51 protein-coding genes (1 of these 51 cut by a window edge) are annotated in these 57487 nt (G+C 61.9%); 24 read left to right on the forward strand and 27 right to left on the reverse strand.

Annotated features, from left to right (window positions below; all coding sequences use genetic code 11):
* Positions 1-608 precede the first annotated feature (608 nt).
* The 5 genes from DQG19_RS13695 to DQG19_RS13715 all read right to left on the reverse strand — a co-directional run bounded on the left by DQG19_RS13695 (position 609) and on the right by DQG19_RS13715 (position 5650).
* Positions 609-1313, reverse strand: a complete 705-nt coding sequence (locus tag DQG19_RS13695; protein ID WP_116126845.1) for a hypothetical protein — start codon at positions 1311-1313, stop codon at positions 609-611.
* Positions 1314-1477: 164 nt separating this feature from the next.
* Positions 1478-2494: a glutamine synthetase beta-grasp domain-containing protein gene (locus DQG19_RS13700; protein ID WP_116126846.1), complete on the reverse strand. Its 1017-nt coding sequence runs from the start codon at positions 2492-2494 to the stop codon at positions 1478-1480.
* Between the two features lie 120 nt (positions 2495-2614).
* Positions 2615-3763: an outer membrane beta-barrel protein gene (locus tag DQG19_RS13705; RefSeq protein WP_116126847.1), complete on the reverse strand. Its 1149-nt coding sequence runs from the start codon at positions 3761-3763 to the stop codon at positions 2615-2617.
* Positions 3764-3897: 134 nt separating this feature from the next.
* A complete protein-coding gene (locus DQG19_RS13710; protein ID WP_116126848.1) occupies positions 3898-5178 on the reverse strand; it encodes an ammonium transporter in 1281 nt (426 codons plus the stop codon).
* Positions 5179-5311: 133 nt separating this feature from the next.
* Positions 5312-5650, reverse strand: coding sequence for a P-II family nitrogen regulator (locus DQG19_RS13715; protein ID WP_116126849.1), 339 nt, complete (start codon positions 5648-5650; stop codon positions 5312-5314).
* Between the two features lie 239 nt (positions 5651-5889).
* Here DQG19_RS13715 and DQG19_RS13720 point away from each other — a divergent pair, with 239 nt between their 5' ends.
* The gene (locus DQG19_RS13720; protein ID WP_157974506.1) at positions 5890-7476 is read left to right on the forward strand and encodes a hypothetical protein; all 1587 of its coding nucleotides are present in this window, start codon (positions 5890-5892) and stop codon (positions 7474-7476) included.
* Here DQG19_RS13720 and DQG19_RS13725 read toward each other — a convergent pair.
* Genes DQG19_RS13725 through DQG19_RS13740 form a run of 4 tightly spaced genes read right to left on the reverse strand, consistent with a single transcriptional unit; the run spans position 7370 to position 12542 of the window.
* Positions 7370-8773, reverse strand: a complete 1404-nt coding sequence (locus DQG19_RS13725; protein WP_198661752.1) for a TolC family protein — start codon at positions 8771-8773, stop codon at positions 7370-7372. The genes DQG19_RS13720 and DQG19_RS13725 overlap by 107 nt on opposite strands.
* An 8-nt stretch (positions 8774-8781) precedes the next feature.
* On the reverse strand, positions 8782-10152 hold the full coding sequence (locus tag DQG19_RS13730) for an HlyD family secretion protein (RefSeq protein ID WP_116126852.1): 1371 nt from the start codon (positions 10150-10152) through the stop codon (positions 8782-8784).
* 11 nt (positions 10153-10163) lie between these two features.
* Positions 10164-11858, reverse strand: coding sequence for a peptidase domain-containing ABC transporter (locus DQG19_RS13735; protein ID WP_116126853.1), 1695 nt, complete (start codon positions 11856-11858; stop codon positions 10164-10166).
* Positions 11859-11867: 9 nt separating this feature from the next.
* Positions 11868-12542 carry a TetR/AcrR family transcriptional regulator gene (locus tag DQG19_RS13740; RefSeq protein WP_116126854.1) on the reverse strand — a complete coding sequence of 225 codons (675 nt, stop codon included), beginning with the start codon at positions 12540-12542 and terminating at the stop codon, positions 11868-11870.
* 139 nt (positions 12543-12681) lie between these two features.
* On the opposite strand from DQG19_RS13740, the gene DQG19_RS13745 reads away from it, so the two are divergent.
* On the forward strand, positions 12682-13527 hold the full coding sequence (locus tag DQG19_RS13745) for a choice-of-anchor V domain-containing protein (protein ID WP_116126855.1): 846 nt from the start codon (positions 12682-12684) through the stop codon (positions 13525-13527).
* Between the two features lies 1 nt (position 13528).
* On the opposite strand, the gene DQG19_RS13750 is transcribed toward DQG19_RS13745, so the two are convergent.
* Genes DQG19_RS13750 through hemL form a run of 3 tightly spaced genes read right to left on the reverse strand, consistent with a single transcriptional unit; the run spans position 13529 to position 16509 of the window.
* Positions 13529-14695, reverse strand: coding sequence for a PLP-dependent transferase (locus tag DQG19_RS13750; RefSeq protein ID WP_116126856.1), 1167 nt, complete (start codon positions 14693-14695; stop codon positions 13529-13531).
* 11 nt (positions 14696-14706) lie between these two features.
* Positions 14707-15111 (reverse strand): hypothetical protein, encoded by a 405-nt coding sequence (locus DQG19_RS13755; protein WP_116126857.1) that lies wholly within the window; start codon positions 15109-15111, stop codon positions 14707-14709.
* A gap of 48 nt (positions 15112-15159) precedes the next feature.
* Positions 15160-16509 carry a glutamate-1-semialdehyde 2,1-aminomutase gene (gene hemL, locus DQG19_RS13760; protein ID WP_116126858.1) on the reverse strand — a complete coding sequence of 450 codons (1350 nt, stop codon included), beginning with the start codon at positions 16507-16509 and terminating at the stop codon, positions 15160-15162.
* Between the two features lie 176 nt (positions 16510-16685).
* Between hemL and DQG19_RS13765 the strand changes: the two genes are divergently transcribed.
* The 6 genes from DQG19_RS13765 (at position 16686) to DQG19_RS13785 (ending at position 20096) form a co-directional block, all read left to right on the forward strand.
* Entirely contained in the window at positions 16686-17096 is a 411-nt protein-coding gene (locus tag DQG19_RS13765; protein ID WP_116126859.1) for a response regulator, read from the forward strand.
* A 91-nt stretch (positions 17097-17187) separates the two neighbouring features.
* Positions 17188-18024, forward strand: coding sequence for a phosphatidate cytidylyltransferase (locus tag DQG19_RS13770; protein ID WP_116126860.1), 837 nt, complete (start codon positions 17188-17190; stop codon positions 18022-18024).
* Between the two features lie 142 nt (positions 18025-18166).
* On the forward strand, positions 18167-18277 hold the full coding sequence (locus DQG19_RS21375) for a phage tail protein (protein WP_232826533.1): 111 nt from the start codon (positions 18167-18169) through the stop codon (positions 18275-18277).
* Between the two features lie 120 nt (positions 18278-18397).
* Positions 18398-18688: a hypothetical protein gene (locus tag DQG19_RS21380; RefSeq protein WP_232826526.1), complete on the forward strand. Its 291-nt coding sequence runs from the start codon at positions 18398-18400 to the stop codon at positions 18686-18688.
* Between the two features lie 64 nt (positions 18689-18752).
* Positions 18753-19175 carry a hypothetical protein gene (locus DQG19_RS13780; RefSeq protein WP_116126861.1) on the forward strand — a complete coding sequence of 141 codons (423 nt, stop codon included), beginning with the start codon at positions 18753-18755 and terminating at the stop codon, positions 19173-19175.
* 87 nt (positions 19176-19262) lie between these two features.
* The gene (locus DQG19_RS13785) at positions 19263-20096 is read left to right on the forward strand and encodes a hypothetical protein (protein WP_116126862.1); all 834 of its coding nucleotides are present in this window, start codon (positions 19263-19265) and stop codon (positions 20094-20096) included.
* Between the two features lie 53 nt (positions 20097-20149).
* Here DQG19_RS13785 and DQG19_RS13790 read toward each other — a convergent pair whose 3' ends face one another.
* From DQG19_RS13790 to DQG19_RS13805, 4 genes are all read right to left on the reverse strand, one after another.
* The gene (locus DQG19_RS13790) at positions 20150-21568 is read right to left on the reverse strand and encodes a purine-cytosine permease family protein (RefSeq protein WP_116126863.1); all 1419 of its coding nucleotides are present in this window, start codon (positions 21566-21568) and stop codon (positions 20150-20152) included.
* A 34-nt stretch (positions 21569-21602) separates the two neighbouring features.
* Positions 21603-22991, reverse strand: a complete 1389-nt coding sequence (locus tag DQG19_RS13795) for an FGGY-family carbohydrate kinase (RefSeq protein WP_116126864.1) — start codon at positions 22989-22991, stop codon at positions 21603-21605.
* Between the two features lies 1 nt (position 22992).
* Positions 22993-24273: a sugar isomerase gene (locus DQG19_RS13800; protein ID WP_116126865.1), complete on the reverse strand. Its 1281-nt coding sequence runs from the start codon at positions 24271-24273 to the stop codon at positions 22993-22995.
* A gap of 93 nt (positions 24274-24366) precedes the next feature.
* Positions 24367-26472, reverse strand: coding sequence for a bifunctional aldolase/short-chain dehydrogenase (locus tag DQG19_RS13805; protein WP_116126866.1), 2106 nt, complete (start codon positions 26470-26472; stop codon positions 24367-24369).
* 172 nt (positions 26473-26644) lie between these two features.
* Between DQG19_RS13805 and DQG19_RS13810 the strand changes: the two genes are divergently transcribed.
* Complete coding sequence (locus tag DQG19_RS13810) at positions 26645-27691, forward strand: GntR family transcriptional regulator (RefSeq protein WP_116126867.1); 1047 nt, start codon at positions 26645-26647, stop codon at positions 27689-27691.
* Between the two features lie 480 nt (positions 27692-28171).
* Here the strand turns inward: DQG19_RS13810 and DQG19_RS13815 are convergent, their stop codons facing one another.
* Both DQG19_RS13815 and DQG19_RS20920 read right to left on the reverse strand, forming a co-directional pair.
* Entirely contained in the window at positions 28172-28633 is a 462-nt protein-coding gene (locus tag DQG19_RS13815; RefSeq protein ID WP_116126868.1) for an energy transducer TonB, read from the reverse strand.
* Positions 28634-29080: 447 nt separating this feature from the next.
* Positions 29081-29269 carry a hypothetical protein gene (locus tag DQG19_RS20920; protein WP_157974507.1) on the reverse strand — a complete coding sequence of 63 codons (189 nt, stop codon included), beginning with the start codon at positions 29267-29269 and terminating at the stop codon, positions 29081-29083.
* Positions 29270-29634: 365 nt separating this feature from the next.
* Between DQG19_RS20920 and DQG19_RS13820 the strand changes: the two genes are divergently transcribed.
* The 6 genes from DQG19_RS13820 to DQG19_RS13845 all read left to right on the forward strand — a co-directional run bounded on the left by DQG19_RS13820 (position 29635) and on the right by DQG19_RS13845 (position 40966).
* Positions 29635-30609: a hypothetical protein gene (locus DQG19_RS13820; RefSeq protein ID WP_116126869.1), complete on the forward strand. Its 975-nt coding sequence runs from the start codon at positions 29635-29637 to the stop codon at positions 30607-30609.
* 32 nt (positions 30610-30641) lie between these two features.
* Positions 30642-34604 (forward strand): VWA domain-containing protein, encoded by a 3963-nt coding sequence (locus tag DQG19_RS13825; RefSeq protein ID WP_116126870.1) that lies wholly within the window; start codon positions 30642-30644, stop codon positions 34602-34604.
* Between the two features lie 42 nt (positions 34605-34646).
* Positions 34647-35408 (forward strand): subclass B1 metallo-beta-lactamase, encoded by a 762-nt coding sequence (gene bla, locus DQG19_RS13830; protein ID WP_116126871.1) that lies wholly within the window; start codon positions 34647-34649, stop codon positions 35406-35408.
* 336 nt (positions 35409-35744) lie between these two features.
* The gene (gene rhaM, locus DQG19_RS13835) at positions 35745-36059 is read left to right on the forward strand and encodes an L-rhamnose mutarotase (RefSeq protein WP_116126872.1); all 315 of its coding nucleotides are present in this window, start codon (positions 35745-35747) and stop codon (positions 36057-36059) included.
* A 97-nt stretch (positions 36060-36156) separates the two neighbouring features.
* Positions 36157-39123: a CIA30 family protein gene (locus tag DQG19_RS13840; RefSeq protein WP_116126873.1), complete on the forward strand. Its 2967-nt coding sequence runs from the start codon at positions 36157-36159 to the stop codon at positions 39121-39123.
* A 334-nt stretch (positions 39124-39457) separates the two neighbouring features.
* Complete coding sequence (locus tag DQG19_RS13845; protein ID WP_116126874.1) at positions 39458-40966, forward strand: amino acid permease; 1509 nt, start codon at positions 39458-39460, stop codon at positions 40964-40966.
* A gap of 5 nt (positions 40967-40971) precedes the next feature.
* Here DQG19_RS13845 and DQG19_RS13850 read toward each other — a convergent pair whose 3' ends face one another.
* From DQG19_RS13850 to DQG19_RS13860, 3 genes are all read right to left on the reverse strand, one after another.
* Positions 40972-41634, reverse strand: a complete 663-nt coding sequence (locus tag DQG19_RS13850; protein WP_116126875.1) for a peptide deformylase — start codon at positions 41632-41634, stop codon at positions 40972-40974.
* A gap of 94 nt (positions 41635-41728) precedes the next feature.
* Positions 41729-42208: an FKBP-type peptidyl-prolyl cis-trans isomerase gene (locus DQG19_RS13855; protein WP_116126876.1), complete on the reverse strand. Its 480-nt coding sequence runs from the start codon at positions 42206-42208 to the stop codon at positions 41729-41731.
* Positions 42209-42307: 99 nt separating this feature from the next.
* A complete protein-coding gene (locus DQG19_RS13860) occupies positions 42308-44200 on the reverse strand; it encodes an AAA domain-containing protein (RefSeq protein ID WP_116126877.1) in 1893 nt (630 codons plus the stop codon).
* A 172-nt stretch (positions 44201-44372) separates the two neighbouring features.
* On the opposite strand from DQG19_RS13860, the gene DQG19_RS13865 reads away from it, so the two are divergent.
* Positions 44373-44975 carry a DUF4136 domain-containing protein gene (locus tag DQG19_RS13865; protein WP_157974508.1) on the forward strand — a complete coding sequence of 201 codons (603 nt, stop codon included), beginning with the start codon at positions 44373-44375 and terminating at the stop codon, positions 44973-44975.
* 61 nt (positions 44976-45036) lie between these two features.
* Here the strand turns inward: DQG19_RS13865 and DQG19_RS13870 are convergent, their stop codons facing one another.
* The 4 genes from DQG19_RS13870 to DQG19_RS13885 are packed head-to-tail and all read right to left on the reverse strand — an operon-like array spanning position 45037 to position 48737.
* Complete coding sequence (locus DQG19_RS13870; protein ID WP_116126879.1) at positions 45037-45462, reverse strand: acyl-CoA thioesterase; 426 nt, start codon at positions 45460-45462, stop codon at positions 45037-45039.
* Between the two features lie 31 nt (positions 45463-45493).
* Positions 45494-46378 (reverse strand): flavin reductase family protein, encoded by an 885-nt coding sequence (locus tag DQG19_RS13875; RefSeq protein ID WP_116126880.1) that lies wholly within the window; start codon positions 46376-46378, stop codon positions 45494-45496.
* Positions 46379-46390: 12 nt separating this feature from the next.
* Positions 46391-47581: a fumarylacetoacetase gene (gene fahA, locus DQG19_RS13880; protein ID WP_116126881.1), complete on the reverse strand. Its 1191-nt coding sequence runs from the start codon at positions 47579-47581 to the stop codon at positions 46391-46393.
* Positions 47574-48737, reverse strand: coding sequence for a homogentisate 1,2-dioxygenase (locus tag DQG19_RS13885; protein ID WP_116126882.1), 1164 nt, complete (start codon positions 48735-48737; stop codon positions 47574-47576). Before DQG19_RS13885 ends, fahA begins: the two co-directional genes overlap by 8 nt.
* 197 nt (positions 48738-48934) lie before the next feature.
* On the opposite strand from DQG19_RS13885, the gene DQG19_RS13890 reads away from it, so the two are divergent.
* Entirely contained in the window at positions 48935-49711 is a 777-nt protein-coding gene (locus tag DQG19_RS13890) for an enoyl-CoA hydratase/isomerase family protein (protein ID WP_116126883.1), read from the forward strand.
* On the opposite strand, the gene DQG19_RS13895 is transcribed toward DQG19_RS13890, so the two are convergent.
* Positions 49708-50130 (reverse strand): DoxX family membrane protein, encoded by a 423-nt coding sequence (locus DQG19_RS13895; RefSeq protein ID WP_116126884.1) that lies wholly within the window; start codon positions 50128-50130, stop codon positions 49708-49710. The two genes, DQG19_RS13890 and DQG19_RS13895, sit on opposite strands and share 4 nt — an antisense overlap.
* 177 nt (positions 50131-50307) lie before the next feature.
* Between DQG19_RS13895 and DQG19_RS13900 the strand changes: the two genes are divergently transcribed.
* Together DQG19_RS13900 and argB are read left to right on the forward strand one after the other, a co-directional pair.
* On the forward strand, positions 50308-51297 hold the full coding sequence (locus tag DQG19_RS13900) for a TraB/GumN family protein (protein WP_157974509.1): 990 nt from the start codon (positions 50308-50310) through the stop codon (positions 51295-51297).
* A 4-nt stretch (positions 51298-51301) separates the two neighbouring features.
* Complete coding sequence (gene argB / locus DQG19_RS13905) at positions 51302-52078, forward strand: acetylglutamate kinase (protein ID WP_116126886.1); 777 nt, start codon at positions 51302-51304, stop codon at positions 52076-52078.
* 6 nt (positions 52079-52084) lie between these two features.
* On the opposite strand, the gene rfbD is transcribed toward argB, so the two are convergent.
* Positions 52085-52945: a dTDP-4-dehydrorhamnose reductase gene (rfbD, locus tag DQG19_RS13910; protein WP_116126887.1), complete on the reverse strand. Its 861-nt coding sequence runs from the start codon at positions 52943-52945 to the stop codon at positions 52085-52087.
* Positions 52946-53034: 89 nt separating this feature from the next.
* Between rfbD and DQG19_RS13915 the strand changes: the two genes are divergently transcribed.
* The 5 genes from DQG19_RS13915 to DQG19_RS13935 form a co-directional block, all read left to right on the forward strand.
* A complete protein-coding gene (locus DQG19_RS13915) occupies positions 53035-53325 on the forward strand; it encodes a hypothetical protein (RefSeq protein WP_116126888.1) in 291 nt (96 codons plus the stop codon).
* Between the two features lie 22 nt (positions 53326-53347).
* Positions 53348-54379 carry a UDP-3-O-(3-hydroxymyristoyl)glucosamine N-acyltransferase gene (gene lpxD, locus DQG19_RS13920; RefSeq protein WP_116126889.1) on the forward strand — a complete coding sequence of 344 codons (1032 nt, stop codon included), beginning with the start codon at positions 53348-53350 and terminating at the stop codon, positions 54377-54379.
* Positions 54376-54921, forward strand: a complete 546-nt coding sequence (locus tag DQG19_RS13925) for a cob(I)yrinic acid a,c-diamide adenosyltransferase (protein WP_116126890.1) — start codon at positions 54376-54378, stop codon at positions 54919-54921. Before lpxD ends, DQG19_RS13925 begins: the two co-directional genes overlap by 4 nt.
* A gap of 497 nt (positions 54922-55418) precedes the next feature.
* Complete coding sequence (locus tag DQG19_RS13930) at positions 55419-56900, forward strand: sigma 54-interacting transcriptional regulator (protein ID WP_116126891.1); 1482 nt, start codon at positions 55419-55421, stop codon at positions 56898-56900.
* Between the two features lie 20 nt (positions 56901-56920).
* Positions 56921-57487, forward strand: partial view of a lactonase family protein gene (locus DQG19_RS13935; protein WP_116126892.1) — the 5' portion only. Its footprint extends 486 nt past the window's final position; 567 of the gene's 1053 nt are visible here — the first part of the coding sequence; the start codon lies at positions 56921-56923; the stop codon falls past the right edge of the window.

Genomic DNA, 57487 nt, shown 5'->3' on the forward strand with positions numbered 1-57487 from the left:
GTCGCTCCCATCCGAGCACGCCGTACAGACGTACAGCGTAGCTAACATGGGCTCGGTCGTATTCGTTAATCTACGGCGTTGAACCTCGCCTGCCATTGATGTCAAAGATCGTGTCGCCGGTGCAGGCTCTCCGCTGAGAACCCCAACTCCGCACCGCATCAGTCCCCATGGACCCGCGCCGCGAAACCGGCTTTTTATCGTTTTTGTTCGCCCCGTTTCCGAAGCGGCTGCAAAAGTACAGCAAGTTTTTGAACTGTGCAAGTTTGAAAGCAAAATTTCTCAAAATCACTTTCTAACCGCTCAACTCAAATCCCCACTCGTTCGTGGGGGCCGCAAAGGTACATCGATCGCTTTCACTCCTGCAACCGAATCAGAAGAAATATCTGAAAAGGCTTCGAAGCAAAATCCTTCCGGCGACGCTTCCCTATCGCTGTGACCGTTGCCACAGGCGGTGTAAAGGAATCAGTAATCTGGAAGGTTGAACCGGCGCCTTGGAAAAGGTCCGGTTTGGATCGCTCACTATTCGTTTGCGGGAAGGCAAAGATACGTCCCTCCGGCAGACCTACGCAAGCATTACGCCACATTTTTGCCCCGCGCTGCCGATTTCGTCAATCCTTCAGCACCTCCCCTACCCGCTTCGCTACGGCTTCCAGTTCACCCTCAGCGAGTTGCAGGTGGAAGAGCCGGTCACGGGCGGCCAGGCTCAACAGCACGAGACTATCCAACCCGTGATCCGCCAACCCCGCCACGTCGCGAATACAGGGTGCCGCGGCCCTGAACTCGACTATACAGGCCGGGTCGATGTAGGCGGCAAGGGCTGCGATCGTTTCGGCTACCAGCGCATCGTAGTCCGCGAGGTCGGTCCGCACGATATTCGTACGGTACGCGAACACCCCCGCCAGTTCGGACCGCAATTCGATGTCCCTGATCAGGGAGATGTCTCCCGTATTGAGCATGACATCGTAGGTAGTAGGACTGAAGGTGCGGAACACCCCCTTGCGAAGCACCGCGTTGAGCGAGGTCAGGCCGGCCACCGCGCTGTCCGGATCCGCGTAGCCGAAGCGCCGGATGGCAGCATCCAGATTCGCTACGTCCTTTATAGCGTCGCCCAGGTTATTCGCGGTAGCGTTTTGCTCTTCTTCCAGGTCCTTATATATAGCCTGGTAATAACCGGTGAGCCGGTGCCGGTCCTTGCGGGCCGTGTTGCAGCGGTCGACACTGGTGGCGATGATGAGTCCGATGATGATGAGGGACACCTGCAGTAGGTAATCCAGGAAGCGTTGCCCGAAGGCCGGCCGGTCCTTTGCTGCCATTTCGAAAGATACCCTGCACCCGCGTTCCCCACAAAAAAAAACCCGGCCCCCCAATCGGGGGGGCCGGGCAAACGGTACGGTTCCAAAAGAGGGAACCTGAGCTGATTTAACCTTCTTAAGTTTCTTGGTGAGGGTCGGACAGAAGGTTAAGGGTCAGCGGGAGTTTAGTTGGAAACGGGCTTCACCGTCTTCACGATCCGGGCCGCCACCTTGTAGGGGTCGGCGGCGCTATTGGGGCGACGGTCCTCCAGCCATCCCTTCCAGCCGCGCTCGACGGTGGCGATGGGAATGCGGATCGAGGCACCGCGGTCGGAAACGCCGAAGCTGAACTGGTCGATGCTTTGCGTCTCGTGCTTACCGGTCAGGCGCAAGTGATTGTCGTGACCGTAAACGGCGATGTGCTCCTTGACGTAGGGGCGGAAAGCTTCGCAGACCTTCTCGTAGTCCGCCCGGTTGCCGCTGTCGCGGAGGAAGGAATTCGAGAAGTTGGCGTGCATACCGGAGCCGTTCCAGTCGCCCTTGAGGGGCTTGCAGTGGTACTCGACGTATACGCCGTAGGGCTCGGCGATGCGCTCCAGCAGGAAGCGGGCCATCCAGATCTGGTCGCCGGCCTCCTTGGCCCCCTTGGCGAAGGTCTGGAACTCCCACTGCCCGGGAGCCACTTCCGCGTTGATGCCTTCCACGTTCAGTCCGGCATCAAGGCAGGCATCGAGGTGCTCCTCGATGATTTCGCGGCCGAACGCGTTGCGGGCGCCCACGGAGCAGTAGTACTGTCCCTGGGGGGCGGGGTCGCTGCCGTCGGCGGGGAAGCCGAGGGGCTTACCGGTTTCGGTGTCCATCAGGAAGTACTCCTGCTCGAAGCCGAACCAGAAGTCCTGGTCCTCGTCGTCGATGGTGGCCCGTCCGTTGGTGGGGTGCGGGGTGCCGTCGGCGCTGAGTACCTCGGTGAGGACGATGAAGCCGTTCTTGCGCTGGGGGTCGGGTACGATCATGACCGGCTTCAGCAGGCAGTCGGAGCTGCCGCCTTCGGCCTGCTGGGTGCTCGATCCGTCAAAGGACCACATCGGGCAATCCTCGAGATCGCCGCTGAAGTCCTCTTCGATGCGGGTTTTGCAGCGCAGGGTCTGCATGGGCTCGTTACCGTCGAGCCATACGTACTGTAGTTTGTGCTTGGTAGCCATAGGTGGTTGTGGGTTAAATCAGAAGGTTAAGTGATAGTAGTTTCTCGTTGGGCGGGTCCGCGGGTGCAGGGCGGTTAACGGGAAAGCCGTGCAACGTGGTCGCCGCCGTGATGTTTCCCGTTAGAAGGAGTAAACCGCGGCCAGGATGAAGGAGGCCACGCTGTCGTCCTCGTCGTCTCCGCCGAAGTCGATGATGCCTCCGCTATAGGTGGTACCGAAGTCGCTGCCGCTGTCTAGACGGAACTCGGGCATGATGCGCAGGTCCCCTACCGTGAAGTTACCGGTAGCGGTGAGCGCGGTTACGCTGCGGCCGTCGGCGGTGATTCCCTCGGGTACGCTTTCCTGGAAGTACTCACCGCGCAGCGAAAGACCGAAGGTCTCGGAGATGCCGATGGTGGAGTACAGGGCCACGCCGGTGAAGCCGTCGCTGTCGCCGATGGACGAACCATCGCCCACCAGGTTTTGGGTGCTTTTCTGGGAAGCGTTGATCCCGAACATGAGGGCGTCGTTAACCTCGTAGGTAGCCGTCAGGTCGACCTGGAAGGTGGTAGCGTCGTCGTCGTTGACTATGTCCTTGGCGTCGGTGCCGTAGAGGAAGTTCAGGTAGGCGGCCAGTCCACCGCTCTCGGCACTCAGCTGCGCGCCGTAGTAGTAGCCGGGGGCGTTGAAGCGGGAGTCCGTGTTGTTGAAGATCCCGAGCATGGCACCGAATCCTTCCGTGATGGCGAAGTCCGCCTTCAGGCCGGTGTGGAAGAAGGGACCGTAGCTGAACAGGTAGCTGGTGCTGTAGTTGGCGTTGGCCGGAGCGTCGATCACCTCGTAGCCAACAAAGGTGCCGAACTGACCGAGCGTAAAGGTCACGGCGTCGCTGGGGGCGTAGGTGACGTACAGCTGCTGCAGGTTGGGAATGTAGTAGCCGAAATCACCGTCGTTTCCCAGGTTGGCGTCGATGGCGCGCGGGCCGAAACCGATCTGGCCGACGAATCCGACCTTGCCCAGCGATTTCTCCGCCAGCAGGTTCACGTTACCGACATTGAAGCCACGGTTCTCCGGCGTGAAGCTGGTCGGGAAGCCCAGGGTCGTGCCGCTGGTTTCGTCGTTGGGGTCGCTGAATACGTTCTGGAAGTAAGCGTCAACGTAGCCGCTGAGCTGGAAGGAACGCTCTTCCTCTTCTTCTTCTTCGATGATGACCACGTCGACGTCCTGGGCGGAAACGACGGGACCGAGTAGGAGCAGGAAGGCAAAAAGGGTAAGTAGTTGATTGTTCATCGAAGTTGATTTGGGGTAATACCTGTGGGTGTAAAGTGAGAAGGGGGGGCTGGTACGGTAGTACCGTAGTCGGGTAGCACTGTCGTCGGTACTTGGGCAGTACCTTCCTGGTGTACTACCCGACTACCTTTTGGTTAGCGTACTACACTGCTGCCGGAATCGGTGAGTTGGAAGACGCCGTCCTCCTTGGCCAGGGTGTAGGCGTGCATATCGTGCTCGCCGAGGTCGAGGCCACGGATCTCTTCTTCCTCGTCGACGCGGATACCCATGATGGCCTTGAGGGCGCTGAAGATGGCAAAGCTCGTAGCGAAGGAGAAGATGCCGACCGCCAGGGTGCCGATAAGCTGGGTGATCAGCTGATCGATGCCGGCGCTGGCGCCGAAGATGCCTACGGCCAGGGTGCCCCAGATGCCGCACATACCGTGTACGGAGGTAGCACCTACCGGGTCGTCCAGGCGGAGGGTCTTGTCGAAGAAGACGATGCTGAGCGGGATGATGATACCGGCGATGAGGCCGATCAGGATGGATTCGCCACCGCTCATGAGGTCAGCGCCGGCGGTGATGCCGACCAGTCCGCCGAGGATACCGTTGAGTACCATCGACAGGTCGTAGGTCTTGAACATGATGTAACCCATGAAGAAGGCGGCTACCCCACCCGCGGCCGCGGCCAGCGAAGTGGTGACGAATACGAGGCTGACGCCGTTAGGGTCGGCGCTAAGTACCGATCCGCCGTTGAAGCCGAACCAGCCGAACCAGAGCAGAAATACGCCGATGGCAGCCAGTGGCATGCTGTGGCCGGGGATGGCCGATACGCTGCCGTCGGGGCGGTACTTACCGCGGCGGCTGCCGAGCAGGATGATGGCGGCCAGGGCGGCGAAGCCACCGGCGGCATGTACGAGGGTGGAGCCGGCAAAATCGTAGAAGCCCATGGCGTCCAGCCAGCCGCCGCCCCACTTCCACATGCCCGTGATCGGGTAGCTGATGGCTACGAAGAGCGTAGCGAAGATGAGGAAGGGTACCAGCTTGATGCGCTCGGCTACGGCACCGGAAACGATGGTGGCACAGGTAGCGGCAAACATGGCCTGAAAGATGAAGTCGGTGTAGCCGGTGTAGGTGGCGCCCGCCTCGGCGGCGGCGGCGTAGTCGGCCGTAGCGCCGGCGGCCCAGTCCATGGGTCCGAAGGCACCGATGAAGCCACCTTCGTAGCCTTCGCCGGGGTACATAAGGTTGTAACCGATGAAGTAGTAGGTCAGCAGGCCGATGCTGATGATCATTGAGTTCTTGAAGAGAATATTGACAACGTTCTTACGCTGAACGAAGCCGGCCTCAAGGGTGGCAAAACCTAAGTGCATGATAAAGACCAGGGCGGTCGCAATCAGTACCCATAGGTTGTTTACGGTAAACATAGCTTCCATGGCAGTGGGTGATTAAGTAAGTGAATGTGGGGAGTTTCCCGGGCCGGGACATAGCACGGGCCGTCCGCAGGAGGTAGCGGAAACAGGAGTGGGGTTAAATCAGGAGGTTAAATCGCTCGGAGGGGAGCGGGGATCAGATGGCGCTCTCGTTCTCCTCGCCGGTACGGATACGAACGATCCGGTCCAGATCGTAAACGATAATCTTGCCGTCGCCCACCTTCCCGGTACGACCGGAGGAAACGATGGCCTCTACGATGGCGTCCGCCTTCTCGGCGGGCGCGATAATGTCCAGCTGCAAGCGCGCGATGTAGTCGGCGTCGTAAACCGAACCGCGGTAGGTAAGCTGTTCACCGCGCTGCAGGCCGAAGCCTTTGACTTCGGTAAGGGTAAAGAAATTGACATCGATGGCGGCCAAGGCATCTCGGATGCTCTCAAAGCGCGACAGTCGGATGATAGCTTCGATCTTCTTCATAGAAGTAATTATCTTTGGGCCGCCGGGTGGTTAGCACGCGACCCCGAAAGGAGGTGAAGGAAGACTATCTGGTTAAAGGGCTCGGCGAAGGTTGGACGTCTCCTTGCTTCGTTGGCACAAATATGTACCTACGGCCTTCAGTTTGCGCAGCGAGATACTCCGAACTTCTGTGATGCCTACCCGGTCGGCTTAGTTTGCTTACCGCTGATTTTCAACCAGTTAACACATTCAGCTTACCTATGCCAACGGCCGTCAAAGACCAATTGTGGCGACTCGTAAAGTCGCTCAACAAGGCCGAAAAACGGAACTTTAAGCTCTATGCCACCCGCGCCGGCGCTACCGGCGACAGCAAGTTCATCCAGCTTTTCGACGTGATCGACCGCCTGGACGCCCCCGACGACGGGGCCATCACCGGCCGCCTCCACCTCAGCGCCGGCCAGTATTCCAACCTCAAGCGGCACCTTTACCAGCAGGTCATGACCAGCCTGCGGCTCATTTACATTAACAAGGAGATCGACATCGAATTGCGCGAGCAGATCGATTTCAGCCACATCCTGTACGGAAAGGGGCTCTACCTCGACGCCCTGCGCTCCCTCGAACGCGCCAAGGGGAAGGCCGTGGACCACCACCGGGACCTACTCCACCTGGAGATCCTCGAGTTCCAGAAGCTCATCGAGTCGCGCCACATCACGCTGTCGCGGCAGATCGACAACAAGATGGACCTCCTGCTCAACGAGTCCGCCGAGCGCAGCTACAGCGTGCTCAACACCAGTGAGCTCTTCAACCTCAACATTCAGATCCACGGGCGCTACATCGAGACCGGCCACAGCCGTAGCGATGCCGACCGCCGCGCCAACGAGGAATTCTGGAAAAGCATCCAGACCTACCGCTTCGACCGGGAGACCGTCTCGACCACCTTCTACCAAAAAATCAACCGCTTCCAGGCTTCGATGTGGTACCACTACATCCAGCTCGACTTCTCGGATGCGCTTGAGTCCGCCCTGAATGCGCTGACCCTCTTCCGCCTGAGTTCGCACATGACGGTAAAGGACCCCGACCTCTTCGTTCGCTGCCTCTATTACGTGTCTATCCTTTCGTACCTGAGCGGCGAGCATACCCGCCTGGGCCGCTACCTCGAGAACATCAACCGTTTCCTTAACGACGAACAGGTACTGCTCAACGAAAACAGCCAGCTCGTGGGCCGCACCTACGCGGGGCTGATGACGCTGAACCTGCACTTCGTCCGCGGCGACTGGCCGGCCGCCTACGAAGCCCTGGGCGCCATCCGCGAAAGCTACGTGAGTGGAGACTTCCAGCCCACCGAGCACCGCTGGGGTCTGTTCCTGTTCAAGTTCGCGGCGGCCTGCTTCGTACTGCGGAAGTACGAGGAAGCCCTGGACTACCTCAACGATATTATCAATATGAAGTCGGGCGTACTGCGGGAGGACCTCCAACTCAACGCCCGCCTGTTGCACCTGCTGTGCCACTATGAACTGGGCAACCGCGCCCTGGTGGACTATCACCTGACGAACTTCGCCCGGCAGATGCGCAAAAGTACCGATACCGCCCGCATTCACCGCCTGGCCACCGCCAGCCTGCGCAAACTCATCAAGCTGGTGGAAAGCGAGCACCGCGAGGTCTTCGTCGACCTCGACGAGAAGTTACGCGCCACCGCGGCACGCGATCCCTACGAGCACAAAGCCCTGCTCTACCTCGATCTTACTCAATGGGTCCGCCACCATCTGCCGGTGGAAACGTCCGCCCCAGGGCAAAATTCCGGGCCAGACGTGCCTTACGGTGTTTTACCATCAGCTCCAACTGCTTGAGGTTGGCCTCTATGAAGGAAACCTCGCGGTTGTTGACCAGGAAGAGAGAGCTCTCCCCCGCCTGAAATAATTCCCGTTCTCCGGCGAGCAGTACTTCGTAGTCCTCGGCGTTGCGGCGGGCCAGCGCGTACTGTGACACGGTAACGTTGACTTCGCTCTCGGCCTGCACGACCTGCGCGCCCAGGTCGGCGATCTGGTCGCTCAGTTTCAGGCGGGCCTCGCTCAGCTTGATCTGCGTCAGTTGCAGCTTGCCCCGCTCCTTGCGCAGCAGCAGCGACTGCTTAAAGGTCACCCCCCACTTGTAGTTACCCGCCGAATAGTCTTCGAGGGGGCGGTCGGCGTTACCGGCCATGAGCGCGTTGTAGGAAACGTCGATCCGGGGTTTTAGCTGCTCGCGTTGCAGCCGCTGGTCAATTTCATAGGTCTCCAGGTTCAGTCGCTGCTGGGCGATGAGCGGATGAGCCGGCGGCGTCGGCAGTACGGCTACGGGTGCAATTTCCACGGAGGCGGGCTCGGGGGGGCGGGCCGTTGGCTCCAGCTCCAGGGGCACCACGCCATCGATCCACAGGAAGGCGTTGAGGGCGGCCGTGGCGTTGGCCAAGTCGAGGCGGGCGGTCTGCAGACCCAGTTCCCGGTTCTGCAGGAGGATGCCTGCCTCCAGGGTATCGATGGCCGGCAGGGCACCCAGGCGGGCGCTCTCGACCACGAACTCGTAGCGGGTGGTAGCCAGTTCGACCGCCTCTGCGTACACCTGCACCGCACCCTGCGCTCCCGCCCAGTCCCAGTACAGCTTGCCGGCGTCGAAGAGCAGTTTGTTGAGCTGAATCTGCCGCTCCGCCTCGCTGGCGCGCTGGAATACCTCGGCCCGCCGCAACTCCGCGCGGCGCTCGTCGAAGAGCAGGCCCTGCCCGAGGGACACCGACAGGCCGGCCGCGAACAGCCCCCCCTCGGGCACGGTATGCTCGGGGTTCAGGTAGTAGCCCTCGTTACGCTCGTAGGCGGCCTTCAGCTGCACGCCGAACCAGGTAGGCACGGACAGCCCGCCCTCGGCCACGCTATAGTACCGCGTACCCTTGAAGTACTTCTGCGCCAAATCGCCGTAGAGATAGGGGTCAAAACCGCCACGGGCCTGCCGGAGTACGGCCTCCGCGCGATCGCGCTGCAGGTCGGCACGTACGGCGAGCGGGTGGTGCTCCGCCACCAGCGAGAGGAACTCGTCCTCCCGCAGCACGGTAGGCAATTCCTGGGCCGCCAAGTACAGCGGCAGGCTGAGAAACAGGACTAGTAAATACTTCACGGCGTGCGTCATTTAGGCACCTTGATCTTGGGCGGGGCCGCGGGTGCGGTGTCTGCATTGGATACGTAGCGGTCGGGTGGAAAGCCGTTGATCTTCCGCCAGAGCTCGTACCAGATCGGTACGTCCTTCAGCAGGACCAGGGCGGTGGCTCCGGCGCCGGCGCGCAGGGCGTCCGGCCAGTCTTCGTCGGTGGCATCCGGGGCCACCATTACGCGGTATTGCCCCGAGGCGTTGATGACGCGGTCGATGGCGACCACGGTGCCCCGGTAGGTACCGTAACTCGTCCCCGGCCAGCCGGAGAATACGATGGAGGGCCAGCCGTCAAACTGGATGTTGACGGTCTGCCCGGAGTCGAGCAGGGGGAGGTCGATGGGCCGCACGTAAATTTCCACGGCGAGGTCGTAATTGGCCGGGACGATCGTCACTACCTGCTGGCCCGGCGATACCGTTTCCCCGATGCCCGCGGCCATAATCTCCGTCACGTACCCCGCCTGGGGGGCACGGACGATGTAGAGGTCGGTACGCCGCTCGTAGTTGCTGAACTCGCTTTCGAGTTTTGCCACTCCGGCTTCCGCGTCGAATTGCCCCGACCGGGCCGTAAACATATCCGAGCTGGCCTTGGCCAGGTCATCGCGCAGCTTTGCCTGGATGGCGTTGAGTTCTACCTGTGCGTTGATCACGTCGTTGCGGGAGGCCAACAGCTGGTTTTCGGCGCTGATCAGTTTGGCCTGGGCCTCCTGATAGACGACCCGGCGGTTTTCGAGATCGGTGAGTGACTTCAGTCCCTGGTCGTACAGTTCCTCCATCCGGCGGTACTGCTGCTCGGCCACCTGGGTATTGAGGCGGGTGGCCTCGAGGTCCATGCTGTCGCTGGCCACGGTAAGTTCGGCCTGGCGAAGCTTGTTGCGAGCCTGCTCGGTGCGCAGCCGCCCCGATTCACGCAGGGCCGACATCTGATCCCCGAGAGCACCGATCTTGGACTGGTACGATTGCACGCTCATTTCCTTGGCCAGCACCTGGCTGCGGGTACGGTCCAGCAGGCTGGTATCGAAATACTGGTCTTTGGTTTCCGTGAGGCGCAGGATGGTGTCGCCGGCCTCCACGAAAGCGCCCTCGCGTACGTGCCAGTTGGCGATCTGTCCGCCAATGACGGTTTCCACCATCTGGGGGCGCTGGTTGGGCTGCAGGGTGGTCACCGTGCCCGTAGCGCGGATGTGCTGCGTCCAGGGCAGGAACAGGCACACCACGAACAGACCGGAAAAGATCAGGAGCAGGCGTAGCAGGACCCGCCCGGAGGCGCGGCTCTCCACGTGGTTGAGGGAGGTATAGCGGGTACGATCGATGTAGCGACCTACCGAGTTCAGGCTGATGTTGAGCATAGTGGGGTGGGTCAGTTAGGTTTCGTGAGGGTTTCGTGCAGGGCGCCGTTAGCCATTTCTACGACGCGGTCACAGCGGGAAGCCAGGTAGCGGTTGCCGCTAACGGCAATCAGCGTCCAGGGATGGCTGCGGTCGGTCATGAAGTCAATGATGGCGTGGCGTTCGTTGCGGTTGATTGCCTCGAAGGAGTTCTCGAGGAGCAGCAAGCGGGGCCGGTCGACGATGGCGCGCGCCAGCAACAGACGTTGGACGATACTGCGGGGCAGGCGGTCACCGGTGGGATTGAGCTTTGTCTCGTATCCTTCGGGCAGGTGACGGATGGTGTCGTCGAGGCCAAGCTCATGCACCGCCCATTTGACGTTGTCGAAGGTGGCCCGCTCGCGGCCCATCGTGATGTTCTCCAGCACCGTTCCCTCGAAGAGCTCTCCCTGCTTGAAGCAGGCCCCGATCACGGAGTGCAGCGACTCCAGGCCGAGGTTATTGCGTGGCAAGCCGTTGTAGGAGAGCGCGCCACTTTCGGTATCGAAAAGGCCGGCGACCAGGTAGAGCAGCGTACTCTTTCCCGCCCCGTTGGGCCCGGCAACCATTACCCGCTCGCCGGGCGTGGCGCGGAAGGTGAGGTTATCGAGGGTCTTTTCCGAGCTGTCGGGGTAGCAGAAGGTCACCCCGTCGAGGCGCACCTCCAGCCCTTCCTCCGAGGTAGGCAGGAGTACGGCGCCGTCTTCTTTCACGGTATCCAGTCGCAGGTCGGTCACCTGTCCGATCTTCTCCAGGCCGGTGAGGACGTCGTAGATGGTTTCGAGCGACAGGATCAGTTTCTCAACCGACGACATGACGAACAGGATGATGATTTCCGCGGCGATAAACTGTCCGATGTTCATCCGCTCCTCCATGACGAGGATGCCGCCGATGGCCAGCAGGCCCAGGGCCACGATTACCTTGAATATCACCAGCAGGCCGTACTGCCGGATGAGTACGGCGAAGTGGCTCTCGCGCGCCTCGAGGTAGCTGTCGACGTGGCGGTCCACGCGGTTCATTGCCATATCGGTGCGACCGGCCAGTTTGAAGGTACTCGCGGTACGGGCCAGTTCCTCGAGCCAGTGTACGGCGGCGTACTTATGCTTGGATTCCGTGAGGCTGGTCGTGAGGCCGCGGCGGGCGGTGAACAGAAAGATGAGCCCCACCAGCCCCACCAATACGACCCCGAAAGCGATGAAGAAGGGGTGGTATACCGACAGGAGTAGCAAGCCGAAGACCACCTGAAAACTGGCAACCGAGAAGTCGATCAGAATCTTCGATAGTCCTTTCTGTACCGTGAGTACGTCGAAGAACCGGTTCATGAGCTCGGGGCCATAGTAATTATACATCACGTCGGTACGCACCCGGGGAATACGGTAAGCGAACTCGAAGGCGGCCCGGCTGAATATTTTTTGCTGCAGGTTCTCCACGATGCGCATCTGCTGGATCTGGAGCACGCCGATCACGGCGATACCGAAGGCTACCAACCCTACGAGCACGAGCCAGGCCGTACTGGTACGCCCGCCCATGATAAGGTTGACGATCGCCTGGATGCCCAGGGGCAGCGACAAATTGACCACCCCGGCAAAGAAGGCGTACACCCAGACGTTGCGTACTTCCTGTCGGTCGGGCTTGAGGAGTCCCCAGAAACGCTGCAGGGGAGAGAGTTCCGAATTAAGAGCGGCCATGGGGAGGAATTAGCGTAAGGTTTTGAATGCCAGGTCGGTAAAGAAGCAAACCACCGAGTCCTCACCCTGCCGGGCATCGGTGATGCGGGGCAGGTGGGCGGCGAAGTAGCGTTGTAGGTGCCCGCCCTCGATGATGGTGCTGACCAGCATGTGGGGGTAGGCGAAATCGGGTTGGAGCTCGAGCACGATGGCCCCCACGCGCTCCACCAGCTGCTTGTAGTAGTGGAAGGCGCCCTCCTTATTGTCCTGCTCGACCTCCCGGGTAAGGAAAGACTTCAGGCTCTCGGCGACGACGATCCGGTTGAGCTTCACTTCGTTAATGTGGGAAAAGCTGCTGTCCTCCATTACCTCCTCGGTGAGCAGGCGTATGGATCGCTTCAGCCGTTCCTCGGCGGAGGGCACGTTGGCCAGCAGAAAAGCCAGCCGGTACTCCATCCAGCCCCAGTACCACATAACCAGGTACAGCAGTAACTTGTGCTTGTTCTCGAAGTACCGGTAGACCGAGGCCTCGGTGGTCCCCACGAGCTGGCTCAGCTTGCGGAAGGTGAAACTGTCCAACCCAATCTCGTCGATCAATTCGATGCTGCCCGTGACGATGCGCCGCCCAAGATCACTCGTCTCGGGATCCTTGAGAAACAACGTCTCGGAGATTCCGATCGTGATCTTACCATCGAAAGAGTGCATGGCCAGTTGGGGATTAGCTGGTTAATAGTAATACTATTATTTCCGAAACTACGCCGGAGAAATAAAAGTTGTCCGCTGACAGTATTATTACATTGAGTAGCCGCGTTGATCGAGTACCTCCTCACTTCACCTTTCCCTCATGAAAATATCTCTACGCTCCATTCTCCCCTTCCTCGTTGGTGGGCTCAGCCTGGCTCTCCTGGCCTTTTCTGGCGGTCCTGCCGCCTCGGGCGCACGCGGCTATACCGGTGCTCCGTCCTCCGGCGGAGGTACCGAGGGTACCTGCAGCATTTGTCACGGGGGCGGCACCTTCGGCGAACCCCGGCTGGCCCTCCGGTTTGATGGCAGCACCCCGACCGCATACCGTCCGGGGCAAACCTACCGGGTCACGGTAGCCGTCCGGCCCGGCACGGGCACCGCCAACGGATACGGCTTTCAGGCGCAATTCCTGAACTCCGCCTCCACCACCGCCGGCACCCTGGGCGAGGCGGCCGATTTCACCCAGATATCTACCCTATCGGACGGGCGCGTTTACGCCGAGCACCAGGCCGTCAATCAGGACAGCTTATTCTCCTTCGACTGGACGGCCCCGGAAGCCGGCACCGGCGAGGTATCGGTTTATCTCGTCGGCAATACCGTAAACGACAACGGAGGCACCAGTGGGGATAACGGGTCTACGGCCCCCCTCCTGCTCACGCTTTCCGAGGATGCCACCACCGCTACCGCGGATGCCGGTCGCACGCCGGAGGCGGTACGCGCCTTCCCCAACCCGTTCTACGGCACTACCCGGATCCAGCTTCCCGCAGAGGTGACCGGGTGGGTGGACACGCAGCTGTACGGGGCCGATGGGCGCCTGCTCGAACGTGCCACCCGCGCCGCCGGGTCCCTGACCGCCGAACTAACCGGCCGGCCGGCGGGAACCTACCGCCTCGTGATTACGGACGATTCCGGACGTCGTTACGTGTCGTCGCTGGTGAAGCGGTAGCTTAGAGCCCGCGCAGCAGGTCGGCCTGCAGATCCGCGACCGCCTCCAGGCCGACGCTCATCCGTACGAGGCCGTCGGAGATGCCTACGGCTTCCCGTTCCTCCGGCGTCAGCTTGCTGTGGGTCGTCGTGGCCGGGTGCGTGAGGATGGTGCGGGTATCTCCGAGGTTGCTGCTGCGGCTACACAGTTGCACGGCATTCAGCAATCCGCTGGCCGCCGCTACACCACCCTCCAGTTCAAAGGTCACGATGCCGCCACCGGCGCGCATTTGCCGTCGGGCGAGGGCGTACTGTGGGTGGCTTTTGAGAAAGGGATAGTGAACCCGGGCGACACCGCGCTGCTCACCCAGCCAGGTGGCCATCTCCAGGGCCGAGCGGCAGTGGGCATCCATCCGGATGTGCAGGGTTTCCAAGCTCTTCGAGATCACCCAGGCATTGAAGGGGGACATGGCCGGTCCGGTATGCCGGCAGAAGAAGATGACGCGTTCCATTACCTCCGACGTGCCGAGCAGCAGGCCGCCGAGCACACGGCCCTGCCCGTCCATCCACTTGGTGGCGGAGTGAGTAACCAGGTCGGCACCGTAGTCGCCGGGGCGTTGCAGATGGGGAGTGGCGAAGCAGTTATCGACGATATAGGTCAGCCCGTGCGTCCGGCAGAAGGTACCTGCCCGCTCCAGGTCGACGAGTCGCAGGCCGGGGTTGGACGGCGTCTCGGTCACGAACAGCTTCGTTTCCGGGCGTACCGCCGCGGCCCAGTCGTCGGGGGCATCGGGTTCGACGTAGGTGAAGGTGACCCCCCACTTGGGCAGGATCTGGGTAAGGATCTGATGGGTACTGCCGAAAACCGCACGCGTAGCCAGAATGTGGTCACCCTGTTCGACCAGGGCGGCGAGGCTGGCGAAAACCGCCCCCATGCCCGAAGCCGTGGCGAACCCCGCCTCCATGCCCTCCAGCGCGCAGGCCTTGGCGATCAGCTCATCGACGCTTGGGTTATTGTACCGGCTGTAAATGATCCCCTCCCCCTGGCCGGCGAAGGTATCGGCCATCGCCTCGGCGGTGGGGAAGGTAAAACTGCTCGTCAGGAAGAGCGGGGTACTGTGCTCGCGGTAGGCGGTCTGCTGCATCTGCCCGCGTATCGCGCGGGTCTGGGGTTGCTGCTCATCGTTCATCCGCAATGATACTACATCTTGCGCACGGCGGTGGTGCGGAAGCTGCCGAGGGTGGTACCGATCAGGTTCTGTTCCGAGGGCGCCCCTTTAAGGTCCATGTTGACGTCCGTGTTGTACTGGCTGGAGTAGAACGAGAGCTTGAGCCCCGCGTCGGTCGCGCTTACGGAGCGGAGCTTGGTTTCCGCATCCTCGACGACGAATACTCCTTCCAGGCCGTCGTCTCCTTCCGAAAGGACCAGCGTTCCGCGCACCGTGCCGGCCGGCGTATCGCTTACGGTCACGTCCCACTCACCGGCGTAACTGGGCGCATCGGGCGTGGTGGTCGCGGGCGTGGTAGTAGCTGCCGCGGAAGCGTCGCGGGTGGGCGTGCAGGCCGACGCACAGGCCAGCGCAAGTAAGATGATCAGGTAGCGCATAGGAACAGGATTGACGCCGCGGGGGCCGATTTCCCGTTAAGGTACGGCTTACTGGTTTTCCTTGCTAAACGCCACGTCCATGGCCGCGCAAATCTTGGCCAGGGCCTCCTGCAGGTCGAGATCCGAGTGCGCACTGCTGACGAAGCCGACCTCGTACCCGCTGGGACCCAAATAGACGCCCGTCTGCAGCAACTCGTGATGGATCATCTTAAAGTACTCCATGTTGGCGGGGTCGATCTGGTCCGCCCGCTCGATGCGCTCGTTGCCGAACGCCAGCCAGAAAATGGACCCGATGTGGGGCACGTGAACGGGGTACCCGCGCTCGCGTGCGTAGCCTTCAATGCCGGTGGCCAGGGTATGGGTACGCTCCGCGAGCCCCTCGTAGAAGCCGGGTTCCAGGCACTGCTCGAGCGCCGCCAGTCCGGCGGCCATCGCTACTGGATTGGCCGACAGCGTCCCGGCCTGGTAGACGGGCCCCACCGGGGCGATGAAGTCCATCAGCTCCTTGCTGGCCCCGTAGGCGCCGACGGGAAAGCCTCCGCCGATCACCTTTCCGAACGTAATGATGTCGGGTTGGACGCCGTAGTGGCCGGCGGCACCTTCGAAGCCTACCCGGAAGCCGGAGATCACCTCGTCGAAGATGAGCAATACGTCGTGTTTCCACGCTTTAATGCGGAGGCACTCCAGCCACGACTTGTCCTGTAACAACAGCCCGTTGTTGGCGGGTATCGGCTCCACGATGATGCAGGCTATCTGACCAGCCTGCTCGGTCAGGGTGCGTTCCAGCAGGTCGCGGTCGCCCAGGGGCAGTACCAGCGTATCCCGGGCCACCGCCTCGGTGACGCCGGCCGACGAGCTGGTGCCGAAGGTGACCAGGCCGGAGCCCGCCTTGACCAGCAGGTTGTCCACGTGGCCGTGGTAGCAGCCCTCGAACTTGATGATCTTGTTACGGCCGGTGGCCCCCCGCGCCAGGCGGAGCGCCGACATGACGGCTTCCGTTCCCGAGCTTACGAAGCGCAGCCGTTCGACGTAGCGGTGATTGTCCAGGATGAGCTTCCCGAGCCGGTTGCCCATTTGCGTCGGGGTGCCGAAACTCGTACCCTTCAGCACCGTCTCGATCACCCGCTCCCGGATGTGCGGATTGTCGTGCCCGTGAATGAGCGGCCCCCACGAGCAGCAGAAATCAAGGAATCGGTTCCCGTCCACGTCCGTCATGTGGCTGCCGTGCCCCTCGGCGATGAAGAGCGGCGGGCCGCTCACGCTGCGAAAGGCACGGACGGGGCTGTTAACGCCACCGGGGAAATACTGCTGGGCTTCTTCAAATAAGCGGGTGGAGGTGTCACGCGGGATGCGTTGCTGGTATCGGGTCACGGTCGTGGATTTCCGCAATAATAGCATTAGTCCTTCGGGCGGAGGTCGCGGGCGCGTCAAGATTCCCCGGGGCCACATTACAACTGATTAAATACATCTTCCAACCGAACCTCCCGCCGGGCGACGCGCTTCGTAAAGGCCTTATTGTAACGTATTTCAATATCCGGTTTTAGTGTTTTCCCGTTTCGCTTATTTCCCCACGCATGTTACCCCAGCAAATCCTCCTCGTCGAAGATGACCCCCTCGAATGTCAACTGGCGCGCCGTGCGCTGAGCAAGATCGATCCCGACATCGGCGTCACCCACCTTGCCGACGGCCAGGCCCTGCTCGATTACCTGTCGGAAAGCCCGGCGGAGTCCATCTCGCTGGCCATCATGGACCTGAACATGCCCCGCCGCAACGGACTCGCCACGTTGGAATACCTGCGGGAGCAGGGTACGCAGCCGCCCTTCCCCATCGTCATGTTTTCCTCGTCCGACGATCCCGACGACGTCCGACGTGCCTACCAGCTCGGAGCCGCCGCCTACGTGGTCAAGCCCGTCGGGGGGCAGCAATACCGGCAGACCATGCAACGTATCGTGGATTTCTGGCTCTCCACGAACCGTATCCGGTAGCAAAACCTCCAACTTTCTACCCCTGCCCCACGGTCCACGGCGGGTAAGCTATATTACGGCCACCGATCAGGCTACTTCATTATACAAGCAGATGCAGGGACTTTGGAAACGACTTACGACGGCGGTTATCTTCGTCATCATCATGATAGCCGGGATGTACACCGGCCCCTACACCTTTAACCTGCTCTTCCTGGTCATTACCGGCGGTTGCCTGTACGAGTTCTTCGGAATGACGCTGGACCGCCACACCCGGCGCGACCGCGTCCGCAAGGCCTTCGGGGTGGCCGTGGGCCTGCTTCCTTTCTTCCTGGTAAGCTTTTATTCCCTGGGCTATGTCAAGGATCCGGCAAGTTTCATCCAGGTCTCAAGCCTCCTGTTCGCGCCGTTCATCTTTACCATCTTCATCTACGAGCTGTACAGCAACAGCCGCGAGCCCTTCGTGAATATTGCCTACATTATCCTGGGCCTCTTCTACATCGGCATCCCGTTTGCGCTCCTGGACTTCATTGCCTTCGACGAGAAAATTTTCTATTACCGTGTCGTCTTCGGCCTGCTCCTGCTCACCTGGGTCAACGATACCGGGGCGTACCTCGTCGGCAGTCAGATCGGCAAGACGCCCCTCTTCCCGCGCATATCGCCCAATAAGACCTGGGAGGGCAGCGCGGGCGGTGCCATTACCTGCATCGTGTTCGGCTACCTGCTGCACCTGGTGTTTCACGAGATCGGACTGGTACAGTGGCTGGTCCTGGCGGTCATCGTCGCCGTCTTCGGCAGTATCGGCGACCTGATCGAAAGTATGCTGAAGCGCAGCGTCGGCGTCAAGGACAGCGGCGACCTGCTGCCCGGCCACGGGGGCCTGCTCGACCGCTTCGATGCCTTTATTTTCGTGATTCCTTTCGCTGCGGCCTACATTTTATACCTCCGTTGAAAATCCGTTGATAGCGGTGAAAAATTGGTGTTAAAACGCAAATGGTGGGTATAAACCGCCAATATGGGTGACACACTATTGCGAAAGGTCCGTCCTTTCGCCTCACTCACCCATTCTGTTCATGTAAACCTATATCGCTACTATCGTCGCGTTCGCTTACACCTTTGCCCCGCGCGGCTGGGCCTTTTGCCAAGGTCAGTTATTACCGATTGACTCCTACCAGGCCCTCTTTTCCATCCTCGGCACCACCTAAGGGGGCGACGGCCGCACCACCTTTGCGCTACCGGATCTGCGGGGGCGCTCCATCATTCACCCCGGGACCGGCCCGGGCCTCTCCTCCTTTAGGGCGGACGAGCATTCAAGCGTGGAATCGGTGACGCTCACGCCGAACCAGCTTCCCGCCCACACCCACGCGGCGACGCTGAACCTTGGGGCGGGCGTGGGTTCGGGAGCCGGCGGGGACGGCAATTACCTGGCCTTCAATGCCGCCGGTGAGACCGTCTTTACGGCTACCCCACCGGCCGATGCCCACCTCGGACAAGCTACCATCACGGTGGGCCCCAGCGGTAACGGCGGGCCGTTGGCAACCCGCAGCCCGGTCGTAGCCATCAACTACATCATCCCGCTCAAGGGTGTCTATCCCCCTGCAGCTGATCCGCCATGAAGGGCTTCTACATCCTGCTCCTGCTGTGCACCCTGCCGGCAGGAGGACAGGCACAACAAATCCAGTGGTCCTCCCCCTGCGTGACCGCTACGTTCTCCTGGAAAGGACCGTGAACGGCCGGAAGCAGTACATTGACGACGACGGCATCTGTAACGATAAGGACCGCTACCCGGGCAGCGACGACACGGCTGACGCGGATGGCGACACCCTTCCCGGAGGGTGCGACGACCGTCCCAACGTCTTCGACGGCGTACAGGTATACGCTGCCTGCTTCGGTGACCTGTCGCCCCTGCGCCTCATCCGGGGCGGACGCGACGCTACCGGCAGGTTCACCTTCACCAACGCCGCAACCGGGCTGAAGATCGCCTTCAACACTGCGACCAGCACCTGGGACCTGACCGACATCGCCAGCACCAGTCCCCAGGTGTATTTCGGTTACCCGCTGGCTACCACCCCCAACCCGCCGGCCAGCGAGCTGTCCGCCTAAGAAGCCATCGTCTGCAACCAGTTGCCCACCGTAAAAGGATCACGTACTCAGCGCGTAATCCCCACCCTGAGCTGCCCCGCCGAACGTGTGGCAGCCTACGCTACCGACGGTTGCTCCGCCGCACTCCCCGACCTGACCACCGGGCTGACGACCAACCTGGACAACCTCACCCTGACCCAGGAGCCACCGGCGGCGACCCGCTATACCGGCCCGGGAACCTATCCGTTTACGGTACGGGCCACCGACCGGAACTCCAACACCGTAGTCTGTGAACGTACCGTCGTGCTTGCCGACACCACCGCTCCCCGGTTGGTAGTTACCGGGACCTCGGCTACCGTGATCCTGGGACCTTCCGGGCTGGCCGTCATCGCCCTGGAGGCCTTCGGAGCCACGGCCACCGACAACTGCACCGCCGTAGCCCCGCAACTGCTTCTGCGCCGCGCGGATAGCCCGTCAGGCGCTAGTCCGGCCGTACGTCTCACCTGTGATGACGCTGCCGCGAACGTTCCGTTTATCTTTTCCGCGACTGATGCCCCCGGCAACCGCGACTCACTGCCTGTGACGGTGACCGTCCTCGATACGACCCCGCCCCCGCTGACTTGTCTACGCGACACGCTGTACCTCGACGCCTCCGGTACGGCCGACTACCCGATCGGCGATCTGGCCCTCCTGGTATCCGATAACTGCCCGTACACTTTCATCGCTGATGATATATCCCAAACGTACGGCCACACCGATACCGGACTGATCAGCAGCGTCGAGACACGAACGGACGCCGCGGGCAACGTAGCCACCTGTACGGTTGAGCTCTTCGTGGTGGATACCTTCCTCACCTCGGCCCTTGGGTACTGGCAGACCGTGGCGGACGATGTCCTCGGCATCTATCCCAACCCCAATGGCGGATCGTTCACCGTTCACTAGACCGACCACCGAACATTACTGAATCTGGCGGCGGGGCGCAGGTGCGGAGTGCATCAGGCAGTGCGCCGGCCCCTGCGGCTCAGTAAGAGGTAGAGTACCCCACAGAGCAGCCAGGCCGGCAGCGTCACGAAGGAGAGGAAGACATCGAACTGCACGGAGATGAAGTAGAACAGCCCGAAGCTGATGGCCCAGGCCCAGAAGACGGCGGGATTGTAACCGGACCCGCCCCGCTCCGAGTAGTCTCCCCCCGCACCTGCGTCAGCGCCCCCGCCGAAGAAGTGCTGGAAGACGATCACCGCGCCCACGGGTGCCAGGATAAATCCGTACAGCGCGACGAAGTCGAGCAGCTGCATGGCGAAGGCCGGAAAGAGGCCGGCCACCGTGGCCAGACCGCCGGCGATGATGGTCACCCAGAAGGTCGAGAATTTGGGCAGCACCGCCTGGAAGGCCAGACCGGCGCGGTAGATGGTGGGGTTGGCCGTCGTCCAGCCCGCCAGCACTACGGCGATGATCCCGAACACCCCGATGGCGTTGTAGGCCAGGGGACCCGGCGCGACGGAGGGTGCCTGCCCCTGATCGAGGAAGGCCTGGGCCTCGGGCGACTGCAGGTACACGGCGTAGAGCAGCGCGGCGGCGATCCAGGCCATGTAGTGGCCCACGTACATACCGGCGGCCGTCGTCCAGCCGGCGCTGGCCTTTTTGGCGAAGCGGAACACGCTCAGGTCGGACATGCCGACGTGCATGGCCGCGTTGGCGAACCACGACCAGATAACGACGTGCCAGAAGGTGTACTTGATCTGGCCGGGGAAGGGCTCGCCGCCCTCGCCCCAGATGTTCCAGAATTCCTGGAAGCTGCCTACACCCAGCTGCCCCAGGGCCACGATACCGCAGGCCAGAAAGGCCAGGACGATGAACGGCGACATGAGGTTAGCGGCCTTGGCCACGGTGTCGTAGCCACGCGCCGCGATAAGCGAGATGATCACTCCGATGAGTACGACGACGACGATGTAGGTGCCGCTGGTGGGCAGGGTGTCCGTCAGCTTCGGCATCTCCATATCGAAAGGAATGCCCACCGCGGTGGCGGAAACGGTGATCATGGAGCCGGCCAGGAAGCAGAAGAGCACCCCGTTGGCGACGTTGTAGAACTTGACGAGGTTCCTGCCGCAGATCTTCTCCAGTTGGTAGTAGAGGGTCAGGCGGTACTTCACCGCGATCTCCGCGGTTAGGAAACGCCAACTAAGGACGGCCAGAAAGTTGCCGAGGAGCAAACCGATGATGAGATCGAAAGCGCTGACACCGGCCGTAAGGAACAGGGGGCCGATGACGAACTCGGTACCCGCGGCGTGCTCGCCGGCGTACATGCCCAGGAAGCTCCCCCACCCTTTCAGTTTCGATTTGGGAACCGGCTCGCGTTCGTATTCGCCGCCGGCCAGCTCTTCGATGATTTCTTCCTGGGTTTCCTGTTGTAGCATTAGCGTGGTGTGTTAGAGAAGAGAGGGAGGGGGCTCAGGCGTCGGCCTCCTTGATGATGAAGGGCTGGTGCTTCTTGAGGCCGTAGTTCCGCTTGAGGAACTTGGAGTTGAGCCCCTTGTCCGAGATACTGATGGCGGCGCCGAGGGCCGAGCCCAGACTGGAATCGGTGGTGTGTAGCTCCAGGTCGCGGAAGCGGTTGGAGATCAGCTCGAGGAAGACGGCGTTGTCGCTGAAGCCCCCGTCGATGAAGAGCGTCCGGATCGGGGTATTCCCGACCGCCGTTTCGATGCTGCGGGCCTGCAGGTCGACCAGTTCTACCATGAGATGGTGGTAGGCGTATTCGTAGGAGTCGGTGGGTAAGGTGGTTTCTGGAGGGTTGCCCGGATAGTCTAGTTCGGTAAGGTGGAACCACGGGCGGTAAACGCTCACGATTTGCTGGTAGACGTCGCAGTCGAAGGCGACCGAGCGGTGCCGCTCCGCGTCCACGCCAAAGTGTTCGGCGAGGGCTGCGACCTGCTGCTTGTACTCTTGCCCCAGAAAGAGCCGGGCGGCCTTGACCGGCTTGCCGTCGATGCGCATGTAGTTGATGCAGTCGCGCTGCACGTCCTCCGGTTTAAGGATGCCCGAACCGAAGGGGTTGAGGGACACGCTCCACGTACCGGTCGACAGCAGGATGAAGGGGTTGCGTTCGCTGCGGATGTACGGCAGCAGGGCGGCGGAGCTGTCGTGGATACCGACGCCGATCTTGATGCGGCGCCCGTTGTAGTTCATATTGATGCTTGTTTCCGTCGATACGATCGGCGGAAGGATGCGGTGCAGGTTCTCGGCGTACACCCACTGGTGGTAGTCGCCGAGGGAGTAATCCCACAGCGCGGTGTGGCAGCCAATGCTGGTATACTCGCTGATGGGGATGCCCGTGAACACGTAGCTGAGAAACTGCGGCAGATGCAGGCTGTACTTGATGCGGGCAAACACCTCGGGCTTACGGTGCTTGAGCCAGTACAGCTGCATGCCCGAATTTAGCATCCCGGAATTGGGCGAGCCGGTAGCGGCGCTGAACGATTCCTCGGGGCCATACTTGGCGTAGAACTCCGCGGTGACCCCGGGCTCCAGGGGCTTGGTGTAGTTGTATAGGGGGGTGACCACTTCACCGTCGGCATCGAGGTGGACGAAGCTGGCGCCGTAGGAGGAAAAATTGATCGAATGGACGTCAAACTCCCGCGCTTCGAGAATGCGGTCGAACACCTCCCGCAACCAGGCCTGCAGGGCGGGTAGGTCTTCAGTGGGATAGCCGTCCTCGTCGGTGGTCTCCGGAAAGCGCACGTATTCGCGGTGCACCTCTTGGTACTCCTCGTCGAAGAGAAAGAACTTCTTGTTGGTCCGCCCGATATCGAATACGGCGGTGACTTTCCGTTTCTCCATCCTATAGTCCGGTCGCTACGGTGTGCTTGCCCCGCTCGCGGATGAGCAGGTTGCGCACGTCCAGTCCCCGGTAGGCACGCAGGGGGTCCAGCGCACCGCCCCGGCTGAGCCGGGCCCGCTGTACGAGGGGGCGCACGTCGGTACGGTAGGCGTCCTGCAGGATCTCCTGGCATGCCACCACGTCGTGGTCGCGCTGGGCGGCGGCGAGGCGGTTCTGGTCGACCAGCAAGGCCTTGGCGTAGGCTTCCTGGATGGCCTCCAGCGATTGGATGAGGTCCTCCAGCGGGTCCTTGATGTTGTGGCTGGCGTCGATCATCCAGGCGAGGTCGGGGTTCTGCGGGTTGTTTTGCATTCCGTAGACCAGCTCGTTGAAGATCAGGAAGAGCGCGTAGGGCTTGATACTGCCGACGGTGAGGTCGTCGTCGCCGTACTTGCTGTCGTTGAAGTGGAAGCCGCCGAGCTTGCCCTTCAGCATCAGGGTGGAGACGATCTGCTCGATGTTGCTGTTCGGCAGGTGGTGGCCCAGGTCGACCAGGGTGTAGGCGCGCTCCCCGCAGGCGTTGGCCAGCATGAAGCTGGTGCCCCAGTCCTGGATGACGGTGCTGTAGAAGTTGGGTTCGTAGGGCTTGTACTCGATGAAGAGTTTCCAGTCGGCGGGCAGTCCGGCGTAGATCTGCTTGAGGCTGTCCTCGGTCTGCATCAGGTTCCGCTGGAAGTTGCGCTGGCCGGGGAAGTTGGTCCCGTCGGCCAGCCAGACGGTCAGACTCTTGCTGCCCAGCTTGCTGCCGATCTCAATGACCTCCAGGTTGTGCTCGATGGCCTGCCGGCGGGCACCTTCGTCGCCGGCGCTCAGGGAGCCGTGTTTGTAGCTGTGCTCCGCATCGGGCTGGTCCTGGAAGGTGTTGGAGTTGATGGCGTCGAAGACGAGCCCGTGGTTCTCCGCCCGCTGTTTCACGGCCGCGTAGTCGGTGGGCGTATCCCAGGGAATGTGGAGGGACACGGCCCCCGCCGTCTGGGTCAGAGCGTGCAGGATGCCTACGTCGTCGATTTTCTGTTCCAGGCTGCCGGGCTCCCCGTGAAAGGAGAACCGCCCAAAGCGCGTGCCTCCGGCCCCGAGGGCCCAGCTGGGCACGGCCACCTGAAAAGCAGCGAGGGCGTCGGTTACCCCCTCGACGTCGGTACCCGCTTCGCCGAGGCGGTCGGCGAGGTAGTCGTAATCTTTATTATGTCGGTCCAGGTGGTTTCCGTCTTGCGACCGGATCTGGTCTTTGGTCAGTTGCATGATCTTTTCTTTGTTTAGGGGTGCGGGGTGCGGGGTGCTGGGTGCTGGTGGCGGATCAGCCAATAACCAGCACCCAGCAACCAGCACCCAAACCTACCGCACGAACGCATTGGCCATACCGCCGTCTACGTTCAGGATGTTGCCCGTCGAGCGGTCGAGGATGGTGAAGGCAAAGACGCCGTCGGCGATGTCGTCCGGCCGGATGATCCGGTTCAGCAGGTTGCGCCTGGCGTAGTGTGCCGGTAGTTCCTCCACGGTGATGCCGTAGGCTTTTGCGCGGCCTTCGGCCCAGGCGCCCTCCCAGATCTTGCTGCCGATGATGACGCCGTCGGGGTTGACGGTATTCACGCGGATGCCGTGCTCGCCGAGTTCGGCGGCCAGCAGGCGGGCCATGTGCTGCTGGGCGGCCTTGGCGGTGCCGTAGGCGACGTTGTTGGGTCCGGAGACCAGTCCGTTCTTGCTGGCGATGGGGATGATGTCACCGCCCAGCCCCTGCTGCTTCATGATGGCGGCACCGGCCTTGGCCAGTTCGAATTGTCCCTTGACCAGTACGTTCTGGAGGATGTCCCAGTCCTTGGCGGTCGTTTCGTGCAGCGGCTTGGAGATGGCCAGGCCGGCGCTGTGGACGACGATGTCGACGCCGCCGAACTCCAGGCAGGCCTTGTCGAAGGCCCTTTCGATGGAGGCGCTGTCGGTCACGTCGCAGGTGGCGTAGGTTGAGGTGTCCGCCGGGTAGGTGGCATTGGCCTCTTTCAGCCGGTCCTCGGCTATGTCGGTGAGGACGACCACGGCACCTTCCTCGGCCAGCTTGTCGGCGATGGCCTTTCCGATACCGCCGCCGGCGCCGGTCACGAAGGCTACCTTGCGGCTGAGGGGCTTTTCCTTGGGTTGGCGCTGTAGTTTGGCTTCCTCGAGCAGCCAGTACTCGATATCGAAGGCTTCCTGCCGGGGCAGGGAGGTGTAGGAGCTGATGGCTTCCGCGCCGCGCATTACGTTGATGGCGTTGACGTAGAATTCGCTGGCTACGCGGGCGGTCTGCTTGTTCTTCGCGAAGGTGAACATACCTACACCGGGGTAAATAATGACGACCGGGTTGGGATCGCGCATTGCCGGGCTGTTGGCGCGCTTGTGCTTCTCGTAGTAGTCCTGGTACTCCTTCCGGTATTGGGCAAAAGCGGGCTCCAGTTTAGCGAGCAATTCCTGGGGGTCATCGACCTTCTGCTGGGTCTGCAGGTCCAGCACCAGGGGCTGGATCTTGGTCCGCAGGAAGTGATCGGGGCAGGAGGTGCCCATCGGCGCCAGCCGTTCGAGATCGTAGCTGTCGATGAACTGCAGCACGGTATCGCTGTCGGTGAAGTGCCCCACCATGCGGTTCTCCGAGGAGGCCAGCCCGCGCAGCAATGGCATCAGCTTGGCGGCCTTTAGCTTGCGCTCGTCGGCCGGAAGCGACTTGATCTTCTCGCCCCCGAAGACGCTGCCCTTCTCCTTTACTTTCCGCTCGATGTATTCCGAGGCCATCTCGATGACCTCCAGGCTGTTCATGTAGCATTCGAAGGAGGTGTCGCCCCAGGTAAAGAGCCCGTGGCTGCCCAGTATGATACCGCGGATACCGGGGTTATCGGCCAATTCTTTTTCTAGCTGCAGTCCGAGGTCGAAGCCCGGGCGCTGCCAGGGTACCCAGCCCATCGTGTCGCCCCAGATCTCCTTGGTAACGGCCCGGCTGTCCTTGGCGGCAGCCACGGCGATCACCGCGTCGGGGTGCAGGTGATCGATGTGCTTGAACGGCAGCAGGCCGTGCAGGGGGGTATCGATCGAGGGCGCGCGGCTGTCGAGGTCGTAGATGGCATGATTGAAGAGCCCGACCATGCGGTCCTCGTCGGCGAGGCCGCCGTATACCTTTTTCAGGTTGCGCAGCCGGTTGGTATACAGGCCGGCGATGCCGGAACGGGTAAGCGTACCGATGTCACCGCCGGAACCCTTGATCCACATCACCTCTACTTCCTCGTTCGTGAGCGGGTCCTGTTCGACGGTCTTGCAGCTCGTATTGCCGCCACCGTAGTTGGTAATGCGCAGGTCGGCACCGAGGATATTGGACCGGTACAGGAAGAGGGCTACCTGGTCGTCGCCGAGGCTTCCGGCCTTCTCTTCGTCCCAGAGGTAATCGACGTGCTTGAATTCGGTAGTTGTGCTGGTGCTCATGCGGGAATTAGTGTTTTCTTTGTTGGCCTGTAATGTAAAAGGTTCGCACCCAGGCAGTATCCTGTACTGTCCGGCAGGTCTTAAAATCGCTTTTCTTCGGACATCCGCAAACGAACCGGACAAAATCGCTGCCGGGTGTCATAAATTAAGCGAGCACTAATCCCCCCTCCTCATGGAAACTACCGAACGTATCCTTATTAACGAGGAATCGCGGGTCCCCAAGTACCAGCAGATCGTCAATGGGATCATCGACAACATAGCCAACGGTCAGTTCGAGATCGACGATAAGATACCGTCCATCAACGCCCTGAGCGAGGCCTACGACCTGTCGCGCGACACCGTCGAGAAGGCCTATAACATCCTGAAGGAGCGCAACATAATCACCTCCGTAAAGGGAAAGGGCTTCTACATCACCCGCACGCAGCTGATCGCGAAGGTCAACGTACTCTTCCTGATCAATAAGCTGAGTTCGTACAAGATGCACATTTACAATGCATTCGTACGCAGCATCGGGGGCAATGCGCACGTGGACCTGCACGTGTACCACTGTGACGAAACGCTGTTCCTGAACCTGCTCTCGCGTAACCTCAACGCCTACGATTATTACGTGATCATGCCCCACTTCAAGTCGGATGCCCTGCGTCACGTCAGCGTTACCGCGGAGGTGATGGAGGCCATCCAGCAGATCCCGGACCACAAGCGCGTTATCATGGACAACCACCTGATGGAACTCGGCGGCGACTACGGGGAGGTATATCAGGAGTTCGAGACGGACATCTACGAGGCGCTCACCGAGGGCCTGGACAAGATCCGCAAGTACAAGAAGCTCATCCTTGTCTACCCCGAAACGTCGATCTACCCCTACCCGAAGCGCATCCTGCACGGCTTCCGTCGCTTCTGCACGGAGAATAAGCTACCCTTTGAGGTCATCGACGAGATCTACGAGGACACCATCCTGCACGCCGGCGACCTCTTTATCACCATCGTCGAATCTGACCTAGTGAATCTGGTCAAGCAACTGCGCGACAAGGAGTACAAGCTGGGTGAGGACATCGGCATCATCTCCTACAACGAAACGCCGTTGAAGGATCTCCTGGGCATCACGGTGATTTCCACCGATTTTCAGGCGATGGGGCGGTCGGCCGCCGAGCTGATCCTGGAGAAGAAGCGGGATAAGATCAAAAATCCATTCCGGTTCATCGACCGGGAGTCACTTTAGCTGTCCGCCTGCCTTGGTGAGTTTCACGTACCCTAGACGGTGTGCACCCTCATTCACGGATCCTTTTCCAACGTCACTGCACCTGCGGCAACGCGGCTAATGGGTAAACACGGAGGCTACGCTCACAGAGGACGAAGCAGAGGTAAAGGAGGGCCAACGCAGAGGAAGAAAGGCGCGCAAAGGTGCGCGGGGGTGCGTAGCGCTTCTCTCATTCGTGTAATCCAGCTTGCTGCAGGAACAATTTGTGTTGATCCGTGGACTATCTGTGTACGTCTGTAAGAAACCTGGTACGCCGCGCAGCGGCCAGGTGGTGAACACAGAGGCTGCGCTCACGGAGGGCTGCACAGAGGTGCCACGGAGACGCGTTCACGCAACCTTTTGAGACACCCAAATACACAGCGCAGCGGCAAGTTGTATATCTGCGCACATCCGATGTAGGTAACATCCGATGTGCGCGGATAACAAAGAAACACCGCGGAACTACTTACCCAAATCAAACTTGACAGGTAGGTTGAAGCGGGCACGGACCGGTTTACCGTTCTGCAAACCGGGTTCCCAGCGAGTGGTGGTTTGCATCAACTGGACGACGCGCAGGGCCTCTTCGCCCAGACCGGTGCCGGGGTCGCGCTGGAGGGTTGGCTCGGAAATGGTGCCGTCCGGCTCGACGATGAAGCTGACGACGGCCATGCCCTCGGCTTCAGCCTTCTGAGCGACGGCGGGATAGGTGACGTTTTCGTAAACAAACTCTAGCATAGCCTTGTCGGCGCAGGGTTTGCGGTCCCAGCGGCTACCCTCGGTCGGACAGTCGTCGGACAGGAACATCGGCATTTCCTCGACCACGTTGTATACGCCGTCTTCATCGGGACCTTTCCGGGCTTCGGTCTTTTCCTGGGCCGACAGTGTGAAAGCAAACAAGAGGAAAAACAGGGTAAGGTATTGCATAGTGCAGGGGGTTGGTTTACCCGATAGATGCGCGTATTGGCAGGGATGGTGGGTATACGGATAGCATTTTGCCTGGAGTGGCCGGTCGACTAGTCGACCGGCCACTAACGATACGTACCAGTTGCGAATAATTAACCTACAGGTAACATTAGTCCAGCCAGGATAGACCCACCGTATTACTTGCCGGGCAACCGATTAGGACAGAGGAAACCGCAGCCATCAGTAGGCAGGTCGAGAAATACACTGGGTGCACCTCCCACGCGATCCTGAGCTCAGCCGGGGGGTGACTATCATGGACGGACCAAAAGCTATCAATGCGCAGATCTAATGAAGTACCTCGTAGGCGCCGCGATAGCAATTGTCGTACTTCAATAACTTGCCTAGCGAAAACCTCACCAGTAGCTTGAATGCTAGGCAGCCGGATGTTTCATCTCCCACGCCGGGATTTCAGCAGCGACCTGACTTACGCACCAGCCGGGCGATGGGCAGGACGTCCCTTCCTATACCGTAGCCGGGGTCGCGGTAACTGGCGTCTTTAAACAGGGAACCGTCTCGTTCTGCCATGACCGATAACCCAGCCATGCCTTCCTTCGCTTCCTCAGGGTAATAGACGTTCTGGTATACGAATTCAAGCATCTTGCCGTCGGTGCGGGGCTTGTAGTCTCTCCCCCCAGATGATCCGCGACAAAGGAAAGGTACTTGGTCGGCCTTTCCGTGGACGCCATCGGCATTGGGCTGAATGTGGTTTGGGGCATGAGCGGGCCGGTAATTGAGAAGGGGGGGTTAAGATATTAAATTCGCATAGTGCTGTCGTGTGGGTTCTCCGGCAATACGGATGAGGACGACAGGCTGGCGATCGGGCTATAGCGGACAAGATGATTTTGACGGTCAGGCGGGATAATTCAGGTGATCAGGTTTTATCCTTCGCGGTGTAACATCTTGACCGGAGCGGTAACTAAAGTAAGAGAAAGCGGCAAAGCGCCGCTCCAAATGAAGTATCCATGAAGCTCCTCACCTACTGGTTCGTCACCCTCCTTCTTATGACCGTCGTTGCCTGTGATACCGTACGGGTAGGCGGTGGTGGCAACACCCCGATCGATCCACCGGGGGGTACTTTTCAACTTACCGACGGCGTGGTGGTCGGGCCTGACGGCGGCACGCTTTACGTCCTTACCGTCGAACGTGCGCTGGCGGCAATCGATGGTCAGCGGGGCAACGCCCGCTGGACCCGCGATCTGCCGCTCAGACCAATCACCCTCGTGGCGGATGGCCTTATAACCCAGTCGCTGGAACCCGGTACCGATGAACCCCTCACTCTGGTGACCGTCGCCGCCAGCGACGGCCGGGAGGTAAACCGGGCGTCCGTCACCCTACCGCCCGACCTCACCGTCGACTACCTGCGCGACCATCCCGGCACCTTTACCCTCAGCCCGTTCGGCGGTACCGCGACACCATCGGTAGCGTGGCTTTACCGACCCCTCCCCCGGAAGGGTGCCTACGACCCGGGCGAAGAGGAGGAAATCTTCAACGGTACGTTCCGCATTACGGACGGCGGGGCCGGTTTTTTACCCGTCTCCGCGGACGCCCCCGGCGAGCGGGCGGGTCGCTCGGTGGTTCCCCCGGCCGCCCAACGCATTGCGGGGCGGGAGGGCCAGCAATACCTGAGTCGCGACGGCCGCCACCTGCTTGTCAGCCAAAAGCGGTCCGCGGACGATCCGGCTACAGCCTACCGCTGGGAAATTTACCGCAGTGGCGAAGCGGAGCCCCTGGGTCAGCTGTCGAGCCGCATGGCCTACCTCCCCTTCTACGTACGTGACGGAATCCTCTATTTCGTAGAAGGCCCTTACCAAGACTTCCGCGAGGGCAACACAACCACTACGCCGTACCAGCTGGTCGCGTACGACCTGCCGTCCGGGCGCCGACGCTGGACGCGCGCCCTGCAGGACCCTATCTACCGCGGTCCGCGCCCTTCGTGAGACCCCATACCCTATCCTAAAATCTGAACGCTATGCAACACGTACAAACGCGCGCCCCCGGGGCGCGGACGGCCATTCTCATGCTTACACTCACCTGCTTGCTCAGCCTTCCGCTGGCCGGTCAGTGGGTACAGCAGGGCCCTGGCCCGAGCACCAACGGTCAATCCGAAATCCCGACCGACAACCTGGTGAGTGGGGCCGTCAACTGTGTCACCCCCCACCCCACCACCGCCGCCACCGTATATATCGGCGGCGCCAACGGAGGGGTGTGGCGCTCCACCAACGCCACCGCTGCCAACCCGAGCTGGGAGTTTATCTCTTCCGACCTGCCCAGTCAGGCGATCGGAGCCCTGGAATTCGACCCCACGGACGGCAGCAATCAAACGCTCGTCGTCGGCAATGCCTTTACCAGTTCGCTGGGATCCCGCGGTGCCGGACGCCGGGGCCTGTTCCGTACCACCAGCGGCACCGGCCCCTGGACCGACATCGATCCTTCCGGTACGCTGGGGGACGTCAACATTCTGGGGGTGGCTCCGCGCGGTAATACGATCGTCGTCGCCACCCCCAACGGGCTCTGGCGGACCACCAATGGCGGGAGCACCTGGAATCAACTCTCGGGTGCGGCGGGCAGTGGCTTACCGCCCGGTGCCACCTTCGACCTGGTGGGAGACCCCACCAGCTCAGCCGTTCTCTTTACTCACGTAGGAAGTACCGGTATTTACCGGAGTACCGACACCGGAGCCACCTGGACCAAGGTCAGCGACACGACCGTCGATGGTGCACTGTCGGGAGCAAACAATGTAGAACTCGCGGTCGGTAGCAGCAATAACCTGTTCGTAGCGGTAGTTACTGGTGGTCAGTTGGCAGGTCTGTATCGCCAGGGAAGCGTCGGCGGCAGCTGGCAAAGCCTGGACCTGCCCGCCACCACAGAAGGATGCCGTAGCCTGGGTATTCACCCCGGCGGCCAGGGCGGTCGGCACCTCTCCCTGGCCGCCGACCCCGCCGATGCGAACGTAGTGTACATCGGGGGTGATAGGCAGCCAGTCGCCAGCGTCGACGGCGGCTGCGTTCCGGCCTCGACCGTCGGCTGGCCCAATTCGATCGGCGCGAACGACTTCTCGGGCCGCCTCTTTCGGGTAGATGCCGCCCAACCCGCGGGTAGCCAAGCCGCCCCCATCACCCACAACGGTACGGCCGGCAACACCTCTCCCCACGCCGACAGCCGCGACATGGACTTCGATGCCGCCGGAAACCTGCTCGAGGGCGATGACGGGGGCATCTATCGGCAAAATTCCCCGGCCGACGCCACCGGCGATTGGACTGCAGCTATTGGCAACCTGAACGTATCGGAAGCGCACAGCATGGATTGGGACGCCAACGCAAACATCCTGATCAACGGCCTGCAAGACAACGGTACTCCGCAACAAGTCACTCCCACCGACCCCCAATGGAGGAACGTATCGGGTGGCGACGGGGGCGACGTGGCAGTGGATGATATAACAGCGGCCAGTCAGTCCACCCGCTTCTCCAGTTCTCAACGTTTGGGTGGCTTTCGCTCCCGCACCTACTCGTCCGGAAACTCCTTTCAATCGGGTTCACAAAGCTTTCCGGCCCTCGTCAATACGGCTACCGGAAACTCGATCTTTTCCGATCCACTGGTACCGGTCGGGTTCCCCTTCGTGACCCCGATCCGCATAAACGATCAAAACGGCAACCGGCTGCTCATCTCCACCGGAAACGGACTTTTCGAGTCGAACGACCAGGGCGCTACCGTCACGCGTATCCTCACCTCAGCGCTAAATACTGCTTCGGGAGATGACGTGATCGCCTACGGGGCTGCGGACAATGTGAACGTAATTTATGCGGGGCAGGGGGCCAACGTCCTGATCCGCACCACGGCCACGGGTAGTCTGAATGCAACCATGGGCTACACGGGTGGTGTAGTACAGGGTATTGTCGTAGATCCCTCGACCGCGGCGAACGCCTACGTGATCGACCGAAACAACGTGTATGCCACCAACAACAGTGGCAGTACCTTCCCCGCCGTGACCGGCAACCTGGCTACCCTGAATCCCGGCACCCTGCATACGATAACCTTCATCCCGAATTCCACGGGCAACCAGCTTGCCGTCGGTAGCGATAACGGGGTGTATCTCGCGGCCGGTCCTGCCTTCAATACCTGGACGCGACTGGGCACCGACCTTCCCGGCGTAATGGTCTACGACCTGGATTACAGCGCACCCGATCAGGTACTGTTGGCAGGCACGCTGGGCCGGGGTAGCTGGAGCTACGCACTCACGGAGCGCGACCCCGTTGACGTGGCGCTCGTGATGGACCTTTCGGGAAGCATGCTGAATCCCGCCTGCAGTGGCTGCGCGACCAAACTGGACGTGCTCAAGGACGCCGCCGAGATCTTTATCCAGCTATGGAAGGGACTCGCCGTAGGGGACGACCGACTCGGGAACATCTACTTCCGTACCGACGTAGATGCCTTCACGAGCGGACCGGACGTACTCCTGCCGGTCATCGCGAACGGCGACGCACTCATCGCGGACCTGCGGGGACAGACAACCACATCGTCCAGCCTCACGGCCATGGGCGGGGGAATACAGCTCGGCGTAAATCAACTCACCGATACCGATCGGCCCCGGCACCTCATCGTGTTTACCGACGGCATCCAGAACGTCGACCCCGGAGTGTCCGACCCCGCGCTGGAGATCCGCAACGGGGAATACGGTACGGCCTCCAACATCAATCCCAGCTCGCCGGTCACGGTACTGAATTCCGGCCTTGGCATCAAGGTCCATACCGTAGGCGTAGGTGCCTCCCCCGCCTTCGCGGGCCCGCTCGCCGATATCGCCGGGGGTACCGGTGCCCTCACCAAGGTAACCACGGCCCCCGACGAGGACCTGATCCGTTTCTACGTGGAGGAGCTGGTGGAAGTATTGCGGGACTTCAGCCCCCAGCTGATTACCTACCGCAACCTGCGGTACAACGGGAAGACCGCGGAAACGGTCGACGTCAATCCCTCCACCAATAGACTGGTCTTCAAGGTGAGCTACCCGCGGGGCACCGGCCACGACATCCGGATCTTCAAGGGTCAAACGGAGGTTACCCGGCGCGCCGTGCGGACAACCGGGGACTTCTATCAGATCTTCAGTTTTCCTTTCACTTTCCTGCGGGAACTGGAGCAGACGGAACCCGGTACGACCTGGCGTGTCCAATTAACCGGACCAGGAACTCCAACAGACGTGCAACTTGCCGTACTGGCGGATGAGAAAGACCTGGACTACCGTCTGTTCACCAACGGACCGCACCTGCTGGCGGGAGAGCCCCTGCGGCTATTCGCCGAGCTCAGCGCGGGTGGGGAACGTTTCACCTCCGGTGTGACGGTCCGCGCGACCGTGCTGGCACCCGCCTTCTCGCTGGGGGATTTCTTATCCGATTTCCAGGCGGGAGACGATCAGAAACTGACCTTCGAGCCAGGTACACCGGTCGGGCAGCGCACCTTCGAGGAACTGCTGCAGGAACCAGGCTTCGATCGGCGCCTCAGACCCCGGCCCTCCGAACTGGAGCTACGTCCCCGGGACCGGGGACTGTTCACCGCGGATTTCCCGGACACGCGAACACCAGGAACGTACCGAATCGAGTACCGAATCACCGGACGCCATCCCCTGACCGGTCCCTTCGAGCGCGTAGAAACCCGTACCGTTGTCGTACGTCCCGCGCAAATCGACCCGGGGGCTTCCGATATCAGTGCGGTACGCACCCGCGCGGGCTGGACGTGGCGGATACGTCCCGTCGACCGGCTGGGTAACCGCTACGGACCGGATTACCTGGAGCGTTTGACGGTGGAAGTATCCGGGGGTGAAATAACGGACCGCCGTGAATTCCTCAACGGAACCTACGAGATCGACGTACGGGGCGATAATCCGAAACTCAAAGTGACCCTCGGAGAAGACGAATGGTTTAGCGGGCCGCTAGAAGAGGGATGAGCGTGCCGTAAGCGGGGAACGGACCGTCGCGTATCTTGCGTCATGACTTTCCGTTCCCTTCTTCTCAGTCTGCTCGGCCTGGCCGCCGGAGTGCTTACGGCCCAGGATTCCCTGCTCTACCATTCGCCCATTCTGGAAGTAGAGCAACTGGCCCCCGGCACCTATTTGCACCGCAGCTTCTTGTCGACCGATGACTACGGTAAGGTCGCGTGTAATGGTGTGGTCTTCACGGACGGACGCGAGGCCGTGGTGCTGGATACACCGGTGGACACCCTCGGCAGCGTAGAACTGATCGAGTTTCTGCAACGACAGCTCGGCCTCCGGGTGATCGCCGTGGTACCGACGCACTTCCACGACGATTGCCTTGGCGGGCTGGCCGCCTTCCACGTACGGGGGATCTCCTCTTACGGAAACGAAAAAACGGCCGAACTCGCCACAGCGCACGGGGCCATACCCCCGCGGCGCACCTTCGCTGGCGAGAAGATGCTGCGCGTCGGCGATCGGGAAGTGCTCATCTCCCACCCCGGAGCGGGGCATACCCGCGATAACGTAGTGGCCTACTTCGCGGCCGACCAGACCCTGTTCGGAGGCTGCCTCGTGAAGTCCCTCGGCGCCGGGAAAGGCAACCTAGCCGACGCCGACACCGCAGCCTGGTCAGCCTCCGTGGTGGAGGCCATGGCCCGCTACCCCCGGGCGGTGCGCATTGTTCCCGGGCACGGCACCCCGGGCGACCGCCACCTGCTGGAATTCACCCGCGACCTGTTTGCCGAAGATCCGACGGACACCCACCCCACTCACAAATAATTATATTGAGATATTACTTAAAATGACTACCTTATCCCTAATGACCGGGAGGTGGGCGTCGTGCGATGCCCTTTACCGGTCAGGGATTACACCTTTCTACAGAGATTAAGTTTGTCGTCCCCGCCCGGTTAGTCCGTGCGGGGACAGCTTTTTGGGGTAGCACCCTTACAGTGCCGGATGGGGGTACCCGCTGCTTCGCTTACTTTCGGCTCCATATGCCCGGTACCGGAAGCCAGGCCCCACCGGTGGGCCAGTTGCCGCACCGCACCCGCGGCAGCGCCCCGGTTATGCTGCGGACCCCAAGGAACCTATCCTCTCACTTTTACCTACCGACCGATGATCCGCAAAGCCTTTAAAATGAAGGTATTTCCCGCCCACGTTGCCGCATACACCGACCGTCACAATCCTATATGGCCGGAACTCGCCGAGGTCCTCCAGGCGCATGGGGCACACAATTATTCCATTTTCCTGGACGAGGAAACCCATACGCTGTTCGGGTACGTCGAGATTGAATCCGAGGAACGCTGGAACGCGGTGGCCAAGACGAAGGTGTGCCGCAAGTGGTGGGAGTACATGCGACAACTCATGGAAACCAACCCTGACGGCAGCCCAGTGAGTACCGATTTGCAGGAGGTCTTTCACCTACCCTGACCGTCAGTGGCTGGTAGGCCAAACCGAATGTACCGCCCGCCCGGGACGGGAGGGGCGGCGCGGCGCAGGTGCCGTACCTTCTCCCAAAAGTCGACACATGCGGGCATTACTTCTCGTCCTCCTTCTCGGATCGTTCACGATCACCTTCGGCCAGGTCACCTCCGGTGGTACCGACTATACCGCCCTGGTCGACCCGCGGATCGACACCCACAAATCGCGCTGGTTCTACTTCAGTTCGGCCAGCCGGCCGTTCGGGATGGTCAACCTCAGTCCGGACACCAACCTGAAGGGCAGCTGGGAAAGCGGTTATCTTTATGACAGTACCGTCGTGCGCGGCTTCAGCCACATCCACGGCTGGCAGATCTCCGGCCTTCTCGTGATGCCCGCTACCGGAGAGATGATCGGCCACCGCGGCCCGGACGCCTACCGGTCGCCCTTTCGTCACGCTACCGAGGTGGTCCGGCCCGGCTACCACCGCCTGGAACTCGACCGCTACGGCATCACGGCCGAACTGACCAGCACCACCCGCGTGGGCCTGCACCGCTACGCCTTCCCAGACGATGACCGCGCCCGCTACCTGTACTTCGACACGGGGGCCTTCCTTGCCCACGACTCCACGCTCTACTCGGAAGCGCGACGGATATCGGACCGGGAGATCGCTGGCCTTGCCGTGATGGGCCCGACGAACCGGCGGCCCAAGCCCTTCACGGTCTACTTCGTGGCCCGGGTCGACCGCGACATCGCGGCCTTCGGGGGCTGGGAGGCGGCCCGCCTGGTGGAAGAGCCCCGCGATTCGGTCGGCGGCCGCGACGCGGGAGCCTATCTGCAGTTTGCGGACGGTACCGATACCGTGCAGCTGAAGGTAGCCCTGTCGTACACCTCGGTCGAGGGAGCCCGGCGTAACCTGGAGGCCGAGCTTCCGGGCTGGGACTTCGACCAGGTGGTCGAGGACTCCCGCGCGGAGTGGAACCAGGAACTGGCCAAGATCCACGTGACGGGGGGCACTAAGGCTCACCAGGTGAAGTTCTATACCGACCTGTGTCACAGCCTGCTGGGGCGCCGCATTGTGAGCGATCACGATGGGTACTACGCCGACAACACCGGTCCGGAAACCCGCGTGCGGCGGGTGGGGCTCGACGAGGACGGACGACCGCGCTTCCCCCACTACAATTTCGATGCCTGGTGGGGCAGCCACTGGTCGCTGGATATCCTCTGGTCCCTGGCCTACCCGGAGCGGCTGGACGGCTTCGGCAGCACGATGCAGGACATGTACCTGAACGGCGGCATGATCCCCCGCGGCCCCTCCGGCGGCAACTACACCTACGTGATGATCGGCGACCCGGCGACGCCTTTCTTCGCCGCAGCCATCAACCGGGGCATCCACCGGGGCTTTGACGTCGACACCGTCTACGCGGGCCTGCGCAAGAACGCCTTCCCGGGGGGCATCCGCGACAAAGCGGGCTACGAGCACGGTACCCGGCTCGGCGGCGGTATGGGCTATTACGTGGACCGGGGCTACGTACCCGAGGGCCTGCCGGGGACTGGCTACCACAAGGACGGGGCCTCGATGACCCTGGAGTACGCCTACCAGGACTGGTGCCTGGCCCAGATCGCCCGCACCCTGGGCAAGGAAGACGACTACGGGCTGTTCATGGAGCGCTCGCAGAACTACCGGAACCTCTGGAACCCCGCCAGTGGGTGGATGCACCCCCGGGAGATCGACGGCAGCTTGATCGCCGACTTCGCGCCCGTGGCCGCCGCCGACCAGTTCAGCGCGCGGGGGTTCTGCGAAGGCAACTCGGCCATCTATTCCCACTTCGTGCCCCACGATATTCCCGGACTGGTGGAGCTGTTTGGCGGACGCGAAGCCTACCTCGCCAGCCTCACCGCAAGTTTTGAGCGGCAGAGCCAACACTGGCTGCAGGCCAACGACAAGAACCACGCCGTCAACTGGGTGGACTACGCCAACCAGCCCAGCACTCACATGGCGCACCTCTTCAACGTGGCGGGAGCGCCGTGGCTCAGCCAGAAGTGGGTGCGGACCGTGAAGGAGCGCTACGCCGACATCACCCCCTACGGCGGCTACCACGGCGACGAGGACCAGGGACAAATGGGTGCCCTGGGGGTGCTGATGGCCATCGGCCTCTTTAGCGTCGACGGCAGCACCGCGACCGAGCCGGGCTATGAGATCACGACCCCGCTGTTCGACGAGGTCCGTATCGCGTTGAACCCCACTTACTACCCCGGCGACAGCTTCACCATCCGTACCGAAGGTGACCCTACCAACAACCTCTACATCCAGCAGGCGCGCTGGCGGTCACGGGAATGGAACAGCGTGACCTTTCCCCACCGTGAATTTGCCCGCGGGGGCGTACTGGAGCTGACCGTCGGACCGCGGCCGGATACGACCTGGGGCGTGGCATCCCCCGAACTTCCCCCTTCCCCGCGCAGGGATGGGCCCGGCCGGGGAGCCGGTGAACGAACAATTCGGGCGGGCGAGCGGATTGTAGATAACCGATCCGCAACCGCGGACGGTGCCGGTCATCCAACCACAATTCCTGCTTCTATGAAAGACATGTCCCTTCTCTACCGCTTTACCCTCAATTCCCGCGACGACTGGGAGGTGGAGGACGATACCGTGATGGGGGGAAAATCCAAGGGCAAGTTCCGGCTCACCGAAGAAGGGCACGGGCAGTTCTACGGTCACGTCTCGCTGGCCAACGACGGCGGCTTCTCCTCCATCGTGCACGAGCTCAAGAAGGTGATCGACGTGAGCGGCTACCGCGCCTTCACCGTTCGCCTCAAGGGCGACGGCAGCGACTACACCTTTCGCATCCGCAGCAGCGAAGACCAGGAGTACTTCCACGAAGCCACCTTCCCCACCACCGGTGAGTGGGAGACGGTCGAAATCCCCTTCGAAACCATGCACGCCGTACACCACGGAGAACCGGTCGATGTCCCGAACTTCGCGGGCGGCCCCGTGCATGACTTGCAGTTCCTCATCGGCAACAAGGAGGAACAGGACTTCGAAGTGGAACTGAACAACTTCGGCTACACGGAGTAGCCCTCGCGGCCGCACATCGGATGTCGAGCACATCCGATGTGCGGCTGCCCAAATTGCTTAATAAGGTTTGGTAGATCATTACCCGGATGTGATTGCCGGTCAGGTATTTAGGTTGTTTTACCCGAATACTGTTGAAAACCTTTACCCGGGCAACAAGCCTCTGAATCCCGTCTGGAATTGACCGTTTTGCCCCTTACGCACATCGGATGTGCACCACATCCGATGTGGGTAGCGGGCACCCCGTCCGGGCACTAAAATAATCTCCGGCCCGACCCGCAAAATGCGGTTTTCAGTCACCTACTTTTATGAGTAGAACCTGACTCGCTTACCCCAAATGACCAACTCCTTCCTTCGGAAAAAATCGCTGGAACTGCTCCAGCGGGAGTCCGAAGAATCCTCCCTCAAGCGTTCGCTCGGTGTCTTTGACCTGACCATGCTGGGAATCGGCGCCATCATCGGCACCGGTATTTTCGTCCTCACCGGGGAGGCCGCCGCCGGAACGGAACACGCCCTGGGGGCGGGGCCTGCCCTGACCGTCTCGTTCGTCATCACGGGCCTGGCCTGCCTCTTCGCCGCCCTCTGCTACGCTGAGTTTGCCTCCATGATCCCGATTTCGGGTAGTGCCTATACCTATTCGTACAGTTCCTTCGGCGAAATATTCGCCTGGATCATCGGCTGGGACCTCATTCTGGAGTACGCCGTAGGCAACGTGGCCGTGGCCATCGGCTGGTCGGGGTACTTCAAGAACTTACTGGACGGCTTCGGGCTCCACCTGCCCGGGTACCTGTCGGCCGCAACGGGGACCGATATGGTGCAGTTGCCCTCCGGCATGTGGACGGCCATCACCCCGGCCGTACAGGAGACCTACGCCGACACCTTCGCCACCCTGCCCACCGAGACGGCCCTGATCAACCTGCCCGCCTTCCTCATCACCGTAGTCATCTCCGCCCTGCTCTACATCGGGATCCAGGAGTCCGCGCGGGTTAACGCCGTCCTGGTACTGATCAAGCTGGCCCTCGTATCGCTGTTTCTGTTTTACGGCATCCCGCATTTTGCTCCCGAGACGTACTGGGAGCCCTTCGCTCCGAACGGCTGGCAGGGTATCATGACCGGCGCGGCCCTGGTCTTCTTTGCCTACGTCGGCTTCGATGCGGTGAGTACCACCTCCGAAGAAGCCAAAAATCCCCAGCGCGACCTGCCGCTGGCCATGATCGGGGCCCTCATCATCTGTACGCTGCTGTACATCGCGGTGGCGGCCGTCCTGACCGGCATGGTGCCCCTCGGCATCCTGGCGAACGAGAAACCCGTGGCCGAGGCCCTTATCGCGGTCGGGGAAGACCGCGTGGCCCTGCTCATCGCCATGGGCGTCACCCTCACCATGCCTACGGTACTGCTGGTAATGCAACTCGGCCAGATCCGCATCCTCTACGCCATGAGCCGCGACGGCCTCCTGAGCCCGCGACTCTCCGAGGTGCACCACCGCTTCCTCACGCCCTCCTTCGCCACCGTGATCGTGGGGCTGTTCGTAGCCATCCTGGCCGGCACCATCGACATCAGCGTAGCCGCGGAACTGACCAACATCGGTACGCTCTTCGCCTTCGTCCTGGTGGCCATCGGCATCTGGATCCTCCGCGTCCGGCGACCCGATGCGACCCGCAAATTCCGGGCACCGGCCTACCGAGTGGTCTGCTCGCTGTGTATCCTCATCTGCCTGGGGCTGATGGTGGCCCTGCCCCTGGTCACCTGGATCCGTTTTCTGATGTGGATGGGCCTGGGCCTGCTGGTGTACTTCATGTACGGCATACGCAAAAGCAAGCTGAACCGTCCGGAGGACCTGGTCTGATCCGCCTACTCCCGGCCGACCGGGACGTGGGCGGCATTCTGCCGCTGCTCCTCGGCCAGGTGGTCGAGGAAGAGGATTCCGTTGAGGTGGTCCACCTCGTGCTGGAAGATGACGGAAGTGAAGTCCTCCACCATCTCGATGCCGTGGCTGCCGTCCGGCCGGTCGTACTCCATGAGCACGGCGTAGGCACGCGAGCAGGTATCCCGGCGGTTGGGGATGCTGAGGCAGCCCTCGCGGTTCAGCTGCTTCTTCTCGGAGTACTGCCGGATCACCGGATTGAGGAACACCTCCCACGGCAGGTCTTCCTTGTCGAGGCGCTGTACCCAGATGATGTTCTTCAGGATGCCGACCTGCGGCGCGGCGATGCCCAGCCCCAGGGAGGCGCTGTCGGTCACCGTAGCGTGGAGGCGCGCCAGGAAGCGTGTCAGCACGGGGTCCGAGGGATCCACGCGCACGTCCTCGCTCTCGGTGCGCAGCAGCAGGCTGTCCGAGCGGTCGGTGATCTTCCATACCCGCATCGGCTCGTCGGGGCCGGCCGCCATAATCATGGCACGCTGCTCGGGGGTGAAGCGGGTGCCCGTCGGGACCGTACCCGCGGCCGGACGGGTGGTGGAGCAGCCGACGATGAGGAGGAAGGCCAGGGCGGACAGGTAGGAATGCAAGCGCATCACAGGAAATTTTGGGGGCGGGAACGCAGGTGCGGGGGGAGCCCGCCGTACGTCGGGTGGGCGGGTAGCCCCGGCACCCGCGTCCGCGCCGGGATCAGTTGAAATCGATCAGGTCGATATCGAAGACAAGGTCGGTGTTCGGACAGATGCTGTACTCCCCCGTGGAGCGGTCGATGCTGCCCCGGGCGCCGTACGCCAGCTCCGAAGGTATGACCAGCCGGATGCTGCCGCCGCGGCCGATGAGGGGAACGCCGAGTTGCCAGCCCGCAATGACGTTTTGCAGGGCGAAGGTTGCGGGACCACGGGCGGCCGTAGTCTGGTCAAAGATTTCCCCGTCGGGAAAGTAGCCGGTATAATCGGCGGTCACGGTATCCTGCCGGGTGGGTTTGGCTACCGAGCCGGTATCGGAGATGTAGTAGAGCATGCCCGTATTGCCCAGTTCGGTGTAGGTATTTTGGGTATCCGCGTCGGCAAACTCCCGGGCCGAGGCATAGCCTTCGTCGCAGTTGTCTTTCTTACAGCCGGCAAGGAGCAGCAGCAGGACGGGGAGGAGGTAGGCAAAGCGAAGGAGCATAGCGGAAAAGTTGGGTTTGAGCCGCGAAGGTACGCTGGGGAACGATCCGGGGGGTGGGCAACGCTGCCCGGTGGCCGACGTACGGCAGACCGGCCATGATCAGCTCATGTATTCCCAGGCCGTCTGGTAAGTGCCCTGCCGGTCGACGTAGGCCAGGAAGCCGGCGAAGAAGAGGTCATTGCCGATGGTGGCGCTGTCCCCGATCACCACCAATTGGAGCTTGGCCCGGGTGAGGGCAACGTTCATGCGGCGATAATCGGACAGAAAGCCGATCTCCGAGCGGTTGTTGCTGCGCACCAGCGACAGGTACACCACGGCCCGCTCGCGGCCCTGGAAGCCGTCGACAGTATTGACGGTGACGTCGAGGTCCGCCAGCGCGGCCACGGACTCCAGGCGCTCCTCGGCCAGTACCGTCTGTTCGCGGTACGGGCTGATGACGGCCACCCGGGGGAGCGGGTACTCGGGCGGGATGCCGCCCTTCAACTGGAGGAGGTGCTCGATGAGAATGTCCAGTTCTCCCTCATTGTACCGGCTCTTGAAGCGGGGGTGCAACTTCTCCTCGAAGCCGGTGCCCGCCGTGTCGATAAAAACGACGCTTTCGGCCAGCGATACGCCGGGCAGGGTCCGGTCGGCAATGCCGGGGCCGGCCCGCAGCTTACCATCGTAAAAGTATTCGTTGCTGAAGCCCATGATCCGCTCGTTCATGCGGTACTGCACCTCGAGCAGGGCGTTGCGGCCGTGACGCTCAAGTGCCTTTTCCAGCAGGGTGATGCCAAACCCGCCACGGTCGGCTTCCTTGCTCTTCACGGTAGGGGGCAGTTGGTACGGGTCGCCGGCGAGCACGACGCGGTAGGAGCGGCTGATGGGGATCCAGGTAGCCGGCTCCAGGGCCTGGGCCGCCTCGTCGATGATACAGGTGCGGAACTCCCGGTCGGCCAGCACGGCGCTGGCCGCGCCGACGAGGGTACAGACGATCACGTCGGCGGCGTCGAGGACATATCCGAGCAGGTGATCCTCCAGCTGCCGGGCCCAGCCGCTGAGGCGGCCGGCCTCGGCGAAGGTCATGCCCTTGTCGCGCCCGCCGCGCATCTTCTTGGCCTTCCGGCGCAGCTCGGCGGCCTCCTGCCGGAGCTTCTTGACCTGCTTCGTATCGGGGTGGTTAGCGATCTGTACGTCAAGAGTATGCGCCATCACGTCTTCCTCTACCCGGCTGATGTTGCCGGTACGTACGACGTTGATGCCGCGGGCGGCCATACGCAGGGTGACGAGGTCGGCCGCGCTGTTGCTGGGCGCGCAAAAGAGGATCGACTTCTCCGTTTTGATGAGCTCCCCCACCGCGGCCACCAGGGTGGTGGTCTTGCCGGTACCGGGCGGACCGTGAATGAGGCTGAGGTGGCTGGCCCCCAGGATCTCGCGGACCGCCGCGCGCTGGCTGTCGTTAAGGTCGGTCAGGTGGGCTACGGCCACTTCATCTACGGGACGGTACTCCGCGGGCCGTACGGCCATAATGACGTCGCGCAGCTCCGCCAGCCGGTTGCCGCGGGCGCTGGCCAGTCCCTCGAGGGCCTTGTCCATCTCCACGTACGTGCGCTCGTCGAACATCAGGTCCACGCCGATGCCGCCGCGGTGCAGCCAGCCGGGATGGTCTTCACCGCCGAGGATGATCTTCATGCGGTCCTTCTTCACGTACTGGATGACCCCGGTACGCTGGGGGGAGCGCGCCTCGGCCTGGACGGTGAAGAGATTAATGGAGGTACCGGCGCGAAACTGGTGGGCCTCGTCGCCCTCGCGCGTCACGATCACGTAGGGGCGCTCCCCGATGCCGTAGTCCGCCTCGCTCACCTGCAGGGGGTACCAGCTGTAGCCCTTCTCCACCCGCTGGACCAGCGGCATGGCCTGGATCACTTCCAGGTGCAGGCGGCGCTCCTCCTGCCGTTCCAGGTCCGTCAATTCCCGCAGGCGGGTAATCTCTGCTTGCTGCGCGTCCGTCATACCCATCAGGAAGGGACGGGGGCCGGGAAAGTTCTGTGCACCGGCGGTAGCGCAGTTCTTACGCCTCCAACACCCGACGATGTGCAGGAAAGCAACAAGTTTTAAAACATCCCCCTCACGGACTGTGTTAAATAAGCACAACTACTTGATTTACAACCCAAAAAACGTAACAATGAAATTTCTTACCCCCCTACTTCTCCTTGCCGTATCGCTGTTTCTCGTGAGCTGTGGCCCGCAGGTCACCACCGCGCAGCCGACCGACGCCGACCTCAGCAAGTACAAGACCTTCGCCTACCTGCCCAATGCCGACATTGAAATGACGGATGCAAATATGGACCAGGAAGCAATAAACAGTCGCATCATCGAAACCGTCAACACTCAGATGCAGCAGGAAGGGTACCGCCTTAACCGCGACAATCCCGACCTCCTCGTACTCATCAGCGTCAAGAAGGACCAGGAAACCGCTACGGACACCGATCCCGTTTACGCTACCTACCCTTATGGTACCTACGGTGTCAACACCGTGAGCCCCTACTACAATAACTACTACTACAACGACTTCTATAACTATGGTGGGGTCGTTGGTTACGACACCGACACCTACAATTACACGGAGGGCACCCTGATCATCAGCCTGGTGGATCGCAATTCCAAGAACACCGTCTGGAAAGGTATGACCTCCGAAGCCATCTACAGTGGATCCACCACCGAAGAGATCATCGGCCTGGTAGACGATATCTTCGACGAGTACCCCATCAACAATCGGGCTAAGTAACCGGCCCACTGCCTGAAATAAACCTATGCGGGGTCGTTGCCAACTGGCAGCGACCCCATTTTTATGCCCCCAGCTTTTGGATTGCCTCCCGCCACTGCTCCGGCAGGGGCGCTTTGACGAGCGTCCCGTAATCGTACGGGACGATAAGCTGTTTCGTTACCGCGGCCAGCCGGTCGTGGCGTTCGGAGAAGATGGCCGTCTCCATGGTGAATCTATCCTCCTCCAGCTGTACCGTGCGGGTGCCGACCAGCGCCGTGTCCGGGTAGGTCATCGGGAAAGTGTACTTGCAGTCCTGCCACGCTAATATGGCACCCGTGGCGCCGGGTCCGAAGCTGGTGTTCACCCCGATGGCCTCGAAGTAGATCACCCGGGCGGTTTCCGCCCAGCGCAGGTATACGAGATTGTTGACATGCTGGGCACTGTCCATGTCCCCCCAGTGGACGGGAAAACGGTGCAGGGTAGAGAAGTCGTCGCGGGTAATTTTCATGGGTCGCAAGATAGGCGGACGTATAGATCCCCTACGCCGGTTCCGAACCCACCCGCTGCAGCAGCACCGCGAGCGCCAGTTCGGCCTCGCCCCGTTCGAGGTAGCGTTTGGCCAGGCGATGCAGGGCGATGGCCCCCTGCGCCCGGGCGTCGCGTACTTCCTGGCTGGCCTCGGCGCGTTGGAGTAGGGCTTCGTCGGGCAGGGCCTCCAGGTTCCCCAGGCGGCCGAGGTTGTTGCCGGTAAGTACATCGCTGTTGCGAATGTGGGCGGGCAGGCTGTCTACTCCCATTCCGAGATTGCGGAGCGGTTTGGGGATCTCGAACAGGTTATCATCGGTCGCGCGGCAGTAGTCGTTGCCGCCCATACGGGCCACCAGGTCGAGCTTGCGGGTATCGAGTTTGCCCTCGGCGTCTAGTACTTGCTCATCGATGTGGATACGGACCACCCGGGCAATCACCAGGTTGCCGGCACCCCCGGACTCTCCGAGGGCGATGATATCATCCACCTTGCACTCGAAGGACACGGGGGACTCCTGTACGCGCGGCGGGCGAACCACCTCTCCGGCCACTTCCGTAAAGCCGGCCTTGGCAAACTCGTTGGTGCCGGTGGGGTATTCGGTGCTGGCGAGGGAGGTCTGCTCTACCATGGCGTAGTTGACCACGCTGATCGTGACCTCGGGGACGGCCCGCAGGTTCTCCAGCGTATCCTTGGCACTGCCGTCGCGACCCCGTAGGATCGGGGAAAATACCAGGATCGGCGGCCGGGTACTGAAGACATTGAAGTAGCTGAAGGGGCTGAGGTTGACGCGTCCTTCGCTATCTACCGTGGAGGCAAATGCAATGGGACGTGGTGCTACGGCAGTGGATAAGTAACCGTAGAGGTCGCGGGTATCCATATCATTAGGGTCCAGGGTCATAGCGTTTTCTGATTAAGGCTGATTGTTAAGTGCGGCTTGCACGGTTCCGGTGGCACTGCCGAAGCCTACGCGGGAAGATCCGGCACCGGCGTGCCCGTGCAGGGTCACGGTGTCTCCGTCGGCAAGAAACTCACCCCGCTTGCCGTTTTCGGTGATCTCCAGCAGGGAACCGTAGGCGTCCACACCGGGACCGGAGATCGTACCGGAGGCCAGCAGATCCCCCACGCGGACGTTGCAGCCGTTGCTGGTGTGGTGGGCCAGTTGCTGTCGCATGCTCCAGTAGAGGTGGCGGAAATTGGAGCGGCAGACGGTGCGGTCATTGATCGTCACGCGCAGGTCGATGTCGTAGTGAGCGGGGGTGGTAGTCCGGAGATAGGGAAGTACCTCGGGGTCCTGCTCGGGACCGGCGACGCGAAAGGGCTCCAGGGCCTCCAGGGGCACGATCCAGGGGGAGACGGAGGAAGCGAAGCTCTTGCCGAGGAAGGGCCCCAGGGGCACGTATTCCCAGCGCTGGATATCGCGGGCGGACCAGTCGTTGAACAGAAAGAGGCCGAAGATGTAGTCTTCCGTTTCCGCGATCGGAACGGGCTCTCCCAGCCGGGACTCCTTACCGATCACGAAGGCCACTTCGAGCTCGAAGTCTAGGCGTTGGCTTGGTCCAAATACGGGGCGGTCAGCGTCAGGCAGCATCGTTTGCCCCAGTGGGCGCCGAACGTCAGTCCCGCTGACCACGATCGAGGAGGCCCGCCCGTGGTACCCGACCGGCAGGTGGCGCCAGTTGGGCAGCAGGGCGTTCTCCGGATCGCGGAACATGCGGCCGACATTGGTAGCGTGCTCGATGCTGGAGTAGAAGTCGGTGTAGTCGCCTATCCGCACGGGGAGGTGGAGGGTCGCTTCGGACATCGGTACCAGGTGTTCCGGCCGAACCACGCCCGCCCCGCCTTCGCGAAGCCACCCTTGCACCTGCGTCCGCGCCCTGGAAGTCACGCATTTACTCAGCGCGATGAAGTCGTTCAGTACCGGCTGATTAAACACCTCGGGGTCGAAGTCAAAGGCCCCCGTACGGGCCAGGGCGTACAGGTCGAGGATGTCCTTCCCCACCGCCATGCCCGCGCGGGGACTACGGTCGGCGGTGGAGAAGATGCCATAGGGCAGGTTGGCTAGGGTAAAGTCGGAGCCGTCCGGAATGCGCAACTCAATCATGGGCGAACCAGGATTGGTAGTACTTGCCGTCGTCGATCTTGGCGGCCTCGGCGGTCACCTGCAGGGGCCGAAAGGTGTCTACCATGACGGCCAGTTCCTCGGTACCTTTCTTGCCGATGCTGCCCTCGTAGGTGCCCGGGTGCGGTCCGTGGGGAATGCCGCCGGGGTGTAGCGTCAGGTAGCCGGGACCGATGCCGGTGCGGCTCATGAAGTCGCCGTCGACGTAGTAGAGCACCTCGTCGGAATCGATGTTGCTGTGGTTGTACGGCGCCGGAATCGCCTGCGGGTGGTAGTCGTAGAGCCGCGGGCAGAAAGAGCAGACGACGAACGACTTCGTCTCAAAAGTCTGGTGGACGGGGGGCGGCTGGTGGACGCGGCCGGTGATCGGCTCGAAATTGTGGATGCTGAAGCCGTATGGGAAGTTGTAGCCGTCCCAGCCGACGACATCGAAGGGGTGGGTGGCGTAGACGAGCTCGTGAAGCATGCCTTGCTTCTTGATCTTGACGACGAAGTCGCCCTCCTCGATGTGGGTTTCGAGGTCCTGGGGCAGCTTGTAGTCGCGCTCGGTAAAGGGCGAATGCTCAAGGAGTTGTCCGAAGTGGTTACGGTACCGCTTTGGGGTATAGATCGGGTCGGCGGATTCGGTGTAGAAGATGCGGTTGTCCTCGGTATCGAAGTCGATCTGGTAGATCACGCCTCGCGGGATGACGAGGTAGTCGCCGTACTCGAAGGGGATATTGCCGAGGAAGGTACGGAGGGTGCCGGTGCCGCGGTGGACGAAGAGGAGCTCGTCGGCGTCGGCGTTCTTGTAGAAATAGTCGCGCAGGCTCTTGCGGGGGGCGGCCACGCCGATGGTGACGTCGCTGTTGGTGAGCAGCGGCTTGCGGGAGGCGAGGTAATCATCTTCGGGAGCCACGTCGAAGCCGAGCAACTTGCGGGCGGTGATGGTCTTTTCCTCGGCAATTCGGGGGCTGAGGTCGGTCTTGCCGCGGATCTCCTTCACCTGGGTGGGCCGGCCGGCGTGGTACATCAGCGAGGACATGCCGTCGAAGCCGACGGTGCCGAACAGCTGCTCGTTATAGAGCGAGCCGTCGGACTGGCGAAACTGGGTGTGCCGTTTGGGGGGTAGCTTCCCGAGGCGATGGTAAATGGGCATGATCGAAAGACTTTGTTGTTAGGACAACTGTTTATGGGGGAAGGTTCAGTTGCTAGTGGCCGGTCGGGTAGTGGACCGGCCACTACTCGCCGGTCCACTACCCGACCGGCCACTCACGCGTCGGACCAATCCGCCAAAATTAACCCACAGTTAACATACGGCGCGACCCTCCGCCGCCGCGCGCTTATCTTCCCCCCATGCCCGACTACACCTCCCTCCGCGTCACCGTCGAAGAACGCCTCGCCACCGTCACCCTCGACCACGGCAAGGTCAATGCCATCGACGCGACCCTCTCCCGCGACCTGAAGGCCGCCTTTCTCGACCTGGCCCAGGACCGCACCGTCGACGGCGTCGTCCTCGCCGGCCGGCCCCACTGCTTCTGCGCAGGGCTCAACGTCATGGCCTTGGCGACTTCGGACCGCGAGGGATTGCGCGAGTTCTTCTTCACCTACCTGGCGGCCCTGCAGACGCTGGTACGCTTCGAGAAACCGCTGGTAGCGGCCGTCACCGGCTTCGCGCCCGCGGGCGGTACCATCCTGGCGCTGACCGCCGACTACCGCGTCATGGGCCGGGGGGAGAAGCATACCGTCGGCATGAACGAGTTCAACATGAGCCTACAGATCCCCCGGATGATGGCGGATATCTACGCCCACTACCGCGGCAGCACGGCCGCCTGGGCCGACGTGCAGCTGGCCCGCATGTACGACAGCGAGGCCGCACTCGCCGCCGGCCTCGCCGACGAATCGGTGGCCGTGGAGGATGTCCTCGCCCGCGCCCGCGCCCACTGCCGTCGCCTGGCCCGGATCCACCCGCCGGTATACCGCCGCACCAAGCGCTACCTGCGCGGCGGTCTACTGGCCGCCGTGGACCACGACCTGGACGCACTGGTCGACGTCATCGCGGAAGATTTCGACGACCCCGTTTTCAAGAAAATGATGGAACTCTTCGTCCGCCAGCTCAACCAGGCCGGCTAGCCCCGCACACGGGTGGTGGCGAACAGGCGGCGCAGGCGGAAGCGGCCGCTTACGTGAGTAGCCGCCAGCAGCAGCCCGCCCATGATCGCCAGGTTCTTCATGAAGAAGAGGCTCTGCAAGCGGTACGCCTCCGTACCGGCCGTCTCGTCCCAGAAATCGTGCACGATGAAGGTGAGCGGCACCCAGTAGATCAGCAGCAGCACGGCCCCCAGGCGCATCCGGTACCCGAGCAGGATCATCAGCCCCCCCAGCAGCAGGAGCAGGATGGCCCCGTACAGCAGGAAGTCCTGGTTCCACGTCAGGCCGTAAATCGTCATGGCCTCCCGGTTGAGCCGCTCAAACGCGAAGTAGTCGTACGCCTCGAAGAAGAAGATGAACGACAGCAGTATCCGCCCGATAAGATCGAAGATGTCTTGCATTGCGACAAAGGTACGTTTGGCGCGCGCTTCCCGGGGCGGGGCCGCGGGTGCGGGGTCCGTTCCGCAACCGGTGTCGTGCGGGCTTCACGCCGGTGGTTTGGCGGATACCCCGACAACTTTTCCACCCCCCGCAGCCTTTTTAGCTGCGGTGGCGGGTTGCCACCCAAGCCCCCCTTTATGCGCGTATTACGAACCCTATTCGCCCTTTTCGTGCTGACCCTCCTGCCCGGGATGGTCCTACGGGCCCAGGTGGCCGATCCGGAAACCGACGCGGCCCTGGCCGACGCCCCCTTCCAGGTGCCCACCGTCAACGATACCAGCCTGCTGTGGCGAATCACGGGAGCGGACGTTGCCGAGCCCAGCTATCTCTACGGTACCATTCACATTATTCCCGAGGAAGACTACTTCCTGGACAATCACGTGGTGCGCGCCGCCAACGACGTCGAGGCCTTGTTCTTCGAGATCGACCCCCGGGAAATGCAGAACCCCGCCGCGATCATGGGCCTCATGGGCAAGATCACGATGCGCAACGATACCAGCCTGCAGGACCTGCTCAGCCCGGCGCGCTACGACAGCGTCGCTACCTACTTCAACGACCGCGGAATGCCCTTCTTCATCTTCCAGAAGATGAAGCCGATGTTTCTCTCCGCCATGGTCGGCCAGGACATGGGGGCCGGCAACCCCTTCGGCGGTGGCGACCCCGGTGCCGGAATGGGAGGGATGCGCAGCTACGAACTCGAACTCAGCAAGATCGCCGAGGCCGCCGGTAAGGACATCGCGGGCCTCGAGACCATGGACTTCCAGCTGGGCCTGTTCGACAGCATCCCCTACTCCATCCAGGCCGAAATGCTCTACCGCTCCATCTCCGACGATATGGCCCAGACAATGACCGACGGCGACAGCCAGATGGACCAGATGGTGGCCATGTACAAGCGCAGGGCGGTTGCGGAGATGTCGCAACTCATCTCGTCCGAAAGCGAAGGCTTCGGCAACTTCGAGGAACTGCTCGTCGTTCGCCGCAACGAAAAGTGGGTGCCGGAGATCGCCGCGCGCCTGACCGCCTCCCCTACCCTGTACGCGGTGGGCGCGGGCCACCTGGGCGGCGAGCGCGGGGTCATTGCCCTGCTCCGGGCCGAAGGACTCACGGTAGAACCCGTTTACGAATAGTACTATGATTGTTTGCAAGATCGGCGGGAACGTCATCAATAACCCCGCTACCCTGCACGAAGCCCTCGACTACGTGGCCGGACAGGCCGCCCCGACCATCCTCGTCCACGGCGGCGGCCGCCGGGCCAGTGAGGTGCTTACCGAAATGGGACGCACGCCCCGCATGGTGGATGGGCGCCGCATTACGGATCAGCCCACGCTGGAGATCGTAACCATGGTCTACGCCGGCCTGATCAACAAGGACATCGTAGCCCAGCTGCAGGCGCGCGGCAGCAACGCCATCGGGCTCAGTGGCGCGGACGGCAATGCCGTAGTGGCCACCAAGCGGCCGGTCCGGACGGTAGACTACGGCTTTGCCGGCGACGTCACGGCGGTCAACGCTCCCCTCCTCGATGGATTGCTGCGCCTGGGCCTGCGGCCGGTTCTCTGCCCCATCACCCACGACCTGCACGCACAACTGCTGAACACCAATGCCGACACCATCGCCAACGAAACGGCACGGGCGCTGGCCGCTATCGGCCATGAGGTTACGTTGCAGTACTGCTTCGAGCTGCCCGGGGTGCTGCGTGACATCGACGACCCCGATTCCGTGATCCCCTCCCTCACGCCCGAAACCTACGCGGCGTTACGGGCCGACGGCAAGATTTCCGCGGGGATGATCCCGAAGCTCGACAACGCATTCGGTGCGGTGGCCGCGGGCGTACGGGAAGTCGTTATCGGAAACATCGAGGCCCTCTCCACGGGCGGTGGCACGCGCGTCCACGCCGGCCCGACCTCCTAGACAATTCTATTGCCGGGTACGCAGCTTGTCCAGGCACTCCACCAGGGCTTCCCGCCAGTGCCGTGGGGTCCCCACTACGGACGCAATCTTCTGGGTATCGAGTACGCTGTAGGCAGGCCGCCGGGCGGGCGTCGGATAGTGGCTCGTGGGAATGGGCTTCACGTTGCAGTCGATGTAGCAAAGCTCGTGTACCGCCTTCGCCAGATCGTACCAGGAGCACACCCCGCTGTTGGCATAGTTGTACACGCCGGCGGGCTGGCCCGACGTTGCCAGGCGCATGGCGGCGGCGGCCAGGTCAGCGGCGTAGGTGGGCGACCCGATCTGGTCGGCCACGATGCCCAGTTCGGCACGCTCGCGACCGAGGCGCAACATCGTGCGGACGAAGTTCTCCCCGTATTCCGCGAATACCCAGCTGGTCCGCATGACGTACGCTTCGGGGTGACACCGCAGCACTTCCTGCTCTCCCTGCAGCTTGGTCCGGGCGTATACGCTGCTGCCCTCGGTGCGGTCGCTCTCCTGCAGGGGACGGTTGTAGCCGTCGGCATACACGTAATCCGAACTGAAGTGCACGAACGCGCTGCCGGCTTGCTTGCAGGCGGTCGCCAGCAGGCCGGCGCCGTCTACGTTTATGGTGTGCGCCCGGTCGGGCTCGCTTTCCGCCCGGTCGACGGCGGTGTAGGCCGCAGCGTTGAAGCAGATATCGGGCTGGGCCTCGGCGAAGGCGGCGCGGATATCCTCCGGCTTAGTGATATCCAGGCTGGAACGGTTGTAGGCAAAGATTCGCCAGTCCTGGGGAGCCGCCTTGGCTGCCCCGATAAGCTTCTGGCCCAGCTGTCCGCCGGCACCGGTGATCATAATTCGCTGCATCGGCGGCAAAAGTAACGGATGGCGGGCGTATGGAGGACCCGCCGCACGATTGGCCCGGCATTACCTACTTTTGCCAAAAGCCCTCCCCCATGCGAATCATCGGCCGCTTGCCCGACGCCCGGATGCAGATTACCGTTTTCGACAACGACGGCCGCTTTCCCGTACAGTTCGAGCGGGGGGGGCTGACGCAGACCTACCGGTTCCGGAAGGGTGACCGACTCAGTAACCTGGGCCACCTGCGGACGTACGTCGACGAGGAGTTCCGCCAATCCGTGCTGCAACAATTTGAGGAAATGCAACGTATCCACTCCGCGGTTCGCGACCGGATTGCCCCTCCTTCCGCGGCCGACGACGGCGGCGACCTGCCCACCATAGTTTAACCCTCACCTAGTTCTTACGCTCATGCAAATTTCCGCCGCGGCCCTGGCCAAGATGATCGGGGCCACCGTCGAGGGCGACCCGGAGGTGGTCATCACCGGTCCGGCCCGTATCGAAGAAGCCAAAGCAGGCCAGATCACTTTCCTGGCCAACCCCGCCTACGAACACCACCTCTACGGATCGGAGGCCGCAGCGGTACTCGTCAGCCGGGCGTTTCAGCCTAAGGACCCCGTGTCCGCAACCCTGCTGCGCGTCGATAATGTCTACGAGACCGTACGCGGCCTGCTCGAAGTGTACCAGACCTCCGAAAGCAGTGCCACCGTACGACAGGTGAGCCAGCACGCCTGCGTGGAGGATTCCGCCGAGCTGGGGCCGGATGTACGCATCGGCAAATTCACCGTCGTCAGCGCCGGGGCCACCATTGGCGCCGGAACGGTCATCCTCGATCAGGTCTTTATCGGACCCAATGTGCGCATCGGGGCCAACTGCACCCTCTACCCCGGCGCCCGAGTCCTGCGCGACTGCGTGATCGGTAACGATTGCACCCTGCACGCCAACGTAGTGATCGGAGCGGACGGCTTCGGCTTCCTGCCCGACGGCGACAACAATTACCGGAAGATCCCGCAGGTAGGCAACGTGGTCATCGAGGACAACGTAGAGATCGGCTCGAGCACCACCATCGACCGCGCTACCATGGGCTCTACCCTGATCCGCCGGGGCGTAAAGCTGGACAACCTCATCCAGATCGGCCACAACGTGGAGATCGGAGCCAACACCGTCATCGCCGCCCAGGCCGGTGTCGCCGGCTCCACCAAGATCGGAGCGAACTGCCGCATCGGCGGCCAGGTAGGGTTCGCCGGCCACCTGACGATCGCCGACGGCACCAACATCCAGGCGCAATCGGGTATCGCGCGCCACATCCGCGAGCCCAACCAGGCACTGGCGGGTTCGCCGGCCTTCGGCTACCGCGACTGGATCAAGAGCTCCCTGCTCTACGCCCGCCTTCCGGAACTGTACAAACGCCTGGCCCGCCTGGAAAAAAAGCTCGAACCGTGAAGATCTATACCCGTACCGGAGACACCGGCGAAACCGGCCTGTTCAGCGGGCGCCGCGTACCGAAGTCCGATCCCCGGGTGGAAGCTTACGGTACCATCGATGAACTGAACGCCTGCCTGGGTGTCCTGCGCGACCACCTCGCGCCCGGTACCGACGCCCCCCGCACCCGCGTCCGCGCCCAACTCCTGGAGCAACAGAAGGTGCTCTTCGCCCTGGGTGCCGCACTGGCCGATGACCGCCCGGGTGAGGCCTACCAGGTTCCGGCCGACGCCGCCGGTCGACTGGAAACGTACATGGACGCGATGGACGAAAGCTTGCCGCGCATGACGCACTTCATCCTGCCCGGCGGTAGCCCGGCGGTGAGTTTTGCCCACCTTGCCCGCACGGTCTGCCGCCGCGCCGAACGCAGAACGGTAGAAATGGGTACCGCGCCGGAGGGCGTAGTCATCTACCTCAACCGGCTGAGCGACTACCTCTTCGTCCTGGCCCGCCACCTCGGACAAGCCGAAGGAGTGGAAGAAATCAAGTGGGAGGCCGAGTAGCCCCAAGCCAACGGATATAAATGCCTCCGCCCGAACCTCACTGGCCCGGGCGGAGTAAACGCGGGGCGCGCCGACCGTAGCCGGACGCATCCCCGTAGTACATAGGATATGAATAGAAAAGTAGATTTGCTTCGATAGCGATAGGTTTAGTGGGCAGGCGTGGAGGCGTCGGTGATGATGCGGTACACGCTGTAGAGGATGAGGGCGACCATGGCAAGTACCAGGAGGCAAATGAGGGTTAAGGCAAAGTAGTCCATGCGGTTGCTTTTTAGTGTTTATGTAAAAGTCAGTATAATGTACGATTTTTTTCGCTACTCGGTGCAATAATTTTTTTTGCCCTACGTAGGGCTCTCTTTTATTCCGATTTGCGGGGTCCGTGACGTGAACTCCCATCCCAATTGGTCAACCGGCTTCCCGGTGGCCATCCGTGGCGGGGTGCGTACAACCAAACGTGTACGAGGCCGTTTAACAACTTTCCCCACTACAACCATCTATCCATGGCCCAGGCCAAAACTCTCGGTGAGCTCAAAGCGTCCGGCTACACCCCCCGCAGCGTAAAGCAAGAACTTCGCGAAAACCTCATTCAACGTCTACGCGATAAAGAGGAGGTCTTTCCCGGCATTATAGGTTTTGACGATACCGTCCTGCCGGATATCCAGCGCGCCATCCTCAGCCGCCACAGCGTACTGCTTCTCGGACTCCGCGGCCAGGCTAAAACCCGGATCGCGCGCCTGCTGGTTAATCTGCTCGACGAGTACATCCCCGTCGTTGCCGGCAGCGAGCTCAACGATGACCCGCTGGCACCCATCAGCCGCTACAGCGTCGATACGATCGAAAAAATGGGTGACGATACCCCCATCGACTGGTGGCACCGCTCCGATCGCTACGTGGAAAAACTAGCCACCCCCGACGTGTCCGTAGCCGACCTCATTGGCGACGTGGACCCCATCAAGGCCGCCACCCTGCGCCTTACCTACGCCGACGAGCGGGTTATTCACTACGGCCTCGTTCCCCGGGCGCACCGGGGCATCTTCGTGATCAATGAGCTGCCCGACCTGCAGGCCCGCATCCAGGTCTCGCTCTTCAACATCCTGCAGGAGGGAGATATCCAGATCCGCGGCTTCAAATTGCGGCTCCCCCTCGACATTCAGTTCCTGTTTACTGCCAACCCGGAAGACTACACCAACCGGGGCAGCATTATTACGCCGCTGAAGGACCGGATCGAGAGCCAGATCCTTACCCACTACCCCAAGACAGTGGAGATCGCCCGCAGCATTACCGCCCAAGAGGCCAAGCTGTCCGACGAGCAGACCGCCCGGGTAGCGGTCCCCGAGCTGCTCACCGTTATGCTGGAGCAACTGTCCTTTTCGGCGCGGGAAAGCGAATACATCGACGAGAAGTCCGGTGTGTCCGCCCGCCTCAGCATCACCGCCCTGGAGAACCTGGTGTCAACCGCCGAACGCCGGGCACTCATCAAGGGCGACGACCGTACCGTGGCCCGCATCACCGACTTCTGGGGCGTCGTACCCGCCATCACCGGTAAGGTCGAGCTCGTCTACGAAGGCGAGCAGGAAGGGGCCTACGGCGTGGCGATGAAGCTTCTGGGCAAGTCGATTCGCACCTCTTTCCTGGAATACTTCCCGGACCCCTCCGATACCCCGGCCGACGGCCGCAGCGGCAGCGACCCCTACGGGATCATACGTGCCTACTTCAGCGGCGGTAACGTCGTGGAATTGCTCAACGACGGCAGCAACAAGGAGTACCAGCAGGCGCTGGACAGCGTCGCCGGCCTGCGAAAATTTGTCACCGGCCAGATCGACCGCGAACTGACCGACGAAGAAACCTACCTCTACATGGAGCTGGTACTGCAGGGCCTGGCCGAAATGGAAGTGCTTAATAAGGAGGCCCTCCACAATAGCCTGAACTTCCGGGACATCCTGGCCGATATGTTTGGTAACGAGGATATCGATTTCCGGTAGCCTTCACCCAAACTCATGGTATGCTCCTACTCGTCGGCGGTTACACGATTAAAATGGAAGAAAATGTCCCGGGCAAGGCCCGCGGCATCTCTGCCTACGATTTCTCGCCGAAGGACGGGCACCTGGAATACCGCGGCTTCGGCAATGCGGTGAACCCGAGCTACGTGATCGCCGATCCGGAGCGAAAGATCGCCTACGCCGTGCGCGAGTGTCCCGACCCCGATGATCCCGGGGTTTCGGCCTTCCGGATCAGCCGCCCCGCGGGGGGGAAGATCGCCTTCACCCCCTGGGGGGATGGTCACCTCACGGGCGACCACCCCTGCCACGTGGCCTTCGCCGGCCGTACCCTCGTCGTCAGCTGCTACACCAGCGGCTCGGTTACCACCTTCCCCCTCGAAGACGACGGCACCATCGGGCCTGCCTTGCAGCGCATCGAACTCACCCAGCACGAACGCACCCCGCACGCCCACTGCGCCGTTTTCGACGCGCCCCGCAGCCGAGTGTACATCTGCGACCTCGGATCGGACTGCCTGCGCACCTTCGATCGCTCCGCAGCCGGCCTGCTTACCGAACGGCCGGAGATGTCC

Origin of the sequence: Lewinella sp. IMCC34183 (assembly GCF_003390915.1) — a bacterium.
Classification (GTDB): domain Bacteria; phylum Bacteroidota; class Bacteroidia; order Chitinophagales; family Saprospiraceae; genus Neolewinella.

Excerpts from the sequence above, each read along its gene's own strand:
- DQG19_RS13695 (WP_116126845.1), bottom strand. The coding sequence starts at position 1,313 with ATGGCAGCAAAGGACCGGCCGGCCTTCGGGCAACGCTTCCTGGATTAC.
- DQG19_RS13700 (WP_116126846.1), bottom strand. The coding sequence starts at position 2,494 with ATGGCTACCAAGCACAAACTACAGTACGTATGGCTCGACGGTAACGAG.
- DQG19_RS13705 (WP_116126847.1), bottom strand. The coding sequence starts at position 3,763 with ATGAACAATCAACTACTTACCCTTTTTGCCTTCCTGCTCCTACTCGGT.
- DQG19_RS13710 (WP_116126848.1), bottom strand. The coding sequence starts at position 5,178 with ATGGAAGCTATGTTTACCGTAAACAACCTATGGGTACTGATTGCGACC.
- DQG19_RS13715 (WP_116126849.1), bottom strand. The coding sequence starts at position 5,650 with ATGAAGAAGATCGAAGCTATCATCCGACTGTCGCGCTTTGAGAGCATC.
- DQG19_RS13720 (WP_157974506.1), top strand. The coding sequence starts at position 5,890 with ATGCCAACGGCCGTCAAAGACCAATTGTGGCGACTCGTAAAGTCGCTC.
- DQG19_RS13730 (WP_116126852.1), bottom strand. The coding sequence starts at position 10,152 with ATGCTCAACATCAGCCTGAACTCGGTAGGTCGCTACATCGATCGTACC.
- DQG19_RS13735 (WP_116126853.1), bottom strand. The coding sequence starts at position 11,858 with ATGGCCGCTCTTAATTCGGAACTCTCTCCCCTGCAGCGTTTCTGGGGA.
- DQG19_RS13740 (WP_116126854.1), bottom strand. The coding sequence starts at position 12,542 with ATGCACTCTTTCGATGGTAAGATCACGATCGGAATCTCCGAGACGTTG.
- DQG19_RS13745 (WP_116126855.1), top strand. The coding sequence starts at position 12,682 with ATGAAAATATCTCTACGCTCCATTCTCCCCTTCCTCGTTGGTGGGCTC.
- DQG19_RS13750 (WP_116126856.1), bottom strand. The coding sequence starts at position 14,695 with ATGAACGATGAGCAGCAACCCCAGACCCGCGCGATACGCGGGCAGATG.
- DQG19_RS13755 (WP_116126857.1), bottom strand. The coding sequence starts at position 15,111 with ATGCGCTACCTGATCATCTTACTTGCGCTGGCCTGTGCGTCGGCCTGC.
- hemL (WP_116126858.1), bottom strand. The coding sequence starts at position 16,509 with ATGCTATTATTGCGGAAATCCACGACCGTGACCCGATACCAGCAACGC.
- DQG19_RS13765 (WP_116126859.1), top strand. The coding sequence starts at position 16,686 with ATGTTACCCCAGCAAATCCTCCTCGTCGAAGATGACCCCCTCGAATGT.
- DQG19_RS13770 (WP_116126860.1), top strand. The coding sequence starts at position 17,188 with ATGCAGGGACTTTGGAAACGACTTACGACGGCGGTTATCTTCGTCATC.
- DQG19_RS13790 (WP_116126863.1), bottom strand. The coding sequence starts at position 21,568 with ATGCTACAACAGGAAACCCAGGAAGAAATCATCGAAGAGCTGGCCGGC.
- DQG19_RS13795 (WP_116126864.1), bottom strand. The coding sequence starts at position 22,991 with ATGGAGAAACGGAAAGTCACCGCCGTATTCGATATCGGGCGGACCAAC.
- DQG19_RS13800 (WP_116126865.1), bottom strand. The coding sequence starts at position 24,273 with ATGCAACTGACCAAAGACCAGATCCGGTCGCAAGACGGAAACCACCTG.
- DQG19_RS13805 (WP_116126866.1), bottom strand. The coding sequence starts at position 26,472 with ATGAGCACCAGCACAACTACCGAATTCAAGCACGTCGATTACCTCTGG.
- DQG19_RS13810 (WP_116126867.1), top strand. The coding sequence starts at position 26,645 with ATGGAAACTACCGAACGTATCCTTATTAACGAGGAATCGCGGGTCCCC.
- DQG19_RS13815 (WP_116126868.1), bottom strand. The coding sequence starts at position 28,633 with ATGCAATACCTTACCCTGTTTTTCCTCTTGTTTGCTTTCACACTGTCG.
- DQG19_RS20920 (WP_157974507.1), bottom strand. The coding sequence starts at position 29,269 with ATGCTTGAATTCGTATACCAGAACGTCTATTACCCTGAGGAAGCGAAG.
- DQG19_RS13820 (WP_116126869.1), top strand. The coding sequence starts at position 29,635 with ATGAAGCTCCTCACCTACTGGTTCGTCACCCTCCTTCTTATGACCGTC.
- DQG19_RS13825 (WP_116126870.1), top strand. The coding sequence starts at position 30,642 with ATGCAACACGTACAAACGCGCGCCCCCGGGGCGCGGACGGCCATTCTC.
- bla (WP_116126871.1), top strand. The coding sequence starts at position 34,647 with ATGACTTTCCGTTCCCTTCTTCTCAGTCTGCTCGGCCTGGCCGCCGGA.
- rhaM (WP_116126872.1), top strand. The coding sequence starts at position 35,745 with ATGATCCGCAAAGCCTTTAAAATGAAGGTATTTCCCGCCCACGTTGCC.
- DQG19_RS13840 (WP_116126873.1), top strand. The coding sequence starts at position 36,157 with ATGCGGGCATTACTTCTCGTCCTCCTTCTCGGATCGTTCACGATCACC.
- DQG19_RS13845 (WP_116126874.1), top strand. The coding sequence starts at position 39,458 with ATGACCAACTCCTTCCTTCGGAAAAAATCGCTGGAACTGCTCCAGCGG.
- DQG19_RS13850 (WP_116126875.1), bottom strand. The coding sequence starts at position 41,634 with ATGCGCTTGCATTCCTACCTGTCCGCCCTGGCCTTCCTCCTCATCGTC.
- DQG19_RS13855 (WP_116126876.1), bottom strand. The coding sequence starts at position 42,208 with ATGCTCCTTCGCTTTGCCTACCTCCTCCCCGTCCTGCTGCTGCTCCTT.
- DQG19_RS13860 (WP_116126877.1), bottom strand. The coding sequence starts at position 44,200 with ATGACGGACGCGCAGCAAGCAGAGATTACCCGCCTGCGGGAATTGACG.
- DQG19_RS13865 (WP_157974508.1), top strand. The coding sequence starts at position 44,373 with ATGAAATTTCTTACCCCCCTACTTCTCCTTGCCGTATCGCTGTTTCTC.
- DQG19_RS13870 (WP_116126879.1), bottom strand. The coding sequence starts at position 45,462 with ATGAAAATTACCCGCGACGACTTCTCTACCCTGCACCGTTTTCCCGTC.
- DQG19_RS13875 (WP_116126880.1), bottom strand. The coding sequence starts at position 46,378 with ATGACCCTGGACCCTAATGATATGGATACCCGCGACCTCTACGGTTAC.
- fahA (WP_116126881.1), bottom strand. The coding sequence starts at position 47,581 with ATGATTGAGTTGCGCATTCCGGACGGCTCCGACTTTACCCTAGCCAAC.
- DQG19_RS13885 (WP_116126882.1), bottom strand. The coding sequence starts at position 48,737 with ATGCCCATTTACCATCGCCTCGGGAAGCTACCCCCCAAACGGCACACC.
- DQG19_RS13890 (WP_116126883.1), top strand. The coding sequence starts at position 48,935 with ATGCCCGACTACACCTCCCTCCGCGTCACCGTCGAAGAACGCCTCGCC.
- DQG19_RS13895 (WP_116126884.1), bottom strand. The coding sequence starts at position 50,130 with ATGCAAGACATCTTCGATCTTATCGGGCGGATACTGCTGTCGTTCATC.
- DQG19_RS13900 (WP_157974509.1), top strand. The coding sequence starts at position 50,308 with ATGCGCGTATTACGAACCCTATTCGCCCTTTTCGTGCTGACCCTCCTG.
- argB (WP_116126886.1), top strand. The coding sequence starts at position 51,302 with ATGATTGTTTGCAAGATCGGCGGGAACGTCATCAATAACCCCGCTACC.
- rfbD (WP_116126887.1), bottom strand. The coding sequence starts at position 52,945 with ATGCAGCGAATTATGATCACCGGTGCCGGCGGACAGCTGGGCCAGAAG.
- DQG19_RS13915 (WP_116126888.1), top strand. The coding sequence starts at position 53,035 with ATGCGAATCATCGGCCGCTTGCCCGACGCCCGGATGCAGATTACCGTT.
- lpxD (WP_116126889.1), top strand. The coding sequence starts at position 53,348 with ATGCAAATTTCCGCCGCGGCCCTGGCCAAGATGATCGGGGCCACCGTC.
- DQG19_RS13930 (WP_116126891.1), top strand. The coding sequence starts at position 55,419 with ATGGCCCAGGCCAAAACTCTCGGTGAGCTCAAAGCGTCCGGCTACACC.